Annotated in this window: 58 protein-coding genes (1 of these 58 only partly in view); 21 read left to right on the forward strand and 37 right to left on the reverse strand. The window is 70.7% G+C overall.

The window, feature by feature from the left end:
• Positions 1-137: 137 nt before the first annotated feature.
• From EUA94_RS16475 to EUA94_RS16485, 3 genes are all read right to left on the reverse strand, one after another.
• Complete coding sequence (locus EUA94_RS16475) at positions 138-944, reverse strand: PKD domain-containing protein (RefSeq protein ID WP_129427989.1); 807 nt, start codon at positions 942-944, stop codon at positions 138-140.
• Positions 941-1,462 (reverse strand): hypothetical protein, encoded by a 522-nt coding sequence (locus tag EUA94_RS16480; RefSeq protein WP_129427990.1) that lies wholly within the window; start codon positions 1,460-1,462, stop codon positions 941-943. Before EUA94_RS16480 ends, EUA94_RS16475 begins: the two co-directional genes overlap by 4 nt.
• Positions 1,463-1,745: 283 nt before the next feature.
• Complete coding sequence (locus tag EUA94_RS16485) at positions 1,746-2,099, reverse strand: LysM peptidoglycan-binding domain-containing protein (protein WP_129427991.1); 354 nt, start codon at positions 2,097-2,099, stop codon at positions 1,746-1,748.
• A gap of 319 nt (positions 2,100-2,418) precedes the next feature.
• On the opposite strand from EUA94_RS16485, the gene lexA reads away from it, so the two are divergent.
• The 5 genes from lexA to EUA94_RS16510 all read left to right on the forward strand — a co-directional run bounded on the left by lexA (position 2,419) and on the right by EUA94_RS16510 (position 8,201).
• On the forward strand, positions 2,419-3,141 hold the full coding sequence (lexA, locus tag EUA94_RS16490) for a transcriptional repressor LexA (RefSeq protein ID WP_129427992.1): 723 nt from the start codon (positions 2,419-2,421) through the stop codon (positions 3,139-3,141).
• Between the two features lie 55 nt (positions 3,142-3,196).
• On the forward strand, positions 3,197-4,408 hold the full coding sequence (locus EUA94_RS16495) for an NAD(P)/FAD-dependent oxidoreductase (RefSeq protein WP_129427993.1): 1,212 nt from the start codon (positions 3,197-3,199) through the stop codon (positions 4,406-4,408).
• A gap of 67 nt (positions 4,409-4,475) precedes the next feature.
• The gene (locus EUA94_RS16500) at positions 4,476-6,149 is read left to right on the forward strand and encodes an alkaline phosphatase D family protein (RefSeq protein WP_165356939.1); all 1,674 of its coding nucleotides are present in this window, start codon (positions 4,476-4,478) and stop codon (positions 6,147-6,149) included.
• Positions 6,149-7,459 (forward strand): alkaline phosphatase family protein, encoded by a 1,311-nt coding sequence (locus tag EUA94_RS16505; protein ID WP_129427994.1) that lies wholly within the window; start codon positions 6,149-6,151, stop codon positions 7,457-7,459. Before EUA94_RS16500 ends, EUA94_RS16505 begins: the two co-directional genes overlap by 1 nt.
• 25 nt (positions 7,460-7,484) lie before the next feature.
• On the forward strand, positions 7,485-8,201 hold the full coding sequence (locus tag EUA94_RS16510; protein WP_129427995.1) for a sulfotransferase family 2 domain-containing protein: 717 nt from the start codon (positions 7,485-7,487) through the stop codon (positions 8,199-8,201).
• On the opposite strand, the gene EUA94_RS16515 is transcribed toward EUA94_RS16510, so the two are convergent.
• The 13 genes from EUA94_RS16515 to EUA94_RS16570 form a co-directional block, all read right to left on the reverse strand.
• Positions 8,198-10,198, reverse strand: a complete 2,001-nt coding sequence (locus EUA94_RS16515; RefSeq protein WP_242494930.1) for an ATP-dependent DNA helicase — start codon at positions 10,196-10,198, stop codon at positions 8,198-8,200. The genes EUA94_RS16510 and EUA94_RS16515 overlap by 4 nt on opposite strands.
• Positions 10,199-10,344: 146 nt before the next feature.
• Positions 10,345-10,476 carry a hypothetical protein gene (locus tag EUA94_RS22970; RefSeq protein ID WP_277986121.1) on the reverse strand — a complete coding sequence of 44 codons (132 nt, stop codon included), beginning with the start codon at positions 10,474-10,476 and terminating at the stop codon, positions 10,345-10,347.
• A gap of 140 nt (positions 10,477-10,616) precedes the next feature.
• A complete protein-coding gene (gene secD, locus EUA94_RS16520) occupies positions 10,617-12,902 on the reverse strand; it encodes a protein translocase subunit SecD (protein ID WP_129427996.1) in 2,286 nt (761 codons plus the stop codon).
• Between the two features lie 276 nt (positions 12,903-13,178).
• Positions 13,179-13,595 (reverse strand): hypothetical protein, encoded by a 417-nt coding sequence (locus EUA94_RS16525; RefSeq protein ID WP_129427997.1) that lies wholly within the window; start codon positions 13,593-13,595, stop codon positions 13,179-13,181.
• A 44-nt stretch (positions 13,596-13,639) separates the two neighbouring features.
• Positions 13,640-14,128 (reverse strand): hypothetical protein, encoded by a 489-nt coding sequence (locus EUA94_RS16530; protein ID WP_129427998.1) that lies wholly within the window; start codon positions 14,126-14,128, stop codon positions 13,640-13,642.
• A gap of 257 nt (positions 14,129-14,385) precedes the next feature.
• A complete protein-coding gene (hflX, locus tag EUA94_RS16535) occupies positions 14,386-15,921 on the reverse strand; it encodes a GTPase HflX (RefSeq protein WP_242494931.1) in 1,536 nt (511 codons plus the stop codon).
• A gap of 66 nt (positions 15,922-15,987) precedes the next feature.
• Positions 15,988-16,776: a thrombospondin type 3 repeat-containing protein gene (locus tag EUA94_RS22975; protein WP_129427999.1), complete on the reverse strand. Its 789-nt coding sequence runs from the start codon at positions 16,774-16,776 to the stop codon at positions 15,988-15,990.
• 54 nt (positions 16,777-16,830) lie between these two features.
• Complete coding sequence (locus tag EUA94_RS16545; protein ID WP_242494932.1) at positions 16,831-17,928, reverse strand: thrombospondin type 3 repeat-containing protein; 1,098 nt, start codon at positions 17,926-17,928, stop codon at positions 16,831-16,833.
• Between the two features lie 39 nt (positions 17,929-17,967).
• Entirely contained in the window at positions 17,968-18,744 is a 777-nt protein-coding gene (locus EUA94_RS16550) for an SDR family oxidoreductase (RefSeq protein WP_129428000.1), read from the reverse strand.
• A 64-nt stretch (positions 18,745-18,808) separates the two neighbouring features.
• Complete coding sequence (gene dapF, locus EUA94_RS16555; protein WP_129428001.1) at positions 18,809-19,594, reverse strand: diaminopimelate epimerase; 786 nt, start codon at positions 19,592-19,594, stop codon at positions 18,809-18,811.
• Between the two features lie 28 nt (positions 19,595-19,622).
• Positions 19,623-21,500, reverse strand: coding sequence for a gamma-glutamyltransferase (ggt, locus tag EUA94_RS16560; protein ID WP_129428002.1), 1,878 nt, complete (start codon positions 21,498-21,500; stop codon positions 19,623-19,625).
• 79 nt (positions 21,501-21,579) lie between these two features.
• On the reverse strand, positions 21,580-22,098 hold the full coding sequence (locus tag EUA94_RS16565) for a dihydrofolate reductase family protein (protein WP_129428003.1): 519 nt from the start codon (positions 22,096-22,098) through the stop codon (positions 21,580-21,582).
• A 57-nt stretch (positions 22,099-22,155) separates the two neighbouring features.
• Complete coding sequence (locus tag EUA94_RS16570; RefSeq protein ID WP_165356940.1) at positions 22,156-22,743, reverse strand: TetR/AcrR family transcriptional regulator; 588 nt, start codon at positions 22,741-22,743, stop codon at positions 22,156-22,158.
• Between the two features lie 67 nt (positions 22,744-22,810).
• Between EUA94_RS16570 and EUA94_RS16575 the strand changes: the two genes are divergently transcribed.
• Positions 22,811-23,422 carry an NAD(P)H-dependent oxidoreductase gene (locus tag EUA94_RS16575; RefSeq protein ID WP_129428005.1) on the forward strand — a complete coding sequence of 204 codons (612 nt, stop codon included), beginning with the start codon at positions 22,811-22,813 and terminating at the stop codon, positions 23,420-23,422.
• On the opposite strand, the gene miaA is transcribed toward EUA94_RS16575, so the two are convergent.
• Complete coding sequence (miaA, locus tag EUA94_RS16580; protein WP_129428006.1) at positions 23,415-24,326, reverse strand: tRNA (adenosine(37)-N6)-dimethylallyltransferase MiaA; 912 nt, start codon at positions 24,324-24,326, stop codon at positions 23,415-23,417. The genes EUA94_RS16575 and miaA overlap by 8 nt on opposite strands.
• Positions 24,327-24,411: 85 nt before the next feature.
• On the opposite strand from miaA, the gene EUA94_RS16585 reads away from it, so the two are divergent.
• From EUA94_RS16585 to EUA94_RS16600, 4 genes are all read left to right on the forward strand, one after another.
• Positions 24,412-24,633: an antitoxin gene (locus EUA94_RS16585; protein ID WP_129428007.1), complete on the forward strand. Its 222-nt coding sequence runs from the start codon at positions 24,412-24,414 to the stop codon at positions 24,631-24,633.
• 19 nt (positions 24,634-24,652) lie between these two features.
• On the forward strand, positions 24,653-25,105 hold the full coding sequence (locus tag EUA94_RS16590; RefSeq protein WP_129428008.1) for an NUDIX domain-containing protein: 453 nt from the start codon (positions 24,653-24,655) through the stop codon (positions 25,103-25,105).
• A gap of 77 nt (positions 25,106-25,182) precedes the next feature.
• Positions 25,183-25,485, forward strand: coding sequence for a hypothetical protein (locus EUA94_RS16595; protein WP_129428009.1), 303 nt, complete (start codon positions 25,183-25,185; stop codon positions 25,483-25,485).
• 157 nt (positions 25,486-25,642) lie between these two features.
• The gene (locus EUA94_RS16600) at positions 25,643-26,608 is read left to right on the forward strand and encodes a hypothetical protein (protein ID WP_129428010.1); all 966 of its coding nucleotides are present in this window, start codon (positions 25,643-25,645) and stop codon (positions 26,606-26,608) included.
• A 103-nt stretch (positions 26,609-26,711) separates the two neighbouring features.
• Here the strand turns inward: EUA94_RS16600 and miaB are convergent, their stop codons facing one another.
• Positions 26,712-28,211, reverse strand: coding sequence for a tRNA (N6-isopentenyl adenosine(37)-C2)-methylthiotransferase MiaB (gene miaB, locus EUA94_RS16605; RefSeq protein ID WP_129428011.1), 1,500 nt, complete (start codon positions 28,209-28,211; stop codon positions 26,712-26,714).
• Between the two features lie 165 nt (positions 28,212-28,376).
• On the opposite strand from miaB, the gene EUA94_RS16610 reads away from it, so the two are divergent.
• The 6 genes from EUA94_RS16610 (at position 28,377) to EUA94_RS16635 (ending at position 32,561) form a co-directional block, all read left to right on the forward strand.
• The gene (locus EUA94_RS16610; RefSeq protein WP_129428012.1) at positions 28,377-28,628 is read left to right on the forward strand and encodes a hypothetical protein; all 252 of its coding nucleotides are present in this window, start codon (positions 28,377-28,379) and stop codon (positions 28,626-28,628) included.
• 27 nt (positions 28,629-28,655) lie between these two features.
• Entirely contained in the window at positions 28,656-29,153 is a 498-nt protein-coding gene (locus tag EUA94_RS16615) for a 2'-5' RNA ligase family protein (RefSeq protein ID WP_129428013.1), read from the forward strand.
• Positions 29,154-29,212: 59 nt separating this feature from the next.
• On the forward strand, positions 29,213-29,989 hold the full coding sequence (locus EUA94_RS16620; RefSeq protein ID WP_129428014.1) for an amino acid ABC transporter ATP-binding protein: 777 nt from the start codon (positions 29,213-29,215) through the stop codon (positions 29,987-29,989).
• Between the two features lie 62 nt (positions 29,990-30,051).
• Positions 30,052-30,939, forward strand: a complete 888-nt coding sequence (locus EUA94_RS16625) for a glutamate ABC transporter substrate-binding protein (RefSeq protein ID WP_129428015.1) — start codon at positions 30,052-30,054, stop codon at positions 30,937-30,939.
• A gap of 75 nt (positions 30,940-31,014) precedes the next feature.
• Positions 31,015-31,698 (forward strand): amino acid ABC transporter permease, encoded by a 684-nt coding sequence (locus EUA94_RS16630; RefSeq protein WP_129428016.1) that lies wholly within the window; start codon positions 31,015-31,017, stop codon positions 31,696-31,698.
• A complete protein-coding gene (locus EUA94_RS16635) occupies positions 31,698-32,561 on the forward strand; it encodes an amino acid ABC transporter permease (RefSeq protein WP_165356941.1) in 864 nt (287 codons plus the stop codon). The genes EUA94_RS16630 and EUA94_RS16635 overlap by 1 nt, the downstream gene beginning before the upstream one ends.
• A 3-nt stretch (positions 32,562-32,564) precedes the next feature.
• Here the strand turns inward: EUA94_RS16635 and EUA94_RS16640 are convergent, their stop codons facing one another.
• Genes EUA94_RS16640 through EUA94_RS16655 form a run of 4 tightly spaced genes read right to left on the reverse strand, consistent with a single transcriptional unit; the run spans position 32,565 to position 34,823 of the window.
• Complete coding sequence (locus EUA94_RS16640; protein ID WP_129428018.1) at positions 32,565-33,035, reverse strand: hotdog fold domain-containing protein; 471 nt, start codon at positions 33,033-33,035, stop codon at positions 32,565-32,567.
• A gap of 9 nt (positions 33,036-33,044) precedes the next feature.
• Positions 33,045-33,620, reverse strand: coding sequence for an ATP-binding protein (locus EUA94_RS16645; protein WP_129428019.1), 576 nt, complete (start codon positions 33,618-33,620; stop codon positions 33,045-33,047).
• Positions 33,621-33,633: 13 nt separating this feature from the next.
• Complete coding sequence (locus EUA94_RS16650; protein WP_129428020.1) at positions 33,634-34,011, reverse strand: VOC family protein; 378 nt, start codon at positions 34,009-34,011, stop codon at positions 33,634-33,636.
• Between the two features lie 23 nt (positions 34,012-34,034).
• On the reverse strand, positions 34,035-34,823 hold the full coding sequence (locus EUA94_RS16655) for a trans-aconitate 2-methyltransferase (protein WP_129428021.1): 789 nt from the start codon (positions 34,821-34,823) through the stop codon (positions 34,035-34,037).
• A gap of 174 nt (positions 34,824-34,997) precedes the next feature.
• Between EUA94_RS16655 and EUA94_RS16660 the strand changes: the two genes are divergently transcribed.
• Positions 34,998-35,483 carry a MarR family winged helix-turn-helix transcriptional regulator gene (locus tag EUA94_RS16660; RefSeq protein WP_129428022.1) on the forward strand — a complete coding sequence of 162 codons (486 nt, stop codon included), beginning with the start codon at positions 34,998-35,000 and terminating at the stop codon, positions 35,481-35,483.
• Between the two features lie 94 nt (positions 35,484-35,577).
• On the opposite strand, the gene EUA94_RS16665 is transcribed toward EUA94_RS16660, so the two are convergent.
• The 8 genes from EUA94_RS16665 to rsmI form a co-directional block, all read right to left on the reverse strand.
• On the reverse strand, positions 35,578-37,383 hold the full coding sequence (locus tag EUA94_RS16665) for an ABC-F family ATP-binding cassette domain-containing protein (RefSeq protein WP_129428023.1): 1,806 nt from the start codon (positions 37,381-37,383) through the stop codon (positions 35,578-35,580).
• A 206-nt stretch (positions 37,384-37,589) separates the two neighbouring features.
• Positions 37,590-39,146 (reverse strand): flotillin family protein, encoded by a 1,557-nt coding sequence (locus EUA94_RS16670; RefSeq protein WP_129428024.1) that lies wholly within the window; start codon positions 39,144-39,146, stop codon positions 37,590-37,592.
• A gap of 25 nt (positions 39,147-39,171) precedes the next feature.
• A complete protein-coding gene (locus EUA94_RS16675; protein WP_129428025.1) occupies positions 39,172-39,669 on the reverse strand; it encodes a hypothetical protein in 498 nt (165 codons plus the stop codon).
• A gap of 90 nt (positions 39,670-39,759) precedes the next feature.
• Positions 39,760-40,659: a 4-(cytidine 5'-diphospho)-2-C-methyl-D-erythritol kinase gene (locus tag EUA94_RS16680; protein WP_129428026.1), complete on the reverse strand. Its 900-nt coding sequence runs from the start codon at positions 40,657-40,659 to the stop codon at positions 39,760-39,762.
• Positions 40,656-41,528, reverse strand: coding sequence for a 16S rRNA (adenine(1518)-N(6)/adenine(1519)-N(6))-dimethyltransferase RsmA (gene rsmA, locus EUA94_RS16685; protein ID WP_129428027.1), 873 nt, complete (start codon positions 41,526-41,528; stop codon positions 40,656-40,658). The genes EUA94_RS16680 and rsmA overlap by 4 nt, the downstream gene beginning before the upstream one ends.
• Before the next feature lie 106 nt (positions 41,529-41,634).
• Positions 41,635-42,765, reverse strand: coding sequence for a resuscitation-promoting factor (locus tag EUA94_RS22980; protein WP_277986122.1), 1,131 nt, complete (start codon positions 42,763-42,765; stop codon positions 41,635-41,637).
• A gap of 250 nt (positions 42,766-43,015) precedes the next feature.
• Positions 43,016-43,924, reverse strand: a complete 909-nt coding sequence (locus EUA94_RS16695) for a TatD family hydrolase (protein WP_129428028.1) — start codon at positions 43,922-43,924, stop codon at positions 43,016-43,018.
• On the reverse strand, positions 43,911-44,756 hold the full coding sequence (rsmI, locus tag EUA94_RS16700; RefSeq protein WP_129428029.1) for a 16S rRNA (cytidine(1402)-2'-O)-methyltransferase: 846 nt from the start codon (positions 44,754-44,756) through the stop codon (positions 43,911-43,913). The genes EUA94_RS16695 and rsmI overlap by 14 nt, the downstream gene beginning before the upstream one ends.
• A gap of 67 nt (positions 44,757-44,823) precedes the next feature.
• On the opposite strand from rsmI, the gene EUA94_RS16705 reads away from it, so the two are divergent.
• Positions 44,824-46,443: a dolichyl-phosphate-mannose--protein mannosyltransferase gene (locus EUA94_RS16705; protein ID WP_129428030.1), complete on the forward strand. Its 1,620-nt coding sequence runs from the start codon at positions 44,824-44,826 to the stop codon at positions 46,441-46,443.
• Positions 46,444-46,598: 155 nt separating this feature from the next.
• A complete protein-coding gene (locus EUA94_RS16710; protein ID WP_129428031.1) occupies positions 46,599-46,832 on the forward strand; it encodes a hypothetical protein in 234 nt (77 codons plus the stop codon).
• Positions 46,833-46,921: 89 nt separating this feature from the next.
• Here the strand turns inward: EUA94_RS16710 and EUA94_RS16715 are convergent, their stop codons facing one another.
• Positions 46,922-47,788, reverse strand: coding sequence for a LysR family transcriptional regulator (locus tag EUA94_RS16715; protein ID WP_242494937.1), 867 nt, complete (start codon positions 47,786-47,788; stop codon positions 46,922-46,924).
• An 89-nt stretch (positions 47,789-47,877) separates the two neighbouring features.
• Between EUA94_RS16715 and EUA94_RS16720 the strand changes: the two genes are divergently transcribed.
• Positions 47,878-49,140, forward strand: coding sequence for an MFS transporter (locus EUA94_RS16720; RefSeq protein ID WP_242494934.1), 1,263 nt, complete (start codon positions 47,878-47,880; stop codon positions 49,138-49,140).
• A gap of 4 nt (positions 49,141-49,144) precedes the next feature.
• On the opposite strand, the gene EUA94_RS16725 is transcribed toward EUA94_RS16720, so the two are convergent.
• Positions 49,145-49,756, reverse strand: coding sequence for a hypothetical protein (locus tag EUA94_RS16725; protein WP_129428033.1), 612 nt, complete (start codon positions 49,754-49,756; stop codon positions 49,145-49,147).
• Positions 49,757-49,809: 53 nt separating this feature from the next.
• On the opposite strand from EUA94_RS16725, the gene EUA94_RS16730 reads away from it, so the two are divergent.
• Entirely contained in the window at positions 49,810-50,652 is an 843-nt protein-coding gene (locus tag EUA94_RS16730) for an SDR family oxidoreductase (protein WP_129428034.1), read from the forward strand.
• A gap of 813 nt (positions 50,653-51,465) precedes the next feature.
• Here EUA94_RS16730 and ppgK read toward each other — a convergent pair.
• The 5 genes from ppgK to EUA94_RS16755 form a co-directional block, all read right to left on the reverse strand.
• The gene (gene ppgK / locus EUA94_RS16735; RefSeq protein WP_242494935.1) at positions 51,466-52,230 is read right to left on the reverse strand and encodes a polyphosphate--glucose phosphotransferase; all 765 of its coding nucleotides are present in this window, start codon (positions 52,228-52,230) and stop codon (positions 51,466-51,468) included.
• Positions 52,231-52,265: 35 nt separating this feature from the next.
• Positions 52,266-53,273: a sugar phosphate isomerase/epimerase family protein gene (locus EUA94_RS16740; protein WP_129428036.1), complete on the reverse strand. Its 1,008-nt coding sequence runs from the start codon at positions 53,271-53,273 to the stop codon at positions 52,266-52,268.
• A gap of 2 nt (positions 53,274-53,275) precedes the next feature.
• Complete coding sequence (locus tag EUA94_RS16745) at positions 53,276-54,430, reverse strand: ROK family transcriptional regulator (protein ID WP_165356942.1); 1,155 nt, start codon at positions 54,428-54,430, stop codon at positions 53,276-53,278.
• A gap of 650 nt (positions 54,431-55,080) precedes the next feature.
• Positions 55,081-55,422 carry a putative quinol monooxygenase gene (locus EUA94_RS16750; protein ID WP_129428038.1) on the reverse strand — a complete coding sequence of 114 codons (342 nt, stop codon included), beginning with the start codon at positions 55,420-55,422 and terminating at the stop codon, positions 55,081-55,083.
• Positions 55,419-55,812: the 3' end of a GMC family oxidoreductase gene (locus tag EUA94_RS16755; protein WP_129428039.1), read on the reverse strand. It continues 1,247 nt past the right edge of the window; 394 of the gene's 1,641 nt are visible here — the last part of the coding sequence; its start codon lies off the right edge, out of view; it ends in the stop codon at positions 55,419-55,421. Before EUA94_RS16755 ends, EUA94_RS16750 begins: the two co-directional genes overlap by 4 nt.

Raw genomic sequence — 55,812 nt, forward strand, 5'->3', positions numbered from 1 at the left:
ATCGCTGAGCACCGCCATCCGCGTCATGGGCCCAGCATCAAGCCCGAACCACGCTCAACATTGGAGACACGCCCTAGCTGCCCGAACTCGTAGTGCGGTGTCTGCGGTTCGGCATCCGAACCACAGACACCGCACTGTCAGCGGAGGACCAGCTGCGGGAGCGCCTCGACGATCGCCAGGTCTGACTCGGCGCCGTTGATCCAGATCGTCGACGGGATCTGCTCCGGTGCGCCCCCGCCGACCGTGAAGCTCGCGTCGCCGTACTGCGTGTCCACGCTGACGGTGACCTGGTCGGTCCGCTCGTAGACGTGGGACACGTCGAGGTCGGGGTAGGGCGCGCCCGGGCTCGTCGTGGTCACCGTGGTGCCGTCACCGAAGTGCCACCTGTACGCGATGGGGCGGGCGCTGATCACGACATCCGACCGCACCAGCGTCACCGCGATATTCGTGAGGTCGGTGTTGGTCGTGTAGAAGTTCGTGTCCAGGTTGACCAGGGTCCTGCCTCCCGGCGGCTGCACTACGAGCTCGGAGGCGGGCCAGTCGAGGATCTCGAACGCCTTGAGGACGAGCACACGGATAGGCGGCGGGTCGCCGATCTTAGCCTCCTCGTCCGCCGTGAGGCAGGCCGTGCCGACGACCTCCCCGTCGCGGTAGAGCGTGTAGCGCGTGCCGGGGACGCCGGCTGCCGTCGTGCACTCCTGAGGATTGAAGCAGACGCCTTCGGGTGTGCGGCTGTCGTCCTTGCAGAGCTGGCGGACGGTCCAGGTGGAGGTGGGGTACAGGGCCTTCATCTCTTCGACTTGGGCAGCCGACCTATCCACGCACTCCTCGACCACCTCGCCCACCTCGGCTTGAACACCGCACTGAGCCAGGGCAGGTGGGCCAACGATGATCGTCAGGCTTGCGACCAGCGCCACGCAGGTGGCCTTGGCGAGCCGCCTCATCGCGGCACCTCAGCCTTCCGCGTGACCACCCACGATGCGCCTTGGCTCTCAAGAACCAGAAGGTGCGCTCCGGGGCCACCGTCGAATGTCTTCAGCGGCCCCGACTTCGACTCCTTGTAACGGGTCGGGCTCGAGCGAACCTTCACAACGAACTCGTTGCCGCTGTCACCACGGGGTTTCACGCTCTGGATCCGCCACCCGTCCCAATTAATGAACCCGCCAGCGGCATACCAACCCTCGACCAGGTCTGCCAGATCCGTGCATGCCTTGCAGCCGCTCGACAGCCCCCTGTAATCCGCCGTCTTGCCTGTGTTCTCCATCTCGGCCTCGATCGCGGCCCACCGTCGGATGAACTCCTCCGCACTCTCCGCCTCCGGAGTCTCCGAATCGGTCGGCGAAGGCGACGACGAACTCGTCGTCGGGTCGGGGATCTTCGGCGTGGGCTCGGGGTCGCCGGTGCACCCCGCGAGGAGGAGCGGGCCAACGACGGCGAGCGCGAGGGCGCGGCGTACGTGCATGAAACTGCCTTCCCGAGACAACGTCTGCACCGCTGAAACTACCCACACGAGCTACCTGAGAAACAGTCCCTCGGCAAAGCCTGTGGAGAACTCGCGCCATGGCTGAGGGGTCTCGATACGCCCGCTCGTTCCTCGCGGGCTACTCGACCACCGACCAAAGCGTTCTCCCCGACTACGCGCTCATGGGGAGAAAATGCGCCGAAGGGCGGGCCCGATGGGCCCGCCCTTCGCCTTCCCCTGGTCCATCAGCCGGGGTCGAATCGGCTGATGGAGGCCTTCGCGTCTAGTCGGTGAGGACCGGGACGCGGAGCTTCTGGCCGGCCGCGAGGCCGGTGGACTCGAGGGCGTTGAGCCGCTCGATCTCGTTCATGACACCGCGGACGTCGCCGTCGGTGGCGATGTCGCTGGCGATCCCCCAGAGGGTGTCGCCGGGGGCGACCTGGACGATCTCGGTGGGGGCCGGCTGCCCCGCCTCGCCGGTGCCGACCGCGCCGCCCGCCAGCACGAAGGCTGCGGTCAGCGCCACGAGCAGCGAGAGCATGAACACGGTCAGCCGGCCGCGACGGGTCAGACGCACCGTCGTACGGGCCGGACGTGCGAGGGGGGCAAAGGCAGGTGCAAGGCTGAGGGTGCTCATGGTGGCCTCCTGGGGAAGTGTCAGCCGGATCGGTTCCGTTGATCTATGTCTAGAGCGAGCCACCGACAGTGGGTCTGGACCCAGCGTCGGTCTCGATCAGACGTTCGATCGAACAGGTGTACGACGTTAGAGCACGTGTTCGAACGATGCAAGCCCTTGTTCGAACAAAGGTTCGGCGTGTCGTACGAGCGAGATCGCGACACGCTGCTTCGAACACGTGTTTGATCCGAGGCCCGCACGAGGGCTACGGTGAGGCATCACGCCGTCCCACGCACCACTCCACCCACACGGGCGGCACCCGCGTCGAGAGGTTTCCACCATGGCCACGTCGGACGACAGTAAAGTCATTGCGATGCCGGACGGTCCCCCGGACGCGACCGGCCTGACGCCGCGCCAGCAGCGCGTGCTCGCGACGATCAAGGACTCCATCGAGACCAAGGGCTACCCGCCCAGCATGCGGGAGATCGGCCAGGCCGTCGGCCTGACGTCGTCCTCCAGCGTCGCCCACCAGCTGCGCGTGCTCGAGGGCAAGGGCTTCCTCAAGCGCGACCCGAACCGGCCCCGCGCCCTCGAGGTCTTCCTGCCCGAGGTGATGGCGGCCCGTCGTTCGATGTCCAGCAGCGAGGAGTCGAGCGTCGACGAGACCGGCATCGGTGACTTCTCCCCGATCGCGGTCAACATCCCGGTCGTCGGCCGCATCGCCGCCGGCGGCCCGATCCTCGCCGAGGAGCAGGTCACCGACGTGTTCCCGCTGCCCAAGCAGCTCGTCGGCGACGGCACCCTCTTCCTGCTCGAGGTCTCCGGCGACTCGATGGTCGACGCGGCCATCTGCAACGGCGACTACGTCGTCATCCGCCAGGAGCAGACCGCCGAGAACGGTCAGATCGTCGCCGCGCTGATCGACGGTGAGGCGACCGTCAAGACGTTCCAGCGCAAGGACGGCCACGTCTGGCTGCTGCCGCACAACACGTCGTACGACCCGATCCCCGGCGACAACGCCACGATCCTCGGCGTCGTCACCGCGGTGCTCCGCAGCCTCTGACCCCTCGGGGTGACCATTCGTTGAAAGGTCACCACCCCAGGGACACGATGGCTGCATGACCCACGAGAAGTACGACTACGTCATCGTCGGCGGAGGTGTCGCGGCCGCCAGTGCGGTCGGCGGCATCCGGTCCGGCGACACCAGCGGCACGATCGCGGTGTTCGGCTCCGAGCCCGACAAGCCGGTCTACCGGCCGGCGCTCTCCAAGGACCTCTGGCTCAAGGACGACGCGACGCTGGAGGGCAACTCGCTCGCCGGCGACCTCGACGACGACGACGCGGTCGACCTGGTCACCGACACGACCGTGACGGCGATCGACCCCGACGCGCACGTCGTACGCCTCGCAGACGGCACCAGCGTCGGCTACGGCAAGCTGCTGCTCGCGACCGGCGCCGAGCCGCGCACGCTGTCGATCGACCCGGGCCCGCGGGTCGTCTACTACCGCACCGCCGCCGACTACGGACGACTGCGCGCGATCGCCGCGAAGGGCAGCCACGTGGCGGTCGTCGGCGGTGGCTACATCGGCTCGGAGATCGCCTCCGCGCTTGTGCAGAACGGCGTCCAGGTGACGCTCGTCCTCGACCTCGAGGACGTGCAGAAGCAGATGTTCCCGCGGGCGCTGGCCGCCAGCCTCACCAAGGCGTTCGCCGACCGCGGCGTCACCGTCGTGCACGGGTCCGTCGCCGGTGGCGAGGAAGCCGACGGCGGTGTCCGGATCCGCCTCGAGGACGGCACCGACATCGCCGCCGACGCGGCCGTGATCGGCGTCGGCGTCCTCCCCCGCACCGGGCTGGCCGAGGCCGCCGGCCTCGAGGTCGACAACGGCATCGTGGTGGACGAGCACCTGCGCACCAGCGCGCCGGACGTGTACGCCGCGGGCGACGTCGCGTCGTACCCCGACGCCCTCCTCGGGCGCCGCCGCGTCGAGCACGTCGACCACGCCGAGAAGTCCGGCGAGCTCGCCGGCAAGGTGATGGCCGGCGCCGAGGAGACCTACGACTACACGCCCTTCTTCTGGTCCGACATCCTCGACGCGGGCTACGAGGCGATCGGCGAGACGAGCAGCAGCCTCGACATGGTCGAGGACTGGAAGGACGGCCAGGTCGGCACCGGCGTCGTCTACTACCTCAAGGCCGGCGAGGTGCGCGGCGTGCTGCTCTGGAACGTCTGGGACAGCGTCGACAAGGCGCGCGAGCTCATCAAGGAGACGCAGGCCAGCCCGCTGTCGGACGTCGAGTCGCTGCGGGGTCGGATCCCGTTCGAGTAGGCATGAACGTCGGGTGAACTCCGGGACTCGGGCGTGATCTGAGGGCGGCTGCGTCGTTGAGCACCACGTGACCCCTTCATCAAGCCTCTCCCGCCGAGCGGTCCTGGCCGGCGGTGCGGGCGCCGTCGCGGTGGCATCCGCCGCCGCGAGGGCCGCCGCCGCGCCCGCCCACGAGCCCTTCCAGCACGGCGTCGCCTCGGGCGACCCGCTCCCCCGCGCGGTGGTGCTGTGGACCCGCGTCACACCGACGGTCGGCGCCACGCCCGGCTCCGGGCGCGGCCCGCGCGTGACGGTCACCTGGGAGGTGGCCACCGACCGCCGGTTCCGCGACGTCGTACGCCGGGGGCGGGTGCGCACCGGCCCGGCGCGCGACCACACGGTCAAGGTGGACGCGACGCGCCTGCGCGCGGACACGGCGTACTTCTACCGTTTCACCGTGCGAGGCGAGACCAGCCCGGTCGGCCGCACGCGGACCGCACCGGCGCGGTCGTCGAGCCCCGACCGGCTGCGGTTCGGCGTGGTCTCGTGCGCCAACCTGCAGGCGGGCTGGTTCAGCGCGTACCGTCACCTCGCCGCCCGCGACGACCTCCAGGCGGTCATCCACCTGGGCGACTACCTCTACGAGTACGGCCCGGGCGAGTACGGCTACGGCCGCGCCAACACCGATGTACGGCCCCACGCGCCGGCCCACGAGATCGTGAGCCTGGCCGACTACCGCCAGCGGCACGCGCAGTACAAGACCGACCCCGACCTGCGGGCGCTGCACGCCCGACACCCGTTCATCGTGACGTGGGACGACCACGAGGTGACCAACGACCAGTGGCGGGACGGCGCGGAGAACCACCAGCCCGAGGAGGGCGACTACGCGGCACGCAAGGCGGCGGCCCACCGGGCGTACGACGAGTGGATGCCGGTGCGGATGTCCGGCACCGCCGCGACCGGCGACGGCACCCAGCTCTTCCGGACGCTCCGCTTCGGCGGGCTCGCCGAGCTCAGCATGCTCGACCTGCGCAGCCATCGCGACCAGCAGGCCGCGACGCCCGCGCCGAGTCCGGTGCCGAGTCCGGCCGGCGGCAGGGACGGCACGATCACCGGGCGCGCGCAGCTCGACTGGCTCAAGCAGCGGCTGCGTCGCGGCGGACCGCAGTGGAAGCTCGTCGGCAACCCGGTGATGATCGCCCCGGTGACCTTCGCGCAGGTGCCGCACGACCTCGTCGACCCGGTCAACGACGTCGCCGGGCTGCTCCCCCGCGACGGCGCGCCGTACAACGTCGACCAGTGGGACGGCTACACGACCGACCGACGCGAGCTCTTCACGCACATCCGCGACCAGGGCGTGCGCGACGTGGTCTTCCTGACCGGCGACATCCACTCCGGCTGGGCCTGCGACCTCCCGTACGACGCCGCGACGTACCCGCTCGGCGACTCGGCCGGCGTCGAGCTGGTCTGCACGTCGGTGACGTCCAACAACCTCAAGGACATCACCGGCACACCCGCGCGCACCTCCTCGCTCGCGGTCGAGGCGGTCATCCAGACCAACAACAGGCACATCAAGTACCTCAACTTCGACGACCACGGCTACTCCGTCCTCGACGTGACGCCGGAGCGGGTGCAGATGGACTGGTACGTCATCGGCGACCGCGCCGACCGCAACGCCGGATCATCCTGGAGCACCTCGTGGGCGACCCGGTCGGGGACCAACAAGGTCGAGGCCGTCAGCCAGCCGGTCGGGGGTGCCTGATGGTTGAGTCGCCCAGGGACTCACGGGCCTGTGGCGCCTTCGAACGCGGCCGCCACGAGATCCGCACGGGCCGCCGTACGCTCCTCGCCGCGGGTGCGGCGGGCGTCGCGATCTCCAGCCTGCCCGGCGCGGCCCTCGCGGCGACCGCGCCGACACGGAAGCGCGCGTACGTCCTGGTGCTGGACGGGTGCCGGCCCGACGAGATCACACCGACGCTGATGCCCCGCACGAGCGCGCTCCGCGACGGCGGGCTGAACCATCCGCGGGCGACGTCGCTGCCGGTCATGGAGACCATCCCCAACCACGTGATGATGATGAGCGGCGTGCGGCCCGACCGCAGCGGCGTGCCGGCCAACTCGATCCTCGACCGGACGACCGGCGAGGTGCGCGACATGGATCGCGAGTCGGACATCCAGGTCCGGACCATCATCGAGCGGCTCAACCGCAACGGGCTGACCACCGGCACGGTGCTCAGCAAGGAGTACCTCTACGGCGTCTTCGGCGGGCGGGCCACCCACCGCTGGGAGCCGGCGCCGATCGTGCCGGTCTCCGGGCACGCGCCCGACGTCTTCACGATGGAGGCGGCGCTCGCGATGGTGCAGGAGCACGACCCGCACCTGGTCTTCGTCAACCTCGGCGACATCGACCGGCTCGGGCACTCCGACCTCACCGGGCCGCTCGGGCTCAAGGCCGCCCGACAGGCCGCGCTCGCGTCCACCGACGTCCAGGTCGGCCGCTTCGTCGACCTGCTCAAGTCGTCCGGGCGCTGGGAGGACTCGATGCTCGTCGTGCTCGCCGACCACTCGATGGACTGGTCGCTGCCGCACCAGCTGATCCACCTGTCGCCGGTGCTCGCGCTCGACCCGCTCCTGGGCGGGAACGTGACGATCGCCGACAACGGGGGCGCCGACCTCCTCTACTGGACCGGCGACCCCACCCGCCTCGACGCCGCCGTGGCGCGGATGATCGCGCTGTCCTCGGCCGTGCCGGGAGTCCTGTCCGCCCACGATCCGCGGGTCACGCCGTCCCTGCGCACCGGTCCGCTCGGCGGCGACGTGATCGTCTACGCCCAGGCGGGCTGGCGGTTCAGTGACCCCGACCAGTACTCCAACCCGATCCCGGGCAACCACGGCCACCCCGCGACGTCGCCGATCCCCTTCTTCCTCGCCGGCGGCCACCGGCGGGTCCTGGGGCGTACGACGTCGTCGAGGCGCGCCGCGACCGTCGACGTGGCGCCGACCGTCGCCGACTTCTTCGGGGTCGGGGCGCCGCGGGGCGGGTACGACGGCCGGTCGCGGCTGACGCGTTGATCGGCGAGGCGGTAGCCTCGCGGCGATGTCCAGCCCAGGTAGCAGCCCCGATCCGGAGGTGTTCCGCACCCGTCCCGGCAACCGGCGGCGCCTGACGCCGGACGGGCAGGACGTGCTGGACCGGCTGGCTGCGGCGGGTGAGCAGTCCGCCTGGCTCAGCCCGCTGGCGTACAACCTGACGATCAGCCACAGCCACCGGTTCGTCTGGTACCGCGTGGCCAAGGTCGCGACGCGCACGATCCGGCACCACTGCGAGACCCACGGCGTGAGCCTCGACGTCGACCACGCCATGCGGGTGCGCTATCCGCTGGCGGCGTTCGCGGACTACGTCACGTTCGCGTTCGTGCGTGACCCCCTCGACCGTTTCGTCTCGGCGTGGCAGGACAAGGTCGTGGACCACAACTACTACGGCTTCGACGTGCCGACGCTCGAGCGGATGCAGACGGTCGAGGAGTTCGCGCGGTGGACCGCGACCCACGACCTCGCCGCGGTGCCCGGCACCGACCAGCACCTGACGCTCCAGAGCCGGATGATCGACCTCAACCGGGTCGACTTCGTCGGCCGGCTGGAGACCTTCGACCGCGACTTCGCGGAGGTGTGCGAGCGGATCGGCGCGCCGGCCGGGCCGACCACCCCGAAGAACCAGACCGCCCCCGGCGGCCGCGACCGCGCCGTCTCGGACGAGCTGCGCGAGCTGGTGGCGACGATGTACCGCCGCGACTACCAGGTCTTCGGCTACTAGCTCGCCGTCTCGCCCAGCCGCTTCAGCGCCTGGCGTACGAGCGCAGGGTCGGTCGTCGACCACATCGGCGGGAGCGACGCCTTGAGGAAGCGGCCGTAGCGGGCGGTCTCGAGGCGCGGGTCGAGCACGGCGACGATGCCGCGGTCGGTGGTTGTACGGATCAGGCGACCGGCCCCCTGGGCGAGGAGGAGCGCGGCGTGGGTCGCGGACACCTCCATGAAGCCGTTGCCGCCGGACGCGTCGGCGGCCTTGGCGCGGGCCGACATCAGCGGGTCGTCGGGGCGGGGGAACGGGATCCGGTCGATGATCACGAGCTGGCAGGTGTTGCCGGGGACGTCGAGGCCCTGCCAGAGCGAGAGCGTGCCGAAGAGGCAGGTGTGCGGGTCCTCGACGAACTGCTTGGCGAGCTCGGGCAGCTGCGCGTCGCCCTGGGCGAGAGTGGTGAGGTGCGGGAGCTTGGCGCGTACGGCCTCCGCGGCGGTCTCGGCCGCGCGGCGCGAGGAGAACAGGCCGAGCGTACGGCCGTCGAGGGCGTCGACGAGGTCGCAGATCTCGTCGAGCTGCGCCTGGCCGAGGCCGTCGCGGCCGGGCTGGGGCAGATGGCGGGCGACGTAGAGGATCGACTGCTGGCCGTAGTCGAACGGCGAGCCGACGTCGAGGCCCTTCCACGGCAGCGCGGTCTCGTCGTCGGCGGGCGCCACGATCGAGCCCTCGCGCTCGGTGGGCTTGAGGCCGAGCGAGGTGGCGACGGCGCTGAAGTCGCCGCCGAGCATCAGGGTCGCACTGGTGAAGATCACCGTCTTGTCGGTGAGGAGCTTGTCGCGCATCGGGCCCCACACCTGCAGCGGGGCGACGTGGAGCCGCGCGGGGAACCGGTCGCGCGCCTCGCCGAGCCACAGCACGTCGGCCTGCGAGCCGGCGGCCATCCGCTCGGCGTTGACGAAGACCTCCTGAATCATGCCCTTGGCCTGCGTACGCCCGGCGTCGCCCTCCCCCTCGCCGCCGGACTCGCGGGGGAACGCCGAGAGGCAGGCGCGCGCGGCGTCGCGAACGAGCACGAGGGCGTCGGCGAGCTGGGTCGAGACGTTGTCGATGCGGCCGGCCGTCGTCGCCTCGATGGCCTCGGCGAGCTGTCCGGCGGCGTCCTCGAGGTCGCCCGCCGGGTCGCCGGCCGAGGACTCGGTCCAGCGGATCGCGCGTCGGGCCGCGCGCTCGATGTCGTTGGCCCCCAGCTCGTCGGTGGCGGCCTGGGTGACGCGGGCGGTGAGCTCGTGGGCCTCGTCGATCACGACGGTGTCGTAGTCGGGGATCATCGGCACGTCCTCGATCGCGTCGATCGCGAGGAGGGAGTGGTTGGTGACGATCAGGTGGCTGCGCTGGGCCTTCTCGCGCGCCAGCTCGGCGAAGCACTCGGCGCCGAAGGGGCACTTCGAGGCGCCGAGGCACTCGCGGTGGTTCACCGCGACCTGGCGCCACTCGCGGTCGGTGTGGCGCGGCGCGTTGTCGCGCTCGCCGGTGCCGCCGGCCTCGGTCTCCTCCTCCGCCCACGCCCGCAGCTCGAGGACCTTCTCGGCCATCGACCCCGTCGGCACGTCGACGAGGGTGCCCTGGTCGTCGGGGACGCCGGCGCGGATGCGGTGGAGACAGGCGTAGTTGGAACGGCCCTTGAGCACGGCGTACGACGTGTCGAGGCCCTTGACGCCCTTGACCGCCTCCACGAGGCGCGGGAGGTCGCGCTCGACGAGCTGGTGCTGCAGCGCGAGGGTCGCGGTGGCGACCACGACGCGCTTGTCGTGGAGCATCGCGGGGACGAGGTAGCCCAGCGACTTGCCGGTGCCGGTGCCGGCCTGGACGAGCAGGTGGCGCCCCTCCGACATCGCCTCGGCGACCTCGTCAGCCATCTGGACCTGGCCGTCGCGCTGCTGCCCGCCGAGCGCCTCGACCGCCGTGGCCAGCACCTCGCGTACGGGGCTGGTGACGGTGTCGGTCTCGGGCACCCGAGCACCTTACGGGGCAGCGCCGACACCTCGTCGTACGCCGTCCACAACCCGCCGGACCACCGGCGCACTCGAGCGGACCATCGTCCGCTCAACGCACGGCATGCCGTGCGTCCAGCGTCCAGGGCGTGCGCCCAGTCCGCGGGTCAGTAGTTCTTCTTGCGGCCGATCTGGCGCTCGATGCGGCGCTCTGGCTGGCCGAGCAGCTTGGCCAGGATCTTGACGCGGTAGCGGTAGGCGACGACGCCCAGCACGACGATCAGCAGGAACCAGAGCATGGTCCGAGCGTACGCCCGACCTGGTGGTCAGGTGTGCGAAGTTCGACGCTGTTGGGCCGTTGCAACGGCCCAGACGTGCAGGAGTCCCCGCCTAGGCGGGGACTCCGACAGGGGTAGACCGACAGGGGCAGACGGACGCCTCAGACGACGGCGCCGGAGTCCTCGACAGCTCGCTCGACCTTCTCGCGCTTGACCCGGCTCATCGGGAACTTCTCGTGGAAGTAGGTGAGGAGCGGGGTGGCCACGAAGACCGAGGAGAACGTGCCGACGACGAGCCCGACGAGGAGGGCGATCGCGAAGTCCTGGAGCGAGTCGCCACCCAGGACGGCGAGCGCCGCGAGGATGAACATCGCACCGAGGCCGGTGTTCACCGTGCGCGGGATGGTCTCGACGGCCGCCAGGTTGGCGACGTCCTTGAAGTCGTCCTCGGGCTTGGAGCCCCACCAGCGCTCGCGGATGCGGTCGAAGACGACGACGGTGTCGTTGACGGACAGACCGACGATGGTCATCGCGGCCGCCAGGAAGATGCCGTCGATCGGCTTGTTGAGCCAGGCGAAGAGGCCGGTCACGAGGATCACGTCGTGTGCCATCGCAAGCACAGCCGCGACACCGAAGGTCCACTTGAAGCGGATCGCGAGGTAGAGCAGCTGGGCGGCGAACGCGACGCCGAAGGCGATGAGCGCGTTGTTGCGGAGCTCGTTGCCGAGCGAGGACCCGATCCGCTGGTCGTCGACCTTGGTGACGGTCCCACCGACCTTGCCGAGCTCCTCCTCGATCCGCTGCTCATCGGCGTTGCTGATGTCGCCGGTGCGGACGGTGAAGTCGGCAGTGTCGGCGGTCTGCACGACGGCCTCGGCGAAGCCGGCGTCGGCGACGGCCGTACGGGCCTGCTCGATGGTGATGTCCTTGCTGACGGAGTAGTCGAGCTGGCGGCCACCGGTGAACTCGACGCCGAGCTGCAGGCCCTGCCAGAAGATGCCCGTCAGGGCGACGATCAGCGCCGCGGCGGAGATGCCGAGCCAGGTGGTGCGCCGCTTGACCAGCTGGGGGTTCTTCTTGTCGAGCCAGAGCCGCACCTTGCCGTGGTGGCTCAGGCCGCTGATCGCGGGACGGTCGGAGACGGGCTTGTTGGCGACGGCGAGGTCGCAGAGCACGCGCGCGATGATCAGCGCCGACACCATGGACGCCACGACACCGATGGTGAGCGTGACACCGAAGCCCTTGATCGGGCCGGAGCCGAGGAAGAACAGCAGCCCGGCCGCGAGGAGGGTGGTGACGTTGGAGTCGATGATCGCGCTCCACGCCTTGTTGAAGCCGACCTGGAGCGCCCGCCTGAGGCCCGCGGAGGGGTAGGCGACGTACTCCTCCCGCGCTCGTTCGAAGACGAGCACGTTGGCGTCGATCGCCATGCCGATCGCGAGCACGAAGCCGGCGAGGCCGGGCAGCGTCAGTGTCGAGCCGAGGCCGACGAGCATGGCGTACGCGAGCAGGGCGTATGAGGCGAGCGCGATGGTCGCGGCGAACCCGACGAGGCGGTAGACGAAGATGATGAAGAGGCCGGTGAGGATGATGCCGATGATGCCGGCCTCAAGGGAGGCGTCGATAGCCGCGGCGCCGAGCGAGGGGCCGACGAGGCGGTCGGAGATGGCCGTCAGGTCGAGGGGCAGCGAGCCGCCCTCGATGAGCGCGGCGAGCTCCTTGGCCTCGCTGGAGCTGAAGTCACCGGTGATGTCGGTCGAGCCGCCGCGGATACCGACGTCGCAGCCGACGCCCGTGTCGACCTGGGGCGAGGAGATGACCTCGCCATCGAGGACGATCGCGATGCGGCGCTTCGGATCGCCGGACGGGTTGCAGGCGGCCTTGCCGGTGATGTCGGCCCAGGTGTCGCCACCCTTGCCGTTGAAGTCGATCGCCACGACCCACGCGACGCTCTGGTCGCGCTGGACGGCGCTGGCGCCGGTGACCTCATCGCCCTGGATGACCGTCGGACCCACCTCGAGGGTCTCGCCATCCTCGGACGGCAGCACCTCGTTGCCCTGCTTGCTGGGCTTCGCGTCGACCTCGACCGTCGAGAGGATCTCGTGGATCGTCAGCTTGGCTGTCGTGCCGATGCGCTCCTCGGCGTCCTGCGCCTCCTCGTCGCTGGTGACGCCGGGCAGCTCGACGAGGATGCGGTCCTGGCCCTGGCGCACGAGCGTGGACTCGGCGACGCCGAGGGCGTCCACGCGACCGCGCAGCACCTCGAGGGTCTTGTCGACGTTCTCCGCGCTGGCCGGGGTCTGCTCGGTGCCCTCCGCCTGGAAGACGAACTGCGCGCCGCCCTTGAGGTCGAGACCGAGGTTGGGCTTGACGTTGATCGCCAACGCGAGGCACCCGACCAGGAGGCCGAGCACGAGGGCGAAGCGGATCCAGACACCACGTGACATGCGTGAGTTACTTCCTTGTCGACAACGAACGCCCGAATCCTCCACCCGGACTCGTGCAACGCACGAATCCCCCCGAAGGTTCCGGCTCACCGGGACGCAAACCTCGGCGACTGTACGCCCCTCGCGCGAAGTATCGGGCCGGCGGGCGTACGCCGCCGCACGACCTGGGGCGAGTGTGGAGCGCTGTTCGGCGGCCAGGTCGAAGATCTACCGACCTGGCCGCCGAACATCGTCATCGACGGAGTCCGCCTCTCACGAGCCAGAGGGGCGGGACCGCTACCGGGTGGTCACCGTCACCTGTGCACCACATCCGAAGATGGTGCGTGTGCTCCACTCGCCCACGCAGGCCTTGATCATCAAGTGCGTACCCGGGTTGAAGAAGGTCTCCCTCCGGACCGTAGGACTGCCCAGGCCACCGGTGTTCCAGACCTGGAAGTTGCCGACACCGGTTCCGGTGTTGACCACCAAGACCGCGGAGTGTCCGTCCGAGCACCAGTCGTAAGAGGTGGTCTCCTGCCAGCCGGAGTAGTCGGTATAAGTGCCTCCGGCGGCGTCGCCAGGACAATTGTGGCTGTGCTTGCCGACGTCTCCTCGAGTGGAGACCGTTGTTGCTGCGTGCGCGGGCGATGCAATGGCCGTGACCATGCTCATGGTTGCGACCGCCATCGCAAGCGTACGGAACTTGCTGCGCAAGTTCGTCCCTTCAATGGGTCCGGATAAAGTGTGCATCAGTCACCTCAGAACTTCCACACATAGGCGGACCCAAGGAATCCGGGCTGCACCTTGGCGCGAACTGAAGGTTCGCCGAGGAATGGTCCCCAGTGGAGCCGACCGCCGCCACTCTCCCCGCAGCCGAGCGGAGCCCAGCCGGTGTCCCACGTTCTTCCCGTCGTGTCCCTGTTCCATTGGCCCTGCACGCAGATCCTGCCGTTGGAACCTGCCTGGATCTGCCATGAATAGGTGATGTGCGATCCGAAGCCGCCACCGTAGGACGGCGGGTACCGGAACTGATGGACGCAGTACTCGGTGTAACACGCCACAGATTTCATCCAGTCCGAGCGCTTCATGTAGGGGAGGGCCACCTCCCTCTGGACCTGCACCGGCAGGTAGACCCATTCCGATTCCGAGCGAACATCGCGGTCTGCCAGTGCGGCGCTCGCCGGCGCACCGCCCCACGTCACGATTCCGATGAGCGACAATGCAATTGATAAAGTAAATCTGCGCACGTCAATACCCTCCCGAGAATGAAACCCTGTCCCCGATGGGTCCACCAGGGTGGCTGGACTCTACTGTCAGGGACAAATGTTCGCTACTGGACTTTGGGTCATTCTTGGTCGGCCAGGCGAAAACTTCTGGCGGTTCGCCCACCCGACGTTGGGCGTACGCACCTGAGTGCCGTCGTTTCGTCAGATAGCGCGTTCCGAGCGACGTGCTTGCGGGGGGAACATTCACCCGAAGCGGAGGACCAGTGCCGCCGCCCTGCTCAGCGGGCGTACGCCGTCAGCTCGCCGGCGAGGTCGGCGTTGGCCCGGCCGACGACCAGCGTGCCGTCGCCGGTGTGCTCCAGGGAGCCGATCTCGGCCTCCTGGTGGATGCGGTTGACGAGGTCGCCGCGCTCGTACGGCAGCAGCACATCGAACTCCACCTGCGGCCGCGGCAGCTCCGACTCGATGGTCCTGAGGGCGTCGGCGATGCCCTCGCCGGTCTTCGCGCTGACGACCACGCTGTGCGGTTCGCGGGCCCGCAGCCGGCTGATCACCAGCGGATCGGCGGCGTCGGCCTTGTTGATCACGATGATCTCGGGGACCTTGGTCGCGCCGATCTCGGCGAGCACCACGCGCACCGCGGCGATCTGGCCCTCGGGGTCGGGGTGCGAGCCGTCGACCACGTGGAGCAGCAGGTCGGAGTCGGCGACCTCCTCCAGCGTCGAGCGGAACGCCTCGACCAGGTCGTGGGGCAGGTGTCGGACGAAGCCCACGGTGTCGGACATCGTGTAGACGCGGCCGTCCGCGGTCGTCGTACGCCGGGTGGTGGGGTCGAGGGTCGCGAAGAGCGAGTCCTCCACGAGGACACCTGCGTCGGTCAGCCGGTTGAGCAGCGAGGACTTGCCGGCATTGGTGTAGCCGGCGATCGCGACGCTCGGGATGTGGTTGCGGCGGCGCGACTGGCGCTTGACCTCGCGGGTGCCGCGCATCTCCTTGAGCTCACGGCGCAGCTTCGCGATCTTGGTGTTGATGCGACGGCGATCGGTCTCGATCTTGGTCTCACCGGGACCGCGGCCACCGATGCCGTCACCGCCGGCAGCGCGGCCACCGGCCTGGCGGGAGAGGTTGCCACCCCAGCCGCGGAGGCGCTGCTTCATGTACTGCAGCTGGGCCAGCTCGACCTGCGCCTGGCCCTCCTTGCTCTTGGCGTGCTGGGCGAAGATGTCGAGGATCAGCGCGGTCCGGTCGACCACCTTGACCTTGATCTTGTCCTCGAGGTTGCGCAGCTGGCTGGGCGCGAGCTCACCGTCGCAGACCACCGTGTCGGCGCCGGTGGCCTGGACGATCTCGCGGATCGCCTCGACCTTGCCGCGGCCGATGTAGGTCGCCGGGTCGGGCGAGTGGCGGCGCTGGAAGATCGCCTCGAGCACCTCGGAGCCGGCGGTCTCGGCGAGCAGCGCGAGCTCGGCCATCGAGTTCTCGGCGTCGGTGACGGTGCCCTCGGTCCACACGCCGACGAGCACGACCTTCTCCAGGCGGAGCTGGCGGTACTCGACCTCGCTGATGTCCTCGAGCTCGGTGCTCAGGCTCGCGACGCGGCGCAGCGCGTGGCGCTCGGCGAGCTCCTGCGCGCCGAGCGTGAGCTCCTCGGGGTCCTCGTCGTCCCAGCCGCTGTCGTACGACGTGTCGGACTCGTCGTCCTGATCGAGCAGGGAGTCGTCGAGCTCGATCGAGTCGTCGTCCCAGCCGCGGGTGGCGTCGAGGGCGTCGCGCAGCGTGAAGTCGCTCACCGGTTGGTCAGATGCGTTCGTCATATGCCGACAAGCGTAGGTCGAACTGCCCGACGAGCGCGAACCACTTTGTCGCGCGGACGGCTGGGCTCAGGACCGCTTGACCCGTACGGCGCTCGACCGGGCGGGCGCGCACAGTGGCTGCTCGGGCGAGGCGACCGTGACGTAGTAGCGCCCGACGCGCGTCGGGCGACTGGTGCGGAAGGTGCCCGTGGTCTTGCTGGTGAGCACCACGAGCCGGCGGTCGGCGCCCTTCTTCTGGCGCCAGAGGGTGACGGTGGCACCGGCGCGGCAGCCGACGGCCTGCGAGCTGATCGCGCCGCGGAGCTTCTTCGTGGTGACCTGCAGCTCGACCTGGCGGACGTACGCGCAGGAGCTGGTGCAGCCGGGGACCGGCGTCGGCTGGGGCACGGTGGTCGGTGCCGGCGTCGTCGGGGTGGCCGTCGGCGCGACAGGCGGCTGCGTCGTGGGCGTGGTCGTCGGAGGCGCGGTCGTCGGCGGAGCCGTGGTGGTGGGCTCCGTGGTCGGCGGAGTGGTGGGCTCGCCGGTCGGCGTCGGGTCGCACACGTCGCCGATGCCGTCCTGGTCGGCGTCCTCCTGCCCGACGTTGTAGGTGCTGGGGCAGTTGTCCTGGTAGTCGTACCAGCCGTCCCCGTCGCTGTCGGGCTCGTACGGCTCGCAGGGGTCCTGGGGCGCGTCGGCGCCGGCTTCGGTGGGCTTCGGGCAGACCGTGGGGTACTGCGGGAGGTTGGGCTCGAGCGTGCCGTCGGCGACCGCCGCGGGCGACTCGGCCGACGCGCCCGGCTGTGTGATGCCGAGGGCCGCGACGACGGCCAGCGCCACTCCGATGAAGACCCGACTCCCGAGCTGCTGTCCCATGTCAGGCCCCTTCCCCGGCTGGGGCGTCGCGAAACCTTCTCCGCGGGACCTCTGTCAGCGGACGCGTACGACGGGTGAGGTGCTGGTGCTGCAGAGGGGCTGGGCGTCCGAGCTGACGCTCGCGTAGTAGCGGCCGGGCCTGCGGGGTGCCTTCGTCCTGAATTTCCCCGTCGACCGGGTGGTGAGCACGACCAGCTTGCGGTCGGCGCCCGACCACTTGCGCCAGACGGTGACCTCGATGCCGACCCGGCAGCCGGCCGCGGGCGAGTCGACCGTGCCGACGAACCGGTGCCGGGCCGCCCGGTGCCTCAGCCCGACCGTGCGCGCGTACGCGCAGCCGGTGGTGCAGCCGCTCGCGGCGCCGGGCGTCGGCGACGTGGTGGGCGTCGGGGCCGGGGGCGTGGTGGCAGCGACCGGCGCGGTCCCGGGAGTGCTGTCGCACGCGTTGCCGATGCGGTCGCCGTCCCAGTCGGTCTGGGCGGCGTTGGCGACGGTCGGGCAGTTGTCGGCGGCGTCGGTGCTGCCGTCGTTGTCGTCGTCGGCGTCGCAGGGGTCACCGACGCGGTCGCCGTCGAGGTCGTCCTGGCCGGGGTTGTAGAGGCCGACGCAGTTGTCGCGGCTCTTGTCGCCGGTGAAGTCACGGTCCACGTCGCAGTCGGACCACGTGATGGTGACGGTGATCGACTCCGAGGGCCCCCGGAAACCTTGCTCGACGTAGAACGTGTAGCGGTTGCTCGTCCACGACTCCGGGAGAGGCTGCCGGGGACGCACCCTGTCCGCCCGGCTGCCACCCAACGGGTCCTCGGGCGCCTGGTTGTCGAAGGTGACCCATCCGCCGTTGCGGTCGAAACGGCTGAACTGGTCCGCCAACATCCAGCGCTGTCCTTCTCCGAAGTTGATGTCCCCGTTGACGAGGTAGAGGTCGCTGTTCAGCTCCTGGTAGCCCAGCCAGACGCTGACGTCGAGGTCGGCGACCTGGACGCCGGAGTAGTGATCGAATTGCACGGACTGACCACTTCGCTCCTCCACGCACTGGTCCGGGAACGGCCCGGCCGCGTGCGCGGGAGAGGCCACCCCCGGCCAGGCGAGTCCGCCCGCCACCACGACGAGCATGGCCGCGATCCGCGTGCCGATCCTTCGTGTGTCCCCCATGCGACTGGTCCTACCCCGTCGGCCACACTTCAACCGCGTCTACTTGGGTGGCATCCGGATGCCGCCGTCGACGCGGATCGTCTCGCCGTTCATGTAGGAGTTGGTCAGGCACTCCACGACCATGCTCGCCAGCTCCTCGGCGTGCCCGAGGCGCTTGGGGAACAGCACGTTCTGGCCGAGGTTGGCCTTGAAGGCGTCGGGGTCGGGGAACGCGTCGTAGATCGGGGTGTCGATCAGGCCGGGCGCCACCGTGTTGAGGCGGATCCCGGACGCGGCGAGGTCGCGGGCAACGGGGAGAGTCAGGCCGACGACGCCGCCCTTCGACGCGCTGTACGACGCCTGTCCGATCTGGCCGTCGAAGGCGGCGACCGAGGCGAGGTTGACGATCGCGCCGCGCTGGCCGTCGGCGTCGGGCTCGTTGCGGCTCATGACGGTCGCGGCCTGGCGGGTCACGTCGAAGGTGCCGATCAGGTTGATCTCGACGACCTTGCGGAACGCGTCGAGGTCGTGGGCCTGCTCGAGCAGCCCGTCGCGGCCGATGGTGCGCTGGGCCCAGCCGATGCCCGCGGAGTTCACGCACGCGCGCAGTGGGGCGATCTCGCCGGCTGCCTCGACCGCGGCCGCGACCTGCTCGGTCTTCGTGACGTCGACGGAGGCGAAGACGCCACCGATCTCGGCGGCGAGCGCCTCGCCCTTCTCGGCGTTCAGGTCGGCGACGACCACGATCGCGCCCTTCGCAGCAAGGGCGCGGGCGACCGCGGCACCGATGCCGCTGGCGCCGCCGGTGACGATGGCGGAGGATCCGGTGATGTCCATGGCCGGATGCTAGATGAGTCGAGTGCGCGGTCCCGCGGCGGATGGTGCCGCGAGCGCACTCGACTCAGAGGTCGGTCAGGCCCTCGGCGACGAGCACGGCGGGGCCGGTCAGCAGGACCCGGTCGTCGGCGGTCCACACCACGCTGAGGGTGCCGCCGGGGACGTCGACCCGGTACGCCGTACCGCGGGGGGCGTCGTCGGCGAGCGCGGCCACCACGGCGACGGCGCAGGCTCCGGTGCCGCAGGACCGGGTCTCGCCCGAGCCCCGCTCGTGGACCCGCATCGCGACGTGGTGCTCGCCGCGACGGACGACGAACTCGACGTTGACGCCCTCGGGGAAGACCCCGTCGTCGTGCTCGGGCGGCTCGTGAAGCGCCCCGGCCTCGGCCAGGTTGTCGACGAGGACGACGGCGTGCGGGTTGCCCATCGAGACGTGCGTGGCGGGGAAGGACGCGCCGTGGACGGTCACCTCGGTCTCGCCCAGCACTTCCGGGGAGCCCATGTCGGCGGTGTAGTCGTCACCCTGCTTGTCGAGCACCTTGGTGCCGTCGCGGGTCTGGACCTCCATCGGGAAGGGCTCGCCCTCGCGCTCGTGGAGGTAGCGCGCGAAGACGCGGATCCCGTTGCCGCACATCTCGCTGACCGACCCGTCGGCGTTGCGGTAGTCCATGAACCAGCCCTCGCCCCGGCGTACGGCCCGGAGCACCCCGTCGCCGCCGATCCCCGCGCGACGGTCGCAGAGCGCACGGACGCGGTCCTCGGACAGGTCGCCGTGCACCGTGCCGTCGGGGTCGGGCAGCACCACGAAGTCGTTCTCCGTGCCGTGGCCCTTGAGGAAGGGGTAGCTCACGCCTCCAGTGTGGCAGGCAGCGCGAGCCCTACTTGCGCTCGACCACGCGGGCTGAGCCACCCCCGCGGCGTACGGGCTCGGACACGGCGGTCAGCAGACCGCCGGGCCCGAACTCGATCGCCGTCGCGGCGCCGATCTCGGCCGCGCTGGTGAAGGCGTCGCCGGCCGTCGCAAGCTTGTGGCCGAGCGCGGTGAGGGCGGGGCCGTAGAGCGTGATGAAGTCCGGCTCCGCAGTCACGCTCGCGGTGTTGCGCTGCGACGCGCGCGGCGCCGCGATGGCCCCCTGGACGGTCATGCCGAGGTCCATCCGGTTGACCAGCATCTGCAGGACGGTCGTGATGATCGTCGACCCGCCGGGCGAGCCGAGCGCGAGGAACGGCTTGCCGTCGCGCAGCACGATCGTCGGCGACATCGAGCTGCGCGGGCGCTTGCCGGGCTGGATCCGGTTGGGGTCGGTCTCGCTGTAGACGGTCGAGAAGTCGGTGAGCTCGTTGTTCAGCAGGAAGCCATGGCGCGGCACGACCTGGCCGGAGCCACCGGTCTGCTCGATGGTCAGGGTGTACTCGACGACGTTGCCCCAGCGGTCGGCCACGGTGAGGTTGGTGGTGGAGATGTTCTCGGTGTCGGGGTCGGCCGTCCCCTTCGCGGTCGCCGGGCCGCACGCGCCGTCGTACGACGTCACGTCGCCGCCGGCGGTCGGCTTGGCCATCGCCTTGGTCGGGTCGATCGCGCAGGCGCGCTCGGCGGCGAAGGTGTCGCTCAGCAGGTCCGAGGTCGGCACGTCGACGTACGCCGGGTCGCCGACGTACTTCCCGCGGTCGGCGAAGGCGAGCGCGCTGGCCTCGAGGTAGTGGTGGAGCGCGTTCGAGGTGCCGACGGTGGAGAGCGGGTAGCGCTCGAGGATGTTGAGCGCCTCGCCCACGGTGGTGCCGCCGGACGACGAGGGCGCCATGCCGAAGACGTCGTAGCCGCGGTAGCCGACCCTGGTCGCGCGCTGCTCGGCGACCTCGTACGAGCGGAGGTCCTTGCGGGTCAGGTGGCCGGGCGGGACGGGGAGGGTGGTCGTGCTGGTCGTACGCGGGTGGCGGACGACGTCGGCCATCAGCTTCGCGAGCGCGCCGTCGTAGAAGTAGGGCAGGCCCTGCTGGCCGAGCCGCGTGTAGGTGCGGGCGAGCTGCGGGTTGCGGAAGACGCTGCCGACGCTGGGCGCGTCGCCGCCGGCGAGGAAGAGCTTGCGGGTGGCCTTGAACGCCCGGAAGCGGGTCTCGTTGTCGAGCGTCTGCTGGCGGAAGGTGTCGTCGACGACGAAGCCGCGGGTGGCGACCTTCACGGCCGGCTCCAACGCCTCCGCCATCGTGAGCGTGCCCCACTTGGCGAGGGCGCGGTCCCAGGTGGCGGCGGTGCCGGGCGTGCCGACCGAGACGCCGCTCGTGACGAGGTCGGGGGTGAAGGCGTACGGCTTGCCGGTTGCCGGGTCGATGAACGCGTCGCTGGGCATCGAGGCCGGCGCGGTCTCGCGGCCGTCGATCGTGCGGACCTTGCCGGACTTCGCGTCGTAGAAGACGAAGTAGCCGCCGCCGCCGATGCCGGCGCTGTAGGGCTCGGTCACGCCGAGCGTGGCCGCCGCGGCCACCGCCGCGTCGACGGCGTTGCCGCCCTGGCGCAGGACCTTGAGGCCCGCGGCGCTCGCCTCGGGGTCGACGGTGCTGATCGCGCCGCCCGTGCCGATCGCGGTGGGGATCTTGGCGGTGGGCCGGCCGCGCTCGGCGGCGCCGGGCGCGCTGGTCGGGACCGCGGTCGGCGCGGCGGAAGCGGGGGCGGTGGGGACCGCGAGCAGGGCGGCGGCGACGGCCAGGCCACTTGTGGCCGAGACCGCCGCGGTGACGCGCCGGGTGAGCTGGTGCATGGGGGAACCTCCCGAGAAGACGTCCGCCCACCCTGCCCCGCCGACCGGGACGTGTCCACGCCCGTGCGGGTGCTGGGCGTCAGCGCACGACGGTGTAGCGGCCGCACATGAAGTCGCGGTTGCGGGCGATCTCCTCGAGCCGCAGCTCGACGTGGCGCGGGAGCACGGGCGCCCCGCTGCCGATCGTGACCGGCGCGTACTGGAGCCACACCTCGTCGAGCAGCCCGGCGTCGTGGAACTGGCCGACCAGGTCTCCCCCGCCGACGATCCAGAGGTCCTTGCCGTCGGCCGCCGCGGTCATCTCGGCGTGCACGCGGCGTACGTCGTCGCGGTCGAACCGCACGCTCGCCGGCGCCTCGGGGAAGGTGCGGTGGGTCAGCACCCAGGTCGGAAGCGGACCCCACGGGTCGTCGTCGTGGTCGAGGATCCACTGCCAGGTCGTCGCGCCCATGACGCACGCGCCGAGCTGCTCACGGAAGCCGGGATAGGCCATCGGGCCGGCCATGTCGATGTCGCGGGACGTCAGCCAGTCGAGCGAGTGGTCGTCGGTCGCGATGAAGCCGTCGAGGGTGCATCCGGTGTAGTAGATGGTCGCCATCGGTCCACCTTGGCACCACCCACTGACAGCGCGCTTGATCGATCCTGTCCTCCGGCGCTACTGCACCAGCGCGTGGATCGCGGGCTCGGCGGCCTCGGCAGGAAGGTGCCCGAGCATGATCAGCTGCGCCATCCCGTGCACCGTCGACCACAGCGCGGCCGACAGCGCCATCGGGTCGCGACCCTCGTAGCCGGGCTCGGCGACCAGCTGGGTCACGAGGCCACCGAGGAGCTGCTCGTTGCGCGCGATCAGTGCGGCCATCTCGGTGCTGGGGTCGTCGGCAGCGCAGTAGTCAGGGTCGAAGACCAGCGCGAAGCCCTGCGGGTGGGTGGCGGCGTACTGCACGTAGGCCAGGCCCAGGGCCCGCACCTGCGCCACCGTGCCGTCGGCCGCGGCGACGGCCTCCTCCTGCGCAGCCAGGAGCGCGGCCATCCCCCGGACGCCGAGCGCGCCCAGCAGCGCGGCGCGGTCGCCGAAGTGGTGGTAGGGCGCGTTGTGACTGACCCCGGCGCGGCGGGCCACCTCGCGCAGGCTGATCTTCGCGGCCGAGGTGGTCTCGAGCAGGTCGAGCGCGGCGTCCTCGAGCGCGGCCTGGAGGTTGCCGTGGTGATAGCCGCCTGCTGATCTCGGACTGGATCTTGACATGAGCAACATCCTACTTCAATGTGGGCGGTGTCCAGTTTCTTGTCACTGTCCAGATTGGAACTCAGCCATGGCCCACGTCCTCGTCATCGACGGTCACCCCGACCCCCGCTCCCTCACCGCCCGGCTCGCGGAGTCGTACGCCGCCGGCGCGGGCAACGACGCGGTCGCACTCGTGCTGCGCGACCTCGACTTCGACCTCACCCTCCGCACCGGCTACCGCACGCCGCAGGACCTCGAGCCCGACCTGGCCCGCGCGCAGGAGCTCCTCGAGTGGGCCGACCACGTCGCAGTCTTCACGCCGCTGTGGTGGGGCTCCGTGCCGGCGCTGCTCAAGGGCTTCTTCGACCGGACGCTCGAGCGCGGCTGGGCGTTCCGCTACAAGGAGAACGGCATGCCCGAGGGCCTGCTGTCCGGACGCACCGGCCGGCTGGCGGTCACCTCCGACTCGCCGGGCTGGTACCTCCCGTTCGTCGGCGACTCGACGGTCAAGCAGGTCAAGGGCCGGACGATGGAGTTCTGCGGCATCAAGCCGACGAAGCTCACGAGGTACGCCGACGTGCGCGGTCGCAGCGAGGCCGACATCGCCGCGTGGATCCGGGAGGCCGCCGACCTCGGTGCGGCCGACGCCGCGCGCCCGGCCCGGGCCGGTGTCGTACGCCCCCTCGCCCGCGTCAGCTGAGCGCCTTGACCGCCCCGACCGCCTGGTCCACGCGGTCGGGGTCGTCGTACGCGACCCAGACGATGCGCGGGTCCTTGCGGAACCAGCCGTCCTGGCGCCGCGCGAACCGCCGGGTGGCGGTCTTGGTCTGCTCGATCGCCAGGGCGAGGGTGCGGTCGCCGGCGAGGAAGCCGACCACCTCGCGGTAGCCGATCGCGCGGCGGGCCGTGAGCCCGTCGTCCAGCCCGCGCGCGAGCAGGCGCTCGACCTCCTGGACGAACCCGCCGGCGAACATCTCGTCCACGCGTCGGGCGATGCGCTCGTCGAGCGTCGGCCGGTCGATGTCGACGCCGATCTGCACGGTCAGCGGATCGACGTACTCCAGGCGCGGGAGCCCGGCGCCGTAGGGGCGCCCGGTGAGCGAGATGACCTCCAGCGCGCGTACGACGCGGCGACCGTTGTCGGGCTCGATCTGGGCGGCAGCGGCGGGGTCGACGCCGGCCAGCCGGGCGTGCAGCGCCGGTCCGCCGACGCGCTCGAGCTCTTCCTCCAGCTCGCGGCGTACGCCCTCGTCGGTGCCGGGGAACTCGAAGGGGTCGACGATCGCGCGGGTGTAAAGGGCGGACCCGCCGACCAGCACCGGCGTCGCCCCGCGGCCGCGGATGTCGCCGATCGCGGCGCGGGCCCAGCCCTGGAACTGCGCGACGGTCGCGGGCTCGGTCACCTCGAGCCGGTCGAGGAGGTGGTGCGGGATCCCGCGGCGCTCGGCGACCGGCAGCTTGGCGGTGCCGACGTCCATGCCGCGGTAGACCTGCATCGCGTCGGTGTTGACGACCTCGCCCCCGAGGCGCTCGGCCAGGTCGAGGCTCAGGCCGGTCTTGCCCGACGCCGTCGCACCGACGAGGGCGACGATCGGCTGGGGCATGGGCCCATTGTCCCTGTCGGACTAGTGTCGGGCGTGCTGGAGTCCTCACCCGTTCGGGTGGGCCGGCGCTCACGGAGGAGCACCCATGTCATTCCTGGACAAGGCCAAGGAGAAGCTGGGCAAGGCCGTCGACGACCACGGCGACAGGATCGCCCAGGGGATCGACAAGGCGGGCGCGTTCGCCAACGAGAAGACCGGCGGCAAGCACGCCGACAAGATCGACCAGGCGACGGGCAAGGCGCGCGACGCCCTCGACTCGCTCGACGGCAAGAACGACGACATCCCGCCGAGCACCACCACGCCCTGAGGGTTCTAGGGTCGGGCGCGTGACCGCCCGCTTCGTGCTCGTCCCGGCGTCGTACGTCTACCTCCTGCGCGAGGGCGACGCCGGCACCGAGGTGCTGCTGCAGCTGCGCCAGGGCACGCCCTACATGGACGGGCACTGGGCGGCCGCCGCGGCCGGGCACGTCGAGCGGGGCGAGACGGCGTACGACGCTGCGCGCCGCGAGGCGGTCGAGGAGCTCGGCGTCACCGACCTCGCGCTGGAGTTCGCCTTCACCATGCAGCGCACCCAGCACGCCGACGCGATCGACGAGCGGGTCGACTGGTTCTTCACGGCGCGGTCGTGGAGCGGCGAGCCGCGCGTGGTCGAGCCCGACAAGGCGGCGTCGATCGGCTGGTTCCCGCTCACGTCGCTGCCCGACCCGATGGTGCCGCACGAGGCCCACGCGCTGGCGCACCTGTCGTCAGGGAACGCCTACCTGACCTTCGGCTTCTGACCGCTCGCCCCCTCGGGGGTGGTCAGCGCGCGAGGGTCGCGGCACGATCTGACGGAACCACCCATGGGAGGGAACCGATGAGCAACGACGACCTGAGCCCGATGCCGACCCCGACGACCGAGGACCCGGAGCTCTACCCGGGCGGCGTGGACGCGATCGCCGACGACCCTGAGGACAACGGCCTGGGCCGCGACCTCGACCCCGACGACAACCCCGCGGTCGACGACGTGCTCCCCGAGGGGATCTCGGAGCCTGACGACAAGCCCCAGGCCCCCGAGGGCGACGCCGACGACGCCGAGGCCGGGACGACCTCCGACGACGAGGGCGGGCCCGATGCCGGCCAGACGGCCGAGGACGGGTCGGCCGAGCCGCCGGCTTGACGCTCGCCTCGCGCGGTTTCCCCGGGTACCCGGGGATCGCGACATCAGTGCGGTGATCCTGGTGCGGCTCCCGCACCGCGATCACCGCACAGTGCGTTGTCCACAGGCGTGGCCGGAGGGCTGGCGGAGGCAATGTCGGCCTGCCGAGGATGAAGGGATGGACCTCAAGGCGTACGCCGACCTGCTGGCATTGCAGTCAGGCGTCGTGTCCCGAAGACAGCTGCTCGAGGACGCCCGCCTCGAGGCGTACGACATCCAGCGGCTCGTACGGCGTCGCGACCTCGTGCGGGTATACGACGGCGTCTTCGTCAACCACACGGGCGACCTGACCTGGCTCCAACGGGCCTGGGTCGGCGTACACCTCGTGTGGCCGGCCGCCCTCGCGGGCGACAGCGCTCTGCGGGCGGCCGACGGCCCGGGTCGATCCACGCGCGACGACTCAGTGGTCCACCTCGCGGTGGACCGCGACCGCCACGCGCGCGTGCCGACCGGCTATCGGCTGCACCGGATGAGCGGCTTCGACGATCGGGTCAGGTGGAACACGAGCCCACCGCGCGTCCGCATCGAGGAGGCGCTCATCGACGTGGCGGTGCGCAAGGCCGACGACTTCGGTGCGATCGCCGTCCTGTCCGATGCGATCCAGGCGCGGCGCACTCGCGCCGAGCGCATCCGCGAGGCGCTCGACGCACGTGCGCGAGTGCCGCGGCGGGACTTCCTGGCCGGGGTCCTGCGCGATCTGGAACGCGGCACCTGCTCGGTGCTCGAGCACGGCTACCTCACCCGGGTCGAGCAGCCCCACGGCCTTCCCACCGCATCGCGGCAGGTGCGCGACTCGCGGCACGGACCGCTCTACCGCGACGTGCTCTACGCCCCGTTCGACCAGGTGGTCGAGCTCGACGGGCGGATGTGGCACGACAGCGCGGAACAGCACGACGCCGACCTGGATCGGGACCTCGACGCGGCGGTCGAGCGACTCGCGACCGTCAGGCTGGGCTGGGGCCAGGTCTACGGCCGGCCCTGCGAGACCGCCGTACGCATCGGGCGGCTGCTCTCGGCGCGCGGCTGGCTGGGCCAGCCCTCACGCTGCCCGGACTGTCCCGACTCGGCCGCCCTGGCTGGCTGACCACTCCTTGTGCGGTGCCTACGGTGCGGCTGCCACACCACGATCACCGCACAGTGGTTGCGATCCCCGGATATCCGGGGATCGCGACCAAAGGGGTGCGGACTCAGCCGCAGGCGGGCGCGGGCGGTAGGGGCGCGGGCACGCCGACCGTCGGCATCCCGAGCCCGACGCCGGTCGGGGCGGCCGGGGACGACGTACGCCGCTCCCAGGCATCCCCGGCACGGGTGCGGCGTACGGCGAGGATCGGGCCGTCGGCGACGAGGTGGTGGGGCGCTGCGTAGGTCACCGACACGGTGACCATGTCGCCCGGCCGTACGGAGGACTCGACGACCGAGGAGAAGTCGGCGGCGAAGTGGACGAGCCGGTTGTCGGGGGCGCGGCCCGAGAGTCGCTTGGTCTCGACGTCCTTGCGACCCTCGCCCTCGGAGACCATCAGCTCGAGCGTGCGGCCGAGGAGGGTCTTGCCTTCGGCCCAGGCGACCTCGTCGACTACCGCGGCGAGGCGCAGGTAGCGGTCCTTGACCACGTCCGGCGCGATCTGGTCGTCGAGGGTGGCGGCGGGCGTGCCGGGGCGCTTGGAGTACTGAAAGGTGTACGCCGACGAGAAGCGCGCGGCGCGTACGACGTCGAGGGTGGCCTGGAAGTCCTCCTCGGTCTCGCCGGGGAAGCCCACGATGATGTCGGTGGTGATCGCGGCGTCGGGGATCGCGGCCCGGACCCGCTCGATGATCCCGAGGTACTTCGACTGGCGGTAGGACCGGCGCATGTCGCGCAGCACCTTGTCGGAGCCGGACTGCAGGGGCATGTGCAGCGACGGCATCACGTTGGGCGTCTCGGCCATCGCCTCGATGACGTCGTCGGTGAACTCGGCCGGGTGGGGCGAGGTGAAGCGCACCCGCTCCAGCCCCTCGACCTCGCCGCACGCCCGCAGCAGCTGGGAGAAGGCCTGACGGTCGCCGAACTCGACGCCGTAGGCGTTGACGTTCTGCCCGAGCAGGGTGATCTCGGTGACGCCCTCCGCCACGAGCGCCTCGATCTCGGCGAGGATCTCGCCGGGCCGGCGGTCCTTCTCCTTGCCGCGCAGGGCGGGGACGATGCAGAACGTGCAGGTGTTGTTGCACCCGACCGACACCGACACCCAGGCGGCGTACGCCGACTCGCGCCGCGTCGGCAGCGTCGAGGGGAAGACCGACAGCGACTCGAGGATCTCGACCTGGGCCTCCTCGGCGAACCGCGCGCGCTCGAGCAGCACCGGCAGCGAGCCGATGTTGTGGGTGCCGAAGACCACGTCGACCCACGGCGCCTTCGTGGTGATCGTCTCGCGGTCCTTCTGCGCCAGGCAGCCGCCGACGGCGATCTGCATGCCGGGCGTCGCCGCCTTCACCGAGGCGAGCTGGCCGAGGTTGCCGTACAGCTTGTTGTCGGCGTTCTCCCGCACGGCGCAGGTGTTGAGCACCACGACGTCGGCCTGCGACCCGGCCGCCTTGACGTAGCCCGCCTCCTCCATCAGCCCGCTGAGCCGCTCGGAGTCGTGGACGTTCATCTGGCACCCGTGGGTCTTGACCTCGTAGGTGCGGGCGGGGGTCTCTGCCGTGGCGCTCATGACCGCTCCAGCGTACGACCGCGCGCGACGGCCGGCGGAATCGCGAGGTGTTCTCGTGGTCCGGTGAGACAACTGCGTAACGCCACCCCGTTCTCAGCGTTACCTACACAGAACGGTAACAAGCGTGGCTGGGCCAGCGACGCGTTCACGACGTCTGGGGGCACCATGAGCACGACGTTCCGCCAGGCCCTCATCCCCGCTCCCAGGGCCGAGATCACGATCCGAAGCACCGCTTCCCGAGCCGCCAGACCACCTGTCTGGTCGGTCGAGTGGACGTCCTCCGAACGGGTCTTCCGGGTCGACGGCCACGAGTACCGCCGCGAGCAGGTGGCCCTGCTGCAGCCACGCCAGCGCATCGTACGTTCGGTGCTCACCTCCGACTACGAGGTGGTCGAGGTCCTCGAGCTGGTCGGCTGAGTCCTGGCACGACCTAGTCTCTGGACCATGCCCCGGATGCACGCCCTCGAGCTGCTGCCCGACGACGCCGGCGTCGGGGTCGTACGCCGCGATTGGCAGGCGCTGCACGACGCCGGCCTGCCCTCCCAGCTGGACCATCGCGGCACCACCAACAGCCCGCACCTCACCGTCCTGGCCGCTCCGGCGCTCGCGCCCGAGGACGAGGAACGGGCGTCCGAGCTGGTCGGCGGGCTGCTGCCGATGGAGGTGCAGACGTCGGGGATTGCGCTGCTCGGCGGCGTACGCGTCTCGCTCGTCCGGCTCCTGGAGGTGCCGGACGACGTCGTCCGGGCAGTGCTCGGCCTGCGCCGCCAGGTAGCCGACGTACAGCACCGGGGGTGGTTGCCGCACGTCACATTGGCGCGGCGGATCGCGCGGTCCGACGTGCCCGCTGCTCTCGCTGCGATCGGGCACGACGAGTCCGTGATGACCCTCACCACGCTGCGTCGGTGGGACCCGGACGCCGGAACCGTCACCATCTTGTGATGGCCCGTTCGGGCCATGCGGCATGGCCCGAACGGGCTACGTGCCGATAGGTTGCGCCTATGACCGCGCAGGAACCGGGATCCGCAACGGCCAACCGGGGCGAGCCCCTCGTCGTGCTGAGCAACGTCCAAAAGCACTTCGGGCAGCTCCACGCCCTCAAGGACATCGAGCTGACGGTGAAGCGCGGCGAGGTCGTCGTGGTGATCGGCCCGTCGGGTTCGGGCAAGTCGACCCTGTGCCGCACCATCAACCGGCTCGAGACCACCGACGAGGGCACGATCACCCTCGACGGCCAGCCGCTGCCGCAGGAGGGCAAGGCGCTCGCCGCGCTGCGCGCCGAGGTCGGCATGGTCTTCCAGAGCTTCAACCTCTTCGCCCACAAGACGATCCTCGAGAACGTCACCCTCGGCCCGATCAAGGTGCGGGGCATGGGCAAGGCGGAGGCGGAGAAGAAGGCGCGCGAGCTCCTCGACCGCGTCGGCGTCGGACACCAGGCCGACAAGTACCCCGCCCAGCTCTCCGGCGGACAGCAGCAGCGCGTCGCGATCGCCCGCGCGCTGGCGATGGAGCCGAAGGTGATGCTCTTCGACGAGCCGACCTCGGCGCTCGACCCGGAGATGATCAAGGAGGTCCTCGACGTGATGGTCGACCTCGCCGAGCAGGGCATGACGATGATCGTCGTCACCCACGAGATGGGCTTCGCCCGCACCGCGGCCGACCGCGTGATCTTCATGGCCGACGGCGCCATCGTCGAGGAGAACACCCCTGAGGAGTTCTTCACCAACCCGTCCTCGGACCGGGCCAAGGACTTCCTCGGCAAGATCCTGAAGCACTGATCCATCCATGCCACCACGAACGGGGGCCGGAGACACTTCGGCTCGGGACAGAAGGAGAAGCAATGCGATTCACCAGGACCAAGGCGATCGTCGCCACTGCAGCACTGGCCCTCTCGCTCGCCGCGTGCGGCGACGCCGGAGGTGACGGCGAGACCGTCGACGTCGATGTCGCGGACGACGCCAGCTTCGATGCCGGAACACGCATGGCCGAGCTCGCCGACCAGGGCACCATCAACGTCGGCGTGAAGTTCGACCAGCCCGGTCTGGGCTTCAACGAGACGGGTGCCGACATGCCCACCGGCTTCGACGTCGACATCGCGAAGATCCTCGTCGCGAGCCTCGGCATCGACCCCAACGACACGTCAAAGGTGAAGTACATCGAGACGATCTCCGACAACCGCGAGCCCTTCCTGGAGGAGGGCAAGGTCGACCTCGTGCTCGCGTCGTACTCGATCACCGACGAGCGTCGCGCCGTCGTGGGCCAGACCGGCCCCTACATGCTCACCGGCCAGCAGCTCCTCGTCCCCGAGGACTCCGACGCCGAGAGCCCCGAGGACCTGCAGGGCAAGGAGGTCTGCTCGGTGACGGGCTCGACCTCGCTCGACAACGCCAAGGCGCAGGGCATGAAGCCGGTGGGCTTCGACACCTACAGCCAGTGCGTCGACAAGGTGCTCGACGGCACCGTCGAGGCGATGACGACGGACGGCACGATCCTCGCCGGCTACGCCGCGCAGAACGAGGGCGAGCTCAAGGTCGTCGGCGACCCGTTCTCCGAGGAGCGCATCGGCGTCGGCTACTCGAAGGACTTCCCGGAGATGTGCCAGTGGATCAACGACACCCTCGAGGAGGCCAACGAGGCCGGCACCTGGGCCGAGGCCTTCGAGGCCAACCTGGGTGCGTCGGGCGTGGAGACGCCGGACTTCCCGGAGCTCGACAGCTGCGAGTCCTGACCCTGTTGCACCACTGATCGGTCCGGGCCCGCCGAGCGGGCCCGGACCGATCGCCGCACGAACGAGAGGAGAGACGTGGACGCCGTCCTCGAGAGCCTGCCCGACGTCTTCAGGGCATTCGGCTACACAGTCCTGCTCTTCCTGGTGTCCGGGGTGTTCTCCCTGATCGGCGGGACCCTGCTCGTCGCCATGCGGGTCGGCCCGGTCTCGGTCCTCAACAAGGCCGCAGCCACCTACGTCACGCTGGTGCGCAACACCCCTCTTCTCGCGGTGTTCTTCTTCTTCTCCTTCGCAGCCCCCAAGATCGGCATCAACTTCAAGTGGGTCGACGTCCACATCGGGACCTTCGACTTCACCTCGTTCTTCTCCACCGCGGTCGTGGCCCTGACGCTCTACACCTCCACCTTCGTGTGCGAGGCGCTGCGCTCGGGCGTGAACGCCGTACCTCTCGGGCAGGCCGAGGCGGCGCGGGCCATCGGGCTCCCCTTCTCCGGAGTGATGCGCGCCGTGGTGCTCCCGCAGGCGTTCCGTGCGTCGGTGCCGCCGGTGGCGAGCGCCCTGATCGCGTTGCTCAAGAACACCTCGGTCGCCGCGGTCTTCGGCGTCATCGAGGCCGCGTCGCAGATGAAGATCATGACCAACAACAACGCCGACGAGCGCTGGGGCATCTTCATCGCCTTCGCCCTCGGCTACGTCCTGCTGGTCGAGGTCGTCTCGCTCGCGGCCGGCACCCTCGAGCGCCGATGGAGGATCGCCTAATGGCCGCGCACGTCCTGTTCGACGCACCCGGCCCGAAGACGGTCGCCCGCCACCGCACCTACTCGGTGGTCGCCGTGCTCGTGCTGCTCGTGCTGCTCGGCCTCGCGGTCAAGCGGCTCTACGACGAGGGCCAGTTCGCGTACGAGCTGTGGGAGCCGTTCGTCACGCCCAACATCATGCAGGCGATCGGCGAGGCATGGCTCGACACCCTGTCGATGGCTGCGCTCGCCGTCCTCGGCGCGCTCGTCTTCGGCGTGGTCTTCGGTGTCGCCAAGCTCTCCGAGCACACACCCGTCCGTTGGGCCAGCTGGGTCGTCGTGGAGTTCTTCCGCGCCGTGCCGGTCATCATGCTGATGACGTTCTCGTTCTACGCCGTCTTCAACTCCATGTCGATCGAGCGTGGCGCCTACTGGTCGGTCGTCCTGTCGCTCACTGTCTACAACGGTGCGGTGCTCGCCGAGGTCTTCCGGGCCGGCATCAACGCGCTCCCGCGCGGCCAGGCCGAGGCGGCGTACGCCATCGGCATGCGCAAGACCCAGGTGATGAACCTGATCCTGCTGCCCCAGGCCGTGAAGATCATGATCCCGGCGATCATCAGCCAGATGGTGGTGGCGCTGAAGGACACCAGCCTGATCCTCATCGTCTTCGGCGTCGGACTGACGAAGATCCTCAAGTCGCTCCCGCTGAGCTTCAACAACATCGTGCCGACCACCCTCGTGATCGCCGGTCTCTACGTACTGACCAACCTCGTGCTGACCGCGATCGCCAACTATGCGCAGAAGAAGTTCGTGGGCGAGAAGGAGATGCTGCAGGTGTCGATGGTCGGCCAGACCGACCAGAACCAGTCGGCCGCGACCTTCTGACGCCTACCTCTTGGGCGACACCCACAACCTGATCTCGCCCTCGACCACCACGGTGCCGTCGGCGCGTACGCCGCGTACGCGCACCGGCAGGTCGTAGCCGTCGCCGAGGTCGGCGGTCCACTGCGCCGGGTCGGTCTCGGCGATGCAGGTGACGTCGGAGTCGGCCTTGGCGGTGTACGCGACCTCCATGCCCTTGGGGATCCAGCGACGGTCGCGCGGGATGGTCGACTCGGCCAGGGCACCCATCGCCGCCTCGAGGCCGTTGCACAGCGCGATCGCGTGCACGGTCTTGATGTGGTTGTGGACCCGACGGCGCTTGGTGATCACCAGCTCGGCGCGGTTGGGCTCGATCACGGTGAACCGCGGCCGGATGGTGGCGAAGTACGGCGCCTTCTGGCTGAAGGCGAGCGAGAAGATCCGGTCGCCCAGGGGCAGCGCGGAGGTCTTCTTCCAGAGGTCGAGGACGGCAGGCATGCCGCGATATTACTGATCAGTAACCAACCACGCCAGTATCCGCTCCGCCGTCTCGTCCGCCGAGAGGTCGGTGTTGTCGATGACCAGGTGCGGCCAACGCGCGACCAGCCGGTCGCCGGGCGCGTCCCTGCCGGGCTCGGAGGTCATCCTGTACTCGGCCTCGAGCTCGCGGACGTTGTTGTCCGACCAGTCGACGTCACGCTTGGACTTCTTCTCGGCCAGCCGGTGCTCGGTGCGGTTGCGACCCAGCCGGGTGTCGAGGTCGGCCACCAGCTCGACGACGGCGATGTGGCCGTCGTACGGCGCGACCAGCCGTTCGAGGTAGCCGGCCTCGCCCTCCTCGTCCATCCCCATCACGAAGGTGAAGACCAGGTCGGTGCCCGCGGCCGCCGCCTCCTCGAGCACCCGGCGCCGGACCTCGGTGTTGAGCGTCCGGAACGGTGGGGTGCCGTAGTCGAAGACATCCAGAAGCATCTCGATGCTGTGGTGGTTGTGGAACAGCCGGAAGTCGGAGCGGCCAGCCACGGCTCGGCCGACCGTCATCTTTCCGACGGCGGGCGGTCCGAGGATCAGCAGCAGGCGCATGCACGGATGCTAGTCAGCACTCGGCGAGCACCTCGACCCGATTTCCGTGGCCGTCGCGGGTGTGGAAGCGGGAGTGGCCGGGGAACGAGTCCCGCTGCGAGTGGTCGACGTCGAAGCCGAGCCCCTCGAGTCGCGCGGACACCTCGTCCAGGTCCTCGACGACGAACGCCGGATGGGCCTTGCGGGCAGGGGCGTACGGGTCCTCGACGCCGACGTGCAGCTCGGCCGTGACCTCGCCCGAGTCGCCGTACGCCCGGAACCAGCAACCGCCGCGGGCGACGAGGTCCGCCGGCTTCTCGACCTCGGTCAGGCCGAGCCCGTCGCTGTAGAACCGGCGGGCGACGTCCTCGCCGCCGGACGGGCACGCGACCTGCACGTGGTGGAGTCGCATCACTGGGCTTGTCACTGGGCTTGTCACTGGGCCTTGCGGGCGACGACGAAGATCCGGCGGAACGGCATGATCACGCGACCGGACGCGTCGGCGGGATAGGCCTCGCGCAGCAGCGCGCGGAACTCGTCCTCGAAGAGCGGGCGCAGGTCGTCGGGCAGCGCCTGGAGGGTCGGCCGGGCGCCGGTGCCGGAGACCCAGTCGAAGACGCGGTCGGGGCCGGAGAGGACGTGGAGGTACGTCGTCTCCCACGCGTCGACCTCGCAGCCGAGGTCGAGCAGGACGCGGGCGTAGTCGTCCGGGCCGTGGCTGGTCGGCACGCGGGCGTCGCGGGTGTGCTCGGCGTACGGCTCGCGTGCGGCCAGCTCGGTGCGTGTGGTGTGGCTCGGCTCGTCGAAGTTGCCGGGGACCTGGAAGGCCAGCCAGCCGCCGGCGCGGACGCGGTCGAGCAGCCCGGGCAGGAGGTCGAGGTGCTCGGGCAGCCACTGGAGGGTCGCGTTGGAGACGAGCACGTCGACGGGTGCGCGCAGCGCCAGCGGGTCGGGCCGCACCCAGTCGCGCAGGTCGCCGACCTCCCAGTCGATGCCCTCGATCTCCCGGGCGGCGGCGATCATCTCGGGGCTGCTGTCGATGCCGGTCACGCTCGCCCCCCGCCACCGGTCGGCCAGGAGGGCGGTGAGATTGCCGGGGCCGCAGCCGAGGTCGACGACGACGCTCGGGGTCTCGGCCTGGACCCGCGCCAGCAGGTCGACGAACGGCCTGCCTCGCTCGTCGGCGTACGCGAGGTAGCGGTCGGGGTCCCAGGTGTGGCTCATGTCGTCCTCCTCGGTGGGGGGTAGTCCAGTGGGAATCGGCTGCCGAACCGGCTTCGGCACGACCAATTGTCACTGGACTACCCAGGCAAGTGTCTTGATGTCGAGATATATCTCAGCCTCGTCCACCAATCTCTCGATGTCAAGATTCTCGACCGATCTGGCAGGATGGGTGGCATGCGGGACGAGGTGGACGACCTGGTCGAGGCCTGGGGGCGCGAGCGAGGCGACCTGGACCTCGCTCCCGTCGAGGTCTTCTCGCGCATCAGCCGGCTGGCGCGGCACCTCGACCTTGCCCGCCGCGACGCCTTCACCGCCCACGGCATCGAGTCCTGGGAGTTCGACGTGCTAGCCGCGTTGCGCCGCGCCGGGTCGCCGTACGAGCTCTCCCCCGGCAAGCTCCTGCGCCAGACCCTCGTGACGAGCGGCACGATGACCAACCGCGTCGACCGGCTCACCGCGCGCGGCCTGGTCGAGCGGCTGCCCGACCCGAAGGACCGGCGCGGCGTGCTCGTACGGCTCACGATCGAGGGCAAGGCCGCGGTCGACGGGGCGTTCGAGGCACTGCTCGCGGCCGAGGCCGACCTGCTCGCGGACCTGCCCGGCAAGCAGCGCACCCAGCTGGCCGGGCTGCTCCGCTCGCTCCTCGCGCCCTTCAGCTGACAACAGGTGGGGCAAGTCTGTCGCGGTTGGGCCGTTGCAACGGCCCAGTCGCGCGGGAGTCACCGCTGAAGCGGGGACTCCTACCGGGCGCGGCCTACTCGACGGCCTCGGACGCCTCGAGCCACTCCATCTCCAGCTCGTCCTTCTCCGCCGCCAGCTCGCCGAGCTGGCCGCCGACGCGGGCGAGGAGGTCGTAGTCGGTGAGGTGGGCCTCCATCTGGGCGTGGAGCTCCGCCTCGCGGGCGGCGATCCGCTCGAGCTGCTTCTCGACGCGCGCCAGCACCTTGCGGGCGGCGCGGTCCTCCGCGCTGCCGGGCCGCGCCTTCTGTGGAGCCTCGTGGCTGGGGCCTGCGCTCGGCTGGCCGGGTTTCGGCGCGCTCGTCGCGACCTCGTTCCTCGCGGCCTGCTGCTCGCTTGAACGCCGCTCGAGGTACTCGTCCACCCCGCGCGGCAGCATCGAGACCTGGCCGTCGCCGAGCAGCGCCCAGATCGAGTCGGTGACCCGCTCGAGGAAGTAGCGGTCGTGCGAGACCACGATGAGCGTGCCGGGCCAGCTGTCGAGGAAGTCCTCGAGGACGTTGAGCGTGTCGATGTCGAGGTCGTTGGTGGGCTCGTCGAGGAGCAGCACGTTGGGCTCGGTGAGCAGCAGCTTGAGCAGCTGGAACCGCCGCCGCTCGCCGCCCGACAGGTCGCCCAGGCGAGCGGTCAGCCGGTCGCCGGTGAAGCCGAAGCGCTCGAGCAGGGAGGTCGCGGTGATCTCCTGCCCGTCCAGGGTCTTGGTCACCCGCCGGATCGACTCGACCGTCGGCAGCACCCGGGCCTCCGGGTCGATCTCGTCGAGCGCCTGGGTGAGGTACTGCATCGCGATCGTCCGTCCGTGCTTGACGCGACCGACGTCCGGCGCGAGCGCACCCGAGATGAGCGAGAGCAGGGAGGTCTTGCCGGCGCCGTTGACGCCGACGATGCCGATGCGGTCGCCCGGACCGATGCGCCACGTGGCGTGCTCGAGCAGCACCTTCTCGCCGCGCGCGAGGTCGACGTCCTCGATGTCGACGACGTCCTTGCCGAGCCGCTGGCTGGCGAAGCGCTGGAGCTCCATCCGGTCGCGCGGCTCGGGTACGTCGTCGATGAGCGCGTTGGCCGCGTCGATGCGGAACTTCGGCTTCGACGTACGCGCCGGCGGGCCGCGACGCAGCCACGCGAGCTCCTTGCGGGCGAGGTTGGCCCGCCGCGTCTCCGAGGCGGCGGCCTGGCGCGAGCGCTCCGCCTTCGCGAGCACGAACGCCGCATACCCGCCCTCGTACGCGTCGACCGCGCCGTCGTGCACCTCCCACGTGGTCTGGCAGACCTCGTCGAGGAACCACCGGTCGTGCGTCACCACGATCAGTGCGCTCGGCAGGCTGATGAGGTGGGCGGCGAGCCAGGCGACGGCCTCGACGTCGAGGTGGTTGGTCGGCTCGTCGAGGATGATCAGGTCGTGGCGCGAGAGCAGCAGCGCCGCCAGCGCGCAGCGGCGGCGCTCGCCACCGGAGAGCCCGACGACGGCCCGGTCGAGCGTGACGCCGGCGAGCAGCTCCTCGACGACCTGGCGCGTCGTCGCGTCGGCGGCCCACTCGTGGTTCTCCCGACCGCCGAGCACCGCCTCGCGCACGCTGTGGCTGTCGACGAGCTCGTCGCCCTGGTGGAGGTAGCCGATCTCGACGCCCCGGGAGCGCGAGACCCGACCCGAGTCGGGGTGCTCGAGGCCGGTCATCACCTCGAGCAGGGTGGTCTTGCCGTCGCCGTTGCGGCCGACGACGCCGACGCGCTCCCCCACCGAGATGCCGAGCGAGACGTCGTCGAGGAGAGGCCGCACGCCGTAGGACTTCGAGACGCGCTCGAGGTTGATGAGGTTCGCCATGTCCGGGTGATCCTCTCAGGTGCTCCCCCGGTGGCACGGATCGGCGCACGCCGCCGAGTTGGGCGGTGGTCCACCCACACTCCGCCGACGGAAACTGTGGCTGGGCCACCGCCAACCAGGGTGTCGGCGTACGCCGCGCCCGGGGCGGTGGTCGACCTGCATTGCAACGACGAAAACTGTAGGTGGACCACCGCTCGGGAAGCGGATCAGCTGAGCGACTGACCCCCGTCGGCCGGCGCCGGCTTCGTGGCGTCGAGGGCCGGCGCGGCGGACGTGGCGGAGGCGGTGCCGCCGGCGTACTTCTGGATCAGCGACTCGATGTCGAGGCCGGTGGAGGTCTTGAGCAGCTCCATGGTCTGCACGAAGTTGCTGGCGACCTGGCGCGGCAGCTCGCCCGCACCGTCGGCGGAGATCACCGTCAGCTTGTCGATGCTCGACATCGGACGGGCCAGCTCGGCGGCCACCTTGGGCATCACCTCGATGAGCATCTGCAGCACGGCTGCCTCGTTGTAGCCGGCGAAGGCGGCGGCCTTCTTGTCCATCGCCTCCGCCTCGGCCTGGCCGGCAGCCAGGATCGCCGAGGCCTGCGCCTCGCCCTCGGCCCGGAGAGCGTCGGCCTCCGCGACACGGCGGGCCTTCTCGGCCTCACCGCGCTTGGCGCCCTCGATCGCCTCGGCCTCGGCGAGCGCCGAACGCCGGGATTTCTCACCCTCACCGCTCAGGCGGGCCTGCTCGGCCTCGGCCTCCGCGTTGGCGATCGCGCCGGCCTTGCGGGCCTCCGCCTCGAGGATCGTCGAGCTGCGGCGCCCCTGGGCCTCGGTCTCGACGCGGTAGCGCTCGGCGTCGGCGGGCTTGCGGACCTCGGTGTCGAGCTGGCGCTCCTTGAGCGCGGCCTGGCGTACGGCGACCTTCTCCTGCTCGAGCAGGATCGCCTGGTCGCGGTCGGCCTGGGCGAGGGGTCCGGCGGCCGCGGCCTGCGCGTTGGCGGCGTCGGTCTCCGCCTTGATCTCCGCACTCTTGAGGGCGAGCGCGCGCTGGGTGATCGCGATCTCCTGCTCCGCGGCGATACGAGCCTGCTCGGCGGCCTGGCGCGCGTTGGCCTCGGCGATGGACGCGAGCTGGTTGAGCTTGGCGGCCTCGGGGCGGCCGAGGTCGGCGAGGTAGGAGCCGTCGTCGGTGATGTCCTGGATCTGGAAGGTGTCGAGCACCAGGCCCTGGCCCGTGAGGGAGGACTCGGACTCCTCGGCGACCCGCTGGGCGAAGGCAGCACGGTCGCGAATGATCTGCTCGACCGACATCGAGCCCACGATCGAGCGCAGGGCGCCGGCGAGGACCTCCTGGGTGAAGGTCTCGATCTCGGCCTGCTGGCTGAGGAAGCGCTGACCGGCGGCCCGGATGGAGTCCTCGTTGCCACCGACCTTGACCAGCGCGACGCCGTCGAGGTTGAGCTTGATGCCCTGCCCGGACACGGCGCCGCGGATCTGTACGGAGATCCGCCGCGACGACAGGTCGAGCGTCGCGAGCCGCTGGACGAACGGGATGACGAAGACGCCGCCACCCATGACCACCTTCTGGCCCGACAGGTCGGTGGAGATCTCGCCCGTCTCCGGGTTGCGCACCTCGCCCTTGCCCTTGCGGCCGGTGATGATGAACGACTCGTTGGGCCCGGCCACCTTGTAGCGCGTGGTGACGAGCAGTGCGAGCAGCACCACGAGGACGACGAGACCGATCACAGAGACGACGACCGGGGACAGATCGAACATGCAGGGCTCCTAGCGGTGCGAGGGATCAGGGAAGGAAGAGGGGTTCGACCTGGACGGCCGTGGGCGAGATGACCTGGGTGACGCTGACCTGGGTGCCGGCCGGCACCGCGACGCTCGAGCGGGCGTTGAGTCGGGTCAGGTGCCCGCCGGCGCTGATCGACACGGTGCCGAAGCCACCCTCCGGGATCGCGCCGACCACGGTGCCGATCTTCTCGACCATGTCGGAGGTGCGGACGGTGTCGGTCTCGCCGGTGCCGTGGAGGAACGTCGAGGCCCTGGCCGCGGCCGCACCGAGCAGCACGCCCAGGACGAGCCCGATGACCACGGCGAGCGACGTCGACCCGGTCACCGACAGGGCGATCGCCCCACCGAACCCGAGGGCACCCAGGAAACCGGCGAGCGCCTCGGTCGAGAAGAAGCCCGCGCTCAGGCCCTCGAAGGCGCCGTCGAGCACGTCGCCCAGGACGAGCGCGATCAGCAGGAGCACGACGCCGAGCGCGCCGATCACCAGGAACACGGTCACGATGCCTCCCCCGGTCAACCGCGCGACGTGCAATGTCGCGCACACCCTAGCGGCAGCCGCGGCCTGCCGCCCGGGGTCTGCGAGAGCAGATCAGGCCAGCACGTGGGCGCCGGCGACGGGGCCGGTGGCCGTCAGCGCGACGGCGTACCCGGCGCCGACCAGGCCTGCGGCGGTCGCCCGGGCACCGTCGGCCGAGTCGCACAGGAAGACGACCGTGGGCCCGGATCCGCTGACGATCCCGCGGAGCGCGCCCTCGGCCTCACCCCGGGCGATCAGGTCGCCCAGCTCGGGGCGGAGGTCGATGGCCGGCTCCTGCAGGTCGTTGTGCAGGGCGCGCGCCACGCGAAGGGGCTCGCCGGTCGCGAGCGCCGCGAGCAGGGGCTCGGCGGAGGCGGGCTCGGCCGGGGCATCGGGCCGCAGCACGTCGAAGTGGCGGTAGACCGCCGGCGTCGACAGCCCGGCGGCGGACGGCACGGCGACCCACCACCACGAGCCCTCGTCCTCGACGGGCGTGACCAGCTCGCCGCGCCCCACGCCCCGCGCCGTACCCCCGACGAGGGAGAACGGCACGTCGCTGCCGAGCCGGGCCGCCTGCGCCAACAGCACGTCGTCGGGCTGGGCGAGCCCGTGGAGCCGGTCGTGCGCCAGCAGTGCAGCGGCGGCATCGGCCGACCCGCCCGCCATGCCGCCGGCGACGGGGATCTCCTTGCTGATCCGCAGGTGGTGCCGGACGTCGCAGGGCGCCTCGGCGAGGGCGCGCACCGCGATGTTGGAGCCGTCGGTGGGGATCTCGTCGAGATCGAGGTGGGCGGCACCCGCGACGGACAGGTGGTCCGCGTCGTCGACGGACACGGTGACGTCGTCATAAAGCGAGATCGCCTGGTAGACGGTGTCGAGCGGGTGGAAGCCGTCCTCGCGGACCCGGCCGACGCCGAGGTGGAGGTTGATCTTGGCGGCCGCCCGGACCGTCACGCTCGTACGGTCCCTCATGCGCGCGTGGCCGCGAGGCCCTCGGCGATCCGCGCGAAGTCCCCGACCGTGAGCATCTCGCCGCGCACGGTCGGGTCGACGCCGGCCGACTCGAGCGCCGCGGTGGCCGCGTCAGCCGACCCGGCGAGCTCACGCAGCGCGGGTCGGATCTGCTTGCGGCGGTGGGCGAAGGCGGCGTCCACGACGGCGAAGACCTCCTGGCGGGTGGCGGTCGTGTCCGGCTGGTCGCGGCGGGTCCAGGCGACCAGGCCGGAGTCGACGTTGGGCGCCGGCCAGAAGACGTTGCGGCCGATCGCGCCCGCGCGGCGTACGTCCGCGAACCAGGCGGCCTTGACGCTCGGCACGCCGTACGTCTTCGATCCCGGCCCGGCAGCCAGCCGGTCGGCGACCTCGGCCTGCACCATGACCAGCCCGCGCTCGAGGGACGGCAGCAGGGCCAGCAGGTGGATCAGGACGGGCACGGAGACGTTGTAGGGGAGGTTGGCGACGAGCGCGGTCGGCGGCGGCCCGGGCACCGAGTCGATGCGCATCGCGTCGGCGAGCACGACCTCGAACCGGTCGGCCTGACCCGGGGCGTACGCCGCGATGGTGGCGGGCAGCCGCTCGGCGAGGAGCGGATCGATCTCGATCGCGATGACCCGCTGCGCGACGTCGAGCAGGGCCAGCGTCAGCGAGCCGAGGCCGGGGCCGACCTCGACCACGACGTCGTCTCCGCTGATGCCGGACTCGCGGACGATGCGGCGCACGGTGTTGGCGTCGATGACGAAGTTCTGGCCCTTCTGCTTGGTCGGCCGCAGGTCGAGCTCGGCCGCCAGCGCACGCACCTCGGCCGGCCCGAGGAGCCTCGGGCCGGCCGGTGGCGTGGTCATGGGCGCAACCCTAGCCGCCGCTGTAACGCCGGGTTACTGGCTGTACCCCCCGTGATGCAAGGGGGTGGGTACAAGCAGTAACCCGGCGTTACAGCGGGGCTGAGCGTCAGGTCGGCAGGCCGAGCTTGGCGGCGCAGCCGGGCCACGAGCCGTAGCCGCCGGTGGCGTCGCGGAGCCGGCTGGCGACGGCGATCTGGGTCTCGCGGGAGGCCTGGCTCGGCAGGCCCGTGCCGCCGTACGCCTGCCAGGTGCCGAGGTTGAACTGGAGGCCGCCGTAGTAGCCGTTGCCGGTGTTGATGGCCCAGTTGCCGCCGGACTCGCACTGCGCCAGGGAGTCCCAGACGGTGCTGCCGCCGGCGAAGTTGCTGGTGGGCTGCTCCTTGGTGCCGACCGCGACGATCGTGGGGACGGCCTTCACGCTGACGTCGGCGTCGACGACCTTGCGGGCCACGAGCTCGCCGTTGACGAAGCGGAGGCGGTAGGTCACCTTGCGGACGCCGTCGGATCCTTCGCGGACGACCTCCTCGTCACCCTCGTACATGGTGGGGTCCTCGCGCTCGATGACCGGGGAGTCGACGACCTCGCGCCGGACCTTCCTGGTCGCGATGCGGATGTCCTTGACGACGACCTTGTCGCCCTGGGCGATCTCGGTCTCGAGCGACGGGGTGACCTTGTCGTGCCGGTCGACCTCGAAGCCCATCGACTCGAGCACGTCGGCGACGGTCAACGCGGTGACCTTGTGCTTCCGGAGGTCCTTTGCGCCGAGCTTGATGCGGACGACCTTCGGCGTGACGACCTGCAGGGTGAGGCCCGTGCGGCCGATCGAGGAGCTGCGGCTGGTCGACAGGTCGGCGCCCTCGAAGCGGCGGCCGATCTCACCCAGGGCGCTGGCGACGCTGGTGGAGTTGACCCAGTAGGTGCGGGTGTCGCCGTCGACGGAGAGCTCGAGGGGCCGACCGAACTGGACCGCGATGGCCGAGCCGTCGGTGATCGTCTGGTCGACCGCGGGTGCGACCAGGTCCTTATCGGTGAGGTCGATCCCCTCCGAGGCGAGCACGTCACCGACGGTGTCGCCGATGGCGCTCACCTGCGTGGTGCGCCCGTCGAGCGTGAGGGTCACGTCCTTGCTGAGTGCGGCGTAGCCGACCGTCGTACCTGCCACGGCGGCCACGACGACCCCGACAAGGGTCGCCAGCACTGCCGTGGACCTGCTGAGCTGCGCGAAACGAGAGCGCACGATTCTCCGAACGTCGTACTCCCCGGGCCTCGGGGGCAGCACCCCCGGTCACGGTGCGTACGCCGCGTTCGAGCTGCGAGCGGGGCGTACGGAGTGCGAGCGGGGGTCTCGCAGAACCGGCCCGATCCGGTCCTCGTGCTGCCAGACATCGATCCCGATCCCGGCCAACAATCACAAGACGATAACGACGAAGCCCCGTGACGCAAACTCTTCGAGGAAGAAAAGCGCGAGATGCCGGTCACGGAAATGCCTACCAGGGCCCCCCGAAGGCGGCCTCGGTGTTGGCGTCGATGGCCCGGCAGAGCTCCTCCAGGTCGACCGCCAGGACCTCCGCCATGGCGCGCACGGTCACCGGCACCAGGTAGGAGGCGTTGGGTCGACCGCGCCACGGCGTGGGCGTGAGGAACGGTGCGTCGGTCTCCACCAGGACCCGGTCGAGGGGCGTGACGGCGAGCGCGTTGCGCAGGGGGGCAGCGTTCTTGAAGGTGACCGTGCCGGCGAAGCTGAGGTGGGCGCCGCGGTCGAGGCACCGGCGGGCGAAGGCGTCGTCGCCCGAGAAGCAGTGCATCACCCAGCGCTCGGGCACGCCCTCCTCGTCGAGCACCCGCAGCACGTCGTCGTGGGCATCGCGGTCGTGGATCACGAGGGTCTTGTCGAGGCGCTTGGCGAGGTCGATGTGGCGGCGGAAGCTCTCCTCCTGCGCGGCCCGGCCGTCCTCGCCCGTCCGACTCTGTGCATGTCTGTAGGTGTCGAGCCCGGTCTCACCGATCGCGCGCACCTTGTCGTGCGCTGTGGCGAGCTGCTCGATCTCGGCCAGCGCCTCGTCGAGCCGTCCGGCCGCCGCGAGCCCCGGCGCCTCGTTGGGGTGCAGCGCGACGCCCGCGACGAGTGCGACGTGCTCGGCGGCGGCAGCGACCGCCCACCGCGCACCCGGAAGGTCGCATCCGATCTGCACGATGCGCGGCACCCCGACCGCCGCCGCTGCGGCGATCGCGCCCGCGGTGTCGAGCCAGTCGCCGTCGGCGATGTCGAGGTGGCAGTGGTTGTCCACGACCGGGTGGGGCAGCGGGTCGGGGGCGGGCGGGCGCTCGCGGTCGCGGCGGGCGCCCGTCTTCTCCTCCGTCGCAGCACGGGACCGGGTCGGCTCAGCGGTGGACAACGTCGTACACCTCCCGCTTGGGGAGCCCCGCGCGCTTGGCGACCTCCGCGATCGCCTCCTTGCGCGTCGAGCCGGACGCCTCGAGGTCCGCGACGGCCGCGCGCAGCGACCCGGGGTCGGTGTCGACGGCGGGAGCGCCGCTCGATCCCTCGACGACGATCGTGACCTCACCGCGTACGCCCTCCGCGGCCCACGCGACCAGCTCGGCCAGCGGTCCGCGGCGTACCTCCTCGTGGGTCTTGGTCAGCTCGCGGCAGACGGCGGCGGGACGGTCGTCGCCGAGCGCGTCGGCCATCGCGGCCAGCGCCGCCTCGGTGCGGTGCGGCGCCTCGAAGAAGACCATCGTCCGCTCCTCCGTCGCGAGCGCGGCGAGGCGACGGCCGCGCTCCCCCGCCTTGCGCGGCAGGAAGCCCTCGAAGCAGAACCGGTCGACCGGGAGCCCGCTCACCGCGAGCGCCGTCAGCACCGCGCTGGGGCCGGGCACGGCCGTGACGCGTACGTCGTGCTCGACCGCGGCGGCCACCAACCGGTAGCCGGGGTCGGAGACGCTCGGCATGCCGGCGTCGGTGACCAGGACGACCCGGTCCCCGGCGAGCAGCGCCTCGAGCAGCACCGGCGTACGCGCCTGCTCGTTGCCCTCGAAGTAGGAGACGACACGACCCGACAGGGTGATGCCGAGGTCGGCGCAGAGTCGCTTCAGCCGCCGGGTGTCCTCGGCCGCGACCACGTCGGCACCGGACAGCTCGGCCGCGAGTCGGGGCGGTGCGTCACCGGCCTGCCCGATCGGGGTGCCCGCGAGGACGAGCACGCCGGTCGAGCTGTCACGAGCCATGTCCCGATCATGTCAGGGCGCCATGTCAGACCTCGGATCTGCCACCGGCTCTGGTTAGAGTTCCCGCGTGACCCCCACAGCCGCGGAGCGCAACCGCCCGCGCTGGAGGTCCGAGGAGAAGCTGCCCGGCTGGGTCGGCGCGATCTGCCTCGCGAGCCTGGCCTTCTTCATACGCCGGTGGCACCTCGGCACGCCCCACCAGTTCTCCTTCGACGAGACCTACTACGCCAAGGACGCCTGGTCGCTGCTCAACCACGGCTACGTCCGCGCCTACGTCGAGGACGCCGACAAGACCATCCTCAACGGCAACGTGACCGGCCTGTGGCAGGACGGCCCGTCGATGATCGTGCACCCCGAGGTCGGCAAGTGGCTGATCGCCGCCGGCATCAAGGTCTTCGGCATGGACCCGTCCGGCTGGCGGATGGCGTCGGCGGTCATCGGCGCCCTGATGGTCCTGCTGATGTGCCGCTTCGTGCGCCGGGTGACCGGCTCGACCGTGCTCGGCCTGGTCGCCGGGCTGCTGCTGTCGGTCGACGGGCTCCAGCTCGTGCTGTCGCGGCTGGCCCTCCTCGACATCTTCCTGGCCTTCTTCACCCTGCTCGGCGTGCACTGCGTGGTCGCCGACCGCCAGTGGCTGCGCGACCGGCTCGCGTCGGGAGTGGGGCGTCCTTGGTGGCAGGCGTGGTGGCGACCGTGGCTGCTCGCCGGCGGCGTCGCGTTCGGGCTGGCGTGCGGCACCAAGTGGTCGGCCGTCTACGCGCTCGCGGTCTTCGGCCTGCTGGCCTGGCTGTGGAGCGCCGGCGCCCGGCGCGCGTTCGGCCAGGAGCGACCACTGCTCCGCTCGATCTTCCTCGACGGCATCCCTGCCTTCATCGCCCTGATCGGGGTCGCGCTGGTGACGTACGTCGCGACCTGGACCGGCTGGCTGATGCACGCCGACGCCTACGAGGTGGCGTTCAGCAACACGCAGTACACGTCGTACGGCGGCGGCAAGGCGTGGCCGACCGCGCAGTGTCCGACGCCCCCCACGGCGGAGTGCGTCCCGGGCGAGCCGGACGCCGACGGGTTCGGCGAGGTCACCCAGTCGCTGCGGTCGCTCTGGTCCTACCACCAGGACGTCTACACGTTCCACAGCCACTTCCTCAACGACTCGACGCACATCTACGCCAGCAAGCCGTCGACGTGGCTGGTGATGGGCCGACCGGTCGGCGTCGACGCCCAGACCGACATCCAGCCCGGCGCGCAGGGGTGTGACGCGCCTTCCGGCTCGACGTGCATCCGGCAGATCCTGCTCCTCGGCAACCCGGTGATCTGGTGGGGCGGCTGCCTGGCCATGATCGCCTCGGTGCTGCTCTGGGTCGGCGCCCGTGACTGGCGCCACGGCGTCGCGGTGGCGGGCCTCGCCACCACGTGGCTGCCGTGGTTCCTCTACGACGACCGCCCGATCTTCTTCTTCTACGCCATCACCAGCCTGCCGTTCCTGGTGCTGTCCGTCGTGCTCGCGATGGGGCACCTGATCGGCACCTCCGACGTGCCGACGCCCCGGCGTACGTTCGGGGTCGTCGTCGCCGGGAGCTACACCGTGCTGGCGCTGGTGGCGTTCGCCTGGTTCTGGCCGATCTGGACCGACGTGCTCCTCACCAAGTCGGAGTGGGACGCCCGGATCTGGCTCCGACGCTGGATCTGAGCGGGCCAGACCTTGACCAGCCAAGTCGGCACGATCATCAGAGATTCCCTCAAGAAGTCCAATTTTTTGTGAATACCCATGGCGTTGTGCGGAGCCGGATCGCACGATGGATCAACCCGACCGGTTCGGGTGCTTGACGCCAGGGAGGGCGCGCCATGGAACAAACGGTCATCCACGTCTGTCTCGAGACAGACGGTGCGCCCACCGAGGCCGCGGCCCACGAGGTCGGTGAGCGCTGGGTCTGCTCGTGCGGCGACCACTACGTCTACCGCGAGGGCTTCAACCGCGCCGGCTACCGGAGCGTCGAGTGGTGGCCCGCGCCCGCGATCCCCCAGCCGCGCAACACCGGCCCCGTGCGAGGCATGCTGTTCGGTCCCCGCAAGGGCTGACCCGACACCCTCACGACTCCGACGACCCCGCCCGATCCAGCCCGGGCGGGGTCGTCGTGCGTCGCGGGCCGCGTCGGGCTGCGGCGCGCTCAGGACGACCAGGAGCCATCGCGCGCGAAGTCGAGGAACAACCGCGCCGGCGGCGCCAAGGGCCGGTCGGTGCGCCAGGTCAGGCCGATCGTCCGGCTCGCCCCTGCCGACGCCAGGGACAGCCCCACCGACCCGGACAACCCGGCAAAGGCCTCCGGCACGATGGCGACGCCCAGTCCGGCGGCCACCAGTCCCTCGATGGTGGCGAGGTCGGCGCTCTCGAACGACACCCGCAGGCTGACCCCGGCCTCCCCCATCAGTCCCTGCACCAGCGCGCTGTGCCCGAAGCCGGGTGGCGTGGTCACCAGCTCGTCGTCCACGAGCTCGGACAGATCGACCCGCTTGCGGTGGCGCAGGCGGTGCGTCGGGGGTACGACGACCACCAGCCGCTCCTGCTGGACCGGGGACCAGGCGTGTCCGGGTGCGTGCTCCATCGTGAGGCCGAGCTCGACGGCGCCGCGGTCGAGGTCGCGGCGGATCTCGTGGGCCGGCTCCTGGCTCAGCACCACCTTCACCCCCGGCGCGTACGCGTGGAAGGCGCCCAGCAGCCGGGGCACCAGGGTGGTGGCCATCGAGTCCAGGAAGGCGAGCCGCACCAGGCCGGTGCCGGGGTCGAGCCGGTTGGCCAGGGTCGCCCGGAGCAGGGCGTCCCGGCCGACGAGGTCGCGCGCGGCCTCTACGACGACCTCGCCGTCGGGCGTGAGCACGACGCCCGTCGACACACGCTCGAAGACCCGGACGCCGAGCTCGTCCTCCAGCCGACCGAGGGCCCGCGACAGCGTCGGCTGACTGGTCCCGATCGTGGTGGCGGCGTCCGTGACGTGACCCGCCTCGGCGAGCACCAGGAGCCAGGAGAGGTCGCGCATCAGCACGACATGAATCATACGCTTCGCGTATCGTGACGTGCTGCTCTCGACATTGGACGTATGCACGCCCAGGGCGCATCCTCGAGCCGGTGAGCACTCTCCACCTGCCGACCCGGGCCTCGCTCGACGGCACCGACCCGGAGCCCTACCGCGCCGGCACCGACGGCTACCGCCGGGTGATGGTCGCGATGTTCGCGGCCGGCATGGCGACCTTCGTCCTGCTCTACGACATCCAGTCCCTGCTGCCCGAGCTCGAGACGGCGTTCGACGTCACGCCGACGCGCGCGACCCTGGCCCTGTCGCTCACCACCGCGGCGCTCGCGGTGACCCTGCTCGTCGCCGGTCCGCTGTCGGAGGTCGTCGGTCGGACCCGGCTCATCCACGTCGCCCTGTGGTCCGCCGCAGCGGTCGCCCTCGCGAGCGCGGTCGCGCCGACGTGGGAGGTGCTGCTCGGGCTGCGCGTGCTGCAGGGCGTGACCCTCGCCGGGCTGCCGGCCGTCGCGACGGCGTACCTGCGCGAGGAGCTCCACCCGTCCGTCCACGGGCGAGCCTTCGGCCTCTACGTCGGCGGCACCGCGCTGGGCGGGATGACAGGCCGCCTGGTGACCGCCCCCGTCGCGGATGCGGCGGGCTGGCGCTGGGGCCTGGCCGCGGCCTCGTGCCTGGCGCTGGCGAGCGCCGCGCTGGTCGCGTGGCTCCTGCCGGCGTCCCGCGGCTTCGTGCCGCGACCGCGCGGCGCCGGCTTGCGCGCAACGGCGGGGATGGCGCGGGCGGCCCTCGCCGACCGCGCCCTGGTCGCGCTCTACGTGCTCGGCGCGTGTGCCGTCGGCGCCCTGGTCGCCGTGCTCAACGCGCTCGGGTTCCGGCTCAGCTCAGCCCCGTACGACCTGTCCGTGGGCACGATCAGCCTCGTCTACCTCGTGTACGCGCTCGGCACCGTCAGCTCGACGGTCTCGGGACGGGTGGCCGACCGGATCGGACGCCGGGCCACCATCCCGGCCGGCTGCGCGGTCGCCCTGGTCGGCGTGCTGCTCACCCTGAGCGGTTCGCTGCCGGTCATCGTGGTCGGCGTCGGCGCACTGACCGTCGGCTTCTTCTGCGTCCACGGCCTGGCCAGCGGCTGGGTGACCGCCCGGGCGCACCTCGCCGGCGTCAGCACCGGACAGGCCGCGGCGTTCTACCTCTTCGCCTACTACGTCGGGTCGTCGGTGTTCGGCAACCTCGGCAGTGCCGCGTGGACCCATGCCGGTTGGAGTGGCGTGGTGGCGCTCGCCTCGGCGCTGCTCCTCACCGTCTGCGCGATGGTGGTCGTGCTGCGCCGTACGCCGGCCCTCGACGCATCCGCTCGCTGACCGCTCACCAGCTCCCGGGGAAGCGCGACGAGCCCGCGATCGCGAGCAGCGAGACCGCGACGGAGACGGCCACCGCGATCAGCAGCGCCTCGCCGAGGTGCCGCAGGCGCGGCACCAGCAGGAGCACCACACCCGCGACCACGACCAGGAGTGGAAGCAACCAGATCGGCACGACGTTGGCGGCCAGGACGGCCACGAACGCGAGTCCGGCTCCCCCGAGTGCCGCCTGCACCAGCGGCACCGGGCGCGGCCCGCGGGGCAGTCCGACCTCGGTCACCGCGCCGGTCATCGGCAGCTGGTCGGGCGCGAGCGCCCGGAGCAGCAGCGTCACCGTGGCCGGGTCGGTCACCACGACGACGTCACGGAAGCGGTCGCGCAGCGCGTGACGGCGGACCAGCTCGTCGAGCCGGTGGCCCCGGTCGACGTCGGGGAAGCGGACCGGGGCGAGGAGCACGTCGGGCACGGGATCGACCCCCAGGCCCTCCACGACCCGCCTGGCCTCGGCGGTCGGCGCGGTGAGCACCGTCGCGCCGGGCCTCAGCGACGACCGCAGCCGCGCGACCTCGTCGGCACCGGCCTGCGCGCCCACCACGAAGATGCGCTGGAAGTCCGTCACGCCCCCGACGCTAGCGGGGCGTGTGCGGCGCCGGTGGCCTAGCCTCACCTGCCATGCGCACCCGACTTCGCACCAGGACCGCCCCGACCACCCGTGGGGGTGCCGTCGTCACCGGAGCAGGACGGGGCCTCGGCCGGCTGATCGCCGGCCTGCTGGTCGACCGTGGGCACGAGGTGCTGGTGACCGACCTCGACGAGGCGGCCGCCGAGGCGGTGGCGGCGGAGCTCGGACCGCGGGCGAGCGCCCGCGCCCTCGACGTACGCGACGAGGCGGCCGTCGACGCGGCTCGCGACGAGCTGGTCGGCCGCGCCGGGAGGCTCGAGGTGTGGGTCAACAACGCCGGCGTGCTCGTCACGGGTCCGGCCTGGGAGCAGGACGCCGCGGCGCGCAGGCTGATGCTCGAGGTCAACGCGCTCGGCACGATCAACGGCACCGTCAGCGCCATCGCCGCCATGCGCCCGCTCGGTGGCCACGTGGTCAACATCGTCTCCCTCGCCGGCCTGGCGCCGGTGCCGGGAGAGGCGGTGTACGCCGCCTCCAAGCACGCCGCCCTCGGCTTCTCCCTCAGCACGCTCACCGACCTCCGGCTGGCGCGGGTGCGGAACATCGACATCTCGTGCGTGTGCCCCGACGGGATCTGGACGCCGATGCTGCACGACAAGCTGGACGACCCCGGCGCGGCCCTCTCGTTCTCGGGCCGGCTGCTGCAGCCCGAGGACGTGGTCGCCGCCGTCGCGCGCGTGCTCGACCGGCCGCGGCCAGTCACCACCGTGCCCCGGTCGCGCGGGCTGCAGGCGCGCGTCGCCGACGCGATGCCCCGGCTCGCGGTCGCCGTCGCGCCGCTCGTGGTGGCCCAGGGTCGGCGTACGCAGAAGAAGATGCTGCGGGACCGCTGATCGCCCGCTGTCCGGGCGCGCTGCCGTGCTCGAGAGTTCCAGCGGTGCGAGCAGAAAGGGGAGTAACCGCACCGCTGGTCCCCTACTCACCCAGCGTCGGCGGGTCCCTGTTCGTTACGCACGCACGCACGCAGAACCGCCCGCCACCTGTTTTCACAGGTGACGGGCGGTTGTGTGTGGTGGAGGTGAGGGGACTCGAACCCCTGGCCTTCTCATTGCGACAAGGCGGCCGCCCCGTGCCGCCGGATCTCGGAGAAACGCGGCGAAACCTGCTCTGACCTGGGCTGACACCCGACATCGGTGTCGTTGACAACCACCACGTTACCCGTTCGACGCGGAGAATCTCGCGGTTCCTCGGCCCCAATCCGCGGAGTAAGCGCGGAGCACCGAAAGACGGTGCGGTCTTTATCTACCCGCGGGAGGCGGCGGGCAAGTGAGCTCGACGGCACGGCTTTGGACGAACTGCCGCCCCGATCATGCCCAAGCGACGGGTGGATAGAGCAGCCGCCTCCTACCCGGCGACGGCGAAGCACGGCAATGAGTCGCCTCGACGCGACACGAAGTTGTAGGAGCTGGCGCGTCCGGTCACAGCCGTCCTGAAACTGACGGCACAAGGTTCCGGTAGGAGATATCTAGCCACGTCGGCCTCCGACTCACCGAGGAGGCCCATCGCGGCCCCAGGCGCAGGTCACCAGCACAAATGACTGGTGCTCGACTTGCGCAGTCGCTCCCGTGGGCTTGGGTCGGGGAGGGGGTGCTCGACACCGATGGCCCTGCGATCCACTTCGTCCCACCCAAATGCACTGAGGTAGCTCACCGCTGACGACCTACCGGCTGCGTCGCTGCGGCGAGAGCGGCACCCACGATGCCTGCGCGGTTACCGAGCACCGCTGGCACTGTCGGGGTCGCTATGTCGATGAGGTGCCCGAAGAGGTCCCACGACTGGCTCACAGCGCCTCCGACGACGAAGAGGTCCGGGGAGAACAGTCGCTCCAGGTGTTGGAAGTAACGAGTCAGCCGAGCGGCCCACTCCGGGTAGGACAAATCCTCCCGCTCGCGGACACTGGTCGCAGCCCACGCCTCAGCGATGCGGCCGTCGACCTCAAGGTGGCCCAACTCGGAGTTGGGGACCACTGTTCCGCCAGAGATGAGCGCTGATCCGATGCCGGTGCCGAGGGTTGTGACAAGAACCAGTCCGGACGCGGAGTCGCCGGCCACACCGGCTCGAGCTGCACCGAAGCGCACCTCAGCCAGTCCGGCTGCGTCGGCGTCGTTGAGGACGTCGACGGGTCGATCCAGTTCCCGTCGCAGCAATGTTGCAACGTCGACCCCGATCCATCCGCGATCGATGTTTGCTGCTGAGCAGAGCACGCCCCTTCGCACGATTCCTGGAACAGCTACACCGATCGCTGCGGTAGACGTGGCTACGCGACTGACGACATGACCGATCGCTTCGACCACCAGATCGGGACTGGAGGGCCGCGGTGTGTCGACGTGGACCCAGTCGGACGCAAGCTGGCCTGTGCCCGTGTCGACCAACGCTCCCTTGATCGTGGTGCCGCCGAAGTCGATCCCCACCGTCGGATCCGTCGGTTCCCGGCCATCGTCGCCCCTCATGCGTCGGTGGCGAAGGCCGCGTCGAACGCTGCCGCGGGCGCCTCCAACGCCAGGCTGCGGACGAACGCGAGAGCTTCGGGCGCCCCGTTGAGGCGGTCCATGCCGGCGTCCTCCCACTCGATGGAGATGGGCCCGTCGTCATCGATGGCGTTGAGCATGCGGAAGCACTGCTTCCACGGGACGTCGCCGTGCCCGGTGGACACGAAGTCCCACCCCCGTCGGGGGTCTGCCCACGGTAGGTGGGAGGCGAGGCGGCCGTTCCTGCCGTTGCTCATCTGGCGCTTCGTGTCCTTGCAGTCCACGTGGTAGATGCGGTCCTTGAAGTCGCACAGGAAGCTGACGGGGTTTAGGTCCTGCCAGATCATGTGGCTCGGGTCCCAGTTGAGCCCGAAGGCGGGAAGGTGGTTGATGGCTTTGGGCGTCGCGATGGTGGTCCAGTAGTCGTAGGTGATCTCCGATGGGTGCACCTCATGCGCAAAGCGAACCGCGCACTCGTCGAAGACGTCGAGCATCGGGTTCCAGCGGTCGGCGAAGTCCTGGTAGTCGGCGGCGATCATCTCGGCTGTGGCAGGCGGGAACATCGCGACGTACTTACAGATGGACGACCCGGTGAACCCGACGACGGTGTCGACTCCGAGGTTTCGCGCAGCACGTGCTGTCATCTTCATCTCTTCCGTGGCCCGCTGTCGCACACCCTCTGCGTCGCCGTCGCCCCAGATGCGTGCCGGAAGGATCGCCTGGTGTCGGGAGTCGATCGGGTCGTCGCAGACGGCCTGACCCTTGAGGTGGTTCGAGATCGCGTAGACCTTGAGGTTGTAGCGCTCGAGCACGTCGAGCTTGTCGCGCACGTACTTGTCGCTGTCGGCTGCCTGCCAGACGTCGAGGTCATCGCCCCAGCATGCGATCTCGAGACCGTCGTATCCCCAGTCGGAGGCCAGGCGGGCCACTTCCTCAAACGGGAGGTCGGCCCACTGGCCGGTGAAGAGGGTGATCGGACGCGACATGCTCATGCTCCTCCGCTGCTGTCGGAAGCCTCGAGCTGGCGGGGCGCGAGACTGGGGTCGTGCAGGACGGCATGTGCTGCGTGGTGGGCCGCGCCCCGCACGGCGGCTTCGGGTCCCAGGCTGGAGAAGGTGATGGCCATGGGGTCCGCTGGGCGTGCGGCGTTCGCTGCTCGGAGGCCGTCGAGAAAGGCCTCCTGCATGAAGGGGCCGAGCGGTGCGTACGCGCCTCCGACCACGATGCGGTGAGGCTGAATCAACTGCGTCAGGACTGCGGCGCCGACGCCTAGCCAGTAGCCAGCCTGCCGAATGGCTGCGTGGGCGTCTCGGTCCCCGGCGAGGACACGGGTTCGGATGTCTGCCACGACGTCGCGGTCCCAAGGCCCGTTGCCGACGCCAAGTGCATGCGGGGACACCATGGTGCTCCAGCACCCAGCAAGTCCGCAGCCGCACGGTTGTCCGGCATGCCCCACTGGCATGTGCTCAAGGCTGCCGGCGATGCCTTGCGCCCCCCGCAGCAAGCGCCCGTCCTTGACGACGAGTGCTCGTAGGCGGGAGCCGGTGAGGATGACGAGCGCGTCCTGGAGTGCGCGATGCTCAGGGTCAGAGTCGTGGCGGGCTTCGGCCTCGGCCGCGGCTTCGCTCAGCGAGACCACCGACATCGGGACTGGGAGCTCAGCCGGCTCTAGGAGCTGGTGGAGCGCGGCTGTGGTCGTGCCGGCAAACGGCTGGTGGTCGCCGGCCGGGCCGTGGGCAGCGTGCTCGTCATAGGCCAAGGTCGTGCCGATCGGTTCGACCCCAGCTCTTCGGGCCTCGCTGGCGACGGCCTGCACATGCTGAGCAAGCCGCGTGAGGGCGCTGGTCGTGTCGTGACCGGCGAGCGTCTCGTGACGAGTGGCGGCGACGTCGCCGGCGAGGGTGATCGCGGCAGCTGATATTTGCCCGTCGTGGATGACAGCGCCGACTCCGGCCACGCGGCTCCCGTCCGCCGCGAAGATGGTGGCGGGGCGGCCGCCACTGCTGTGGGTGCCGGTCGGACGCACCAGACCTCGGACCTGCAGGTCGGCGAGGATCAGGCCCAGCGTGGACCGTGAGAGGCCGAGCTCGTCCGACAGCGCGTTGCGCGAGCGAGGTCCGCTCTCGTGGAGCCAGCTCAGCACGGCCCCACTCTGCGGGGGCGCGCTCGAGGGCTGGGCGATCGTGGGCTGGTCCGACGAGACGACCGCCGACGCCTTGTGGCGACCGACGCCAGAAGCGCTCGGCTTCGTCTTGCGTTTCCGGTGTGCGATGGGGTGTGCGGCGGGCGTTCTGCTCATGTCGCTCCTCGGAGTGTGCGGCGCTGTCAGCTGAGTCGTGTGAGCCACTCGCGCCGCCACCGTTCGGTTCCGGCGATCTCGTTGAAGGTCAAGATCCGCAGGCCCCAGACCCCTGGCGCAGGCGTCTCGTTGGACCCGTGTGGCGGGTGAGCGCTGGGAGGTGCGCCGAGCTCGGGCGATGGTCGGCTCGACGCGTGCTGCAGGCTGGCTTGATTGACCGTGCTGCCATGGCCAAGATCTCGCCGACGAGAGTCCCTACCGTGGTGAGCCGTACCTTAATTCACGGCACGTGTTCCAGTTACACCTACGCTCGATTCCGCCTCTCGCTCCACGCGCACGACTCGGATGAACGCGCAGTTCAGAGCATTTCGGTTCCATGGTCGGTCGTCCACCGAGGTCCCAACGCATTCATGCCGACCTTGCCTACAATTGGCCCACACGTGTCTCTCTTGTGCGGTACCGCCATCGACCGATCCCGGGCCAACCCCGCGACGTCAAGAGCTAATACACCCCGGCGCCGGCGCAGCGCCCCGACCGTCGGCGCGACGCAGACGCCGGACCCGGAGCGGTTCGTCCAACAACTGGTCGAAGGACGCCACGAACTCCCGCACGTACGACGTCGTGTCGTGGTCGGCCAGCGCCCCGGCGTCAGCCCAGCGCTCGTACAGACTGAAACGACACGGGTCGGTCGGGTCCTCGAGCAAGGTGTACTCGAGGCAGCCGTCTTCGTCACGACTCAGCCGAGCGAGCAGCTGGAGCCGCTCCCTGAGCTGCGGCCCTAGGCCCGGTCTCGCCACGAACTCTGGCATCAGGACGACGACGTCCCGGGTCGTCATCCGCGGTTCCCGGCTCCGGTGGCGATGTGCTCCGCGACCCGCCAGGCGTTCGCCATGATGGTGAGCGTCGGGTTCGCCCCGGTGGCCGTGGGGAACGGGCTCCCGTCGACGACGTAGAGGTTGTCGACCTCGTGGGCGCGACAGTTGCGGTCGGTCACCGAGGTCTCCGGGTCGTCACCCATGCGCGCCGTGCCGTGCTGGTGGGAGCAGTTGCCGGTCACCCTGTCGGCGTACACGCGGGTCACGTCCAGACCGCCAGCCGCTTCGAGGATGTCCCCGCATCGGTCGATCAGGAAACGCCCCTGGGCCAGGTCGTTCTCGTGCGGCGTCAGGGTGATCCTCGCGACGGGGAGTCCCCAGGCGTCCACGACCGTGTCGTCCAGGTCGACC

The organism is Nocardioides zhouii (assembly GCF_004137345.1).
GTDB classification, from domain to species: Bacteria; Actinomycetota; Actinomycetes; order Propionibacteriales; family Nocardioidaceae; genus Nocardioides; species Nocardioides zhouii.

Coding starts and splice junctions, on each gene's coding strand:
- EUA94_RS16610 (WP_129428012.1), top strand. CDS start 28,377: ATGAGCACGACGTTCCGCCAGGCCCTCATCCCCGCTCCCAGGGCCGAG.
- EUA94_RS22970 (WP_277986121.1), bottom strand. CDS start 10,476: ATGCTCTGGTTCCTGCTGATCGTCGTGCTGGGCGTCGTCGCCTACCGC.
- EUA94_RS16600 (WP_129428010.1), top strand. CDS start 25,643: ATGGACCTCAAGGCGTACGCCGACCTGCTGGCATTGCAGTCAGGCGTC.
- EUA94_RS16710 (WP_129428031.1), top strand. CDS start 46,599: ATGGAACAAACGGTCATCCACGTCTGTCTCGAGACAGACGGTGCGCCC.
- EUA94_RS16575 (WP_129428005.1), top strand. CDS start 22,811: ATGGCCCACGTCCTCGTCATCGACGGTCACCCCGACCCCCGCTCCCTC.
- rsmI (WP_129428029.1), bottom strand. CDS start 44,756: ATGGCTCGTGACAGCTCGACCGGCGTGCTCGTCCTCGCGGGCACCCCG.
- EUA94_RS16505 (WP_129427994.1), top strand. CDS start 6,149: ATGGTTGAGTCGCCCAGGGACTCACGGGCCTGTGGCGCCTTCGAACGC.
- EUA94_RS16565 (WP_129428003.1), bottom strand. CDS start 22,098: ATGGCGACCATCTACTACACCGGATGCACCCTCGACGGCTTCATCGCG.
- EUA94_RS16715 (WP_242494937.1), bottom strand. CDS start 47,788: ATGCGCGACCTCTCCTGGCTCCTGGTGCTCGCCGAGGCGGGTCACGTC.
- EUA94_RS16680 (WP_129428026.1), bottom strand. CDS start 40,659: ATGAGGGACCGTACGAGCGTGACGGTCCGGGCGGCCGCCAAGATCAAC.
- EUA94_RS16475 (WP_129427989.1), bottom strand. CDS start 944: ATGAGGCGGCTCGCCAAGGCCACCTGCGTGGCGCTGGTCGCAAGCCTG.
- ggt (WP_129428002.1), bottom strand. CDS start 21,500: ATGCACCAGCTCACCCGGCGCGTCACCGCGGCGGTCTCGGCCACAAGT.
- EUA94_RS16620 (WP_129428014.1), top strand. CDS start 29,213: ATGACCGCGCAGGAACCGGGATCCGCAACGGCCAACCGGGGCGAGCCC.
- EUA94_RS16595 (WP_129428009.1), top strand. CDS start 25,183: ATGAGCAACGACGACCTGAGCCCGATGCCGACCCCGACGACCGAGGAC.
- EUA94_RS22975 (WP_129427999.1), bottom strand. CDS start 16,776: ATGGGACAGCAGCTCGGGAGTCGGGTCTTCATCGGAGTGGCGCTGGCC.
- EUA94_RS16625 (WP_129428015.1), top strand. CDS start 30,052: ATGCGATTCACCAGGACCAAGGCGATCGTCGCCACTGCAGCACTGGCC.
- EUA94_RS16665 (WP_129428023.1), bottom strand. CDS start 37,383: ATGGCGAACCTCATCAACCTCGAGCGCGTCTCGAAGTCCTACGGCGTG.
- EUA94_RS16730 (WP_129428034.1), top strand. CDS start 49,810: ATGCGCACCCGACTTCGCACCAGGACCGCCCCGACCACCCGTGGGGGT.
- EUA94_RS16635 (WP_165356941.1), top strand. CDS start 31,698: ATGGCCGCGCACGTCCTGTTCGACGCACCCGGCCCGAAGACGGTCGCC.
- EUA94_RS16740 (WP_129428036.1), bottom strand. CDS start 53,273: ATGTCGCGTCCGATCACCCTCTTCACCGGCCAGTGGGCCGACCTCCCG.
- EUA94_RS16645 (WP_129428019.1), bottom strand. CDS start 33,620: ATGCGCCTGCTGCTGATCCTCGGACCGCCCGCCGTCGGAAAGATGACG.
- EUA94_RS16655 (WP_129428021.1), bottom strand. CDS start 34,823: ATGAGCCACACCTGGGACCCCGACCGCTACCTCGCGTACGCCGACGAG.
- EUA94_RS16545 (WP_242494932.1), bottom strand. CDS start 17,928: ATGGGGGACACACGAAGGATCGGCACGCGGATCGCGGCCATGCTCGTC.
- EUA94_RS16550 (WP_129428000.1), bottom strand. CDS start 18,744: ATGGACATCACCGGATCCTCCGCCATCGTCACCGGCGGCGCCAGCGGC.
- EUA94_RS16615 (WP_129428013.1), top strand. CDS start 28,656: ATGCCCCGGATGCACGCCCTCGAGCTGCTGCCCGACGACGCCGGCGTC.
- EUA94_RS16570 (WP_165356940.1), bottom strand. CDS start 22,743: ATGTCAAGATCCAGTCCGAGATCAGCAGGCGGCTATCACCACGGCAAC.
- EUA94_RS16750 (WP_129428038.1), bottom strand. CDS start 55,422: ATGACGACCCGGGACGTCGTCGTCCTGATGCCAGAGTTCGTGGCGAGA.
- EUA94_RS16495 (WP_129427993.1), top strand. CDS start 3,197: ATGACCCACGAGAAGTACGACTACGTCATCGTCGGCGGAGGTGTCGCG.
- EUA94_RS16480 (WP_129427990.1), bottom strand. CDS start 1,462: ATGCACGTACGCCGCGCCCTCGCGCTCGCCGTCGTTGGCCCGCTCCTC.
- hflX (WP_242494931.1), bottom strand. CDS start 15,921: ATGACGAACGCATCTGACCAACCGGTGAGCGACTTCACGCTGCGCGAC.
- secD (WP_129427996.1), bottom strand. CDS start 12,902: ATGTCACGTGGTGTCTGGATCCGCTTCGCCCTCGTGCTCGGCCTCCTG.
- rsmA (WP_129428027.1), bottom strand. CDS start 41,528: ATGACCACGCCACCGGCCGGCCCGAGGCTCCTCGGGCCGGCCGAGGTG.
- miaA (WP_129428006.1), bottom strand. CDS start 24,326: ATGCCCCAGCCGATCGTCGCCCTCGTCGGTGCGACGGCGTCGGGCAAG.
- EUA94_RS16585 (WP_129428007.1), top strand. CDS start 24,412: ATGTCATTCCTGGACAAGGCCAAGGAGAAGCTGGGCAAGGCCGTCGAC.
- EUA94_RS16640 (WP_129428018.1), bottom strand. CDS start 33,035: ATGCCTGCCGTCCTCGACCTCTGGAAGAAGACCTCCGCGCTGCCCCTG.
- miaB (WP_129428011.1), bottom strand. CDS start 28,211: ATGAGCGCCACGGCAGAGACCCCCGCCCGCACCTACGAGGTCAAGACC.
- EUA94_RS16510 (WP_129427995.1), top strand. CDS start 7,485: ATGTCCAGCCCAGGTAGCAGCCCCGATCCGGAGGTGTTCCGCACCCGT.
- EUA94_RS16660 (WP_129428022.1), top strand. CDS start 34,998: ATGCGGGACGAGGTGGACGACCTGGTCGAGGCCTGGGGGCGCGAGCGA.
- EUA94_RS16650 (WP_129428020.1), bottom strand. CDS start 34,011: ATGCGACTCCACCACGTGCAGGTCGCGTGCCCGTCCGGCGGCGAGGAC.
- EUA94_RS16485 (WP_129427991.1), bottom strand. CDS start 2,099: ATGAGCACCCTCAGCCTTGCACCTGCCTTTGCCCCCCTCGCACGTCCG.
- lexA (WP_129427992.1), top strand. CDS start 2,419: ATGGCCACGTCGGACGACAGTAAAGTCATTGCGATGCCGGACGGTCCC.
- EUA94_RS16670 (WP_129428024.1), bottom strand. CDS start 39,146: ATGTTCGATCTGTCCCCGGTCGTCGTCTCTGTGATCGGTCTCGTCGTC.